Annotated in this window: 52 protein-coding genes and 1 riboswitch (1 of these 53 running past the window's edge); of the genes, 18 read left to right on the forward strand and 34 right to left on the reverse strand. The window is 72.5% G+C overall.

Features of this window, described 5'->3' with window-relative positions; genetic code table 11:
* On the reverse strand, positions 1–364 hold a 364-nt coding region (locus ACFOX0_RS17110), incomplete at its 3' end, for an alpha-L-fucosidase (RefSeq protein WP_377546825.1).
* Positions 365–758: 394 nt separating this feature from the next.
* Positions 759–889, forward strand: a riboswitch (cyclic di-AMP (ydaO/yuaA leader).
* Between the two features lie 7 nt (positions 890–896).
* Between ACFOX0_RS17110 and ACFOX0_RS17115 the strand changes: the two genes are divergently transcribed.
* Entirely contained in the window at positions 897–1,937 is a 1,041-nt protein-coding gene (locus ACFOX0_RS17115; RefSeq protein ID WP_377546827.1) for a coiled-coil domain-containing protein, read from the forward strand.
* Positions 1,938–1,973: 36 nt separating this feature from the next.
* Here the strand turns inward: ACFOX0_RS17115 and ACFOX0_RS17120 are convergent, their stop codons facing one another.
* Positions 1,974–2,918 (reverse strand): ion transporter, encoded by a 945-nt coding sequence (locus ACFOX0_RS17120; protein ID WP_377546829.1) that lies wholly within the window; start codon positions 2,916–2,918, stop codon positions 1,974–1,976.
* A 128-nt stretch (positions 2,919–3,046) separates the two neighbouring features.
* Here ACFOX0_RS17120 and ACFOX0_RS17125 point away from each other — a divergent pair, with 128 nt between their 5' ends.
* A complete protein-coding gene (locus tag ACFOX0_RS17125; RefSeq protein ID WP_377546831.1) occupies positions 3,047–3,475 on the forward strand; it encodes an ATP-binding protein in 429 nt (142 codons plus the stop codon).
* Between the two features lie 27 nt (positions 3,476–3,502).
* Here the strand turns inward: ACFOX0_RS17125 and ACFOX0_RS17130 are convergent, their stop codons facing one another.
* A complete protein-coding gene (locus tag ACFOX0_RS17130) occupies positions 3,503–4,708 on the reverse strand; it encodes a cytochrome P450 (RefSeq protein WP_377546833.1) in 1,206 nt (401 codons plus the stop codon).
* A gap of 299 nt (positions 4,709–5,007) precedes the next feature.
* On the opposite strand from ACFOX0_RS17130, the gene ACFOX0_RS17135 reads away from it, so the two are divergent.
* On the forward strand, positions 5,008–7,251 hold the full coding sequence (locus ACFOX0_RS17135; RefSeq protein ID WP_377546836.1) for a rhamnogalacturonan lyase family protein: 2,244 nt from the start codon (positions 5,008–5,010) through the stop codon (positions 7,249–7,251).
* Between the two features lie 152 nt (positions 7,252–7,403).
* On the opposite strand, the gene corA is transcribed toward ACFOX0_RS17135, so the two are convergent.
* Entirely contained in the window at positions 7,404–8,552 is a 1,149-nt protein-coding gene (gene corA / locus ACFOX0_RS17140; protein ID WP_377546839.1) for a magnesium/cobalt transporter CorA, read from the reverse strand.
* A 321-nt stretch (positions 8,553–8,873) separates the two neighbouring features.
* On the opposite strand from corA, the gene ACFOX0_RS17145 reads away from it, so the two are divergent.
* Complete coding sequence (locus tag ACFOX0_RS17145) at positions 8,874–9,122, forward strand: DUF6458 family protein (RefSeq protein WP_377546842.1); 249 nt, start codon at positions 8,874–8,876, stop codon at positions 9,120–9,122.
* Between the two features lie 84 nt (positions 9,123–9,206).
* On the opposite strand, the gene ACFOX0_RS17150 is transcribed toward ACFOX0_RS17145, so the two are convergent.
* From ACFOX0_RS17150 to ACFOX0_RS17170, 5 genes are all read right to left on the reverse strand, one after another.
* Entirely contained in the window at positions 9,207–10,295 is a 1,089-nt protein-coding gene (locus ACFOX0_RS17150) for an ABC transporter permease (protein ID WP_377546845.1), read from the reverse strand.
* On the reverse strand, positions 10,292–11,185 hold the full coding sequence (locus tag ACFOX0_RS17155; RefSeq protein ID WP_377546847.1) for an ABC transporter ATP-binding protein: 894 nt from the start codon (positions 11,183–11,185) through the stop codon (positions 10,292–10,294). The genes ACFOX0_RS17150 and ACFOX0_RS17155 overlap by 4 nt, the downstream gene beginning before the upstream one ends.
* A gap of 98 nt (positions 11,186–11,283) precedes the next feature.
* Positions 11,284–11,955, reverse strand: coding sequence for a response regulator (locus ACFOX0_RS17160; protein WP_377546849.1), 672 nt, complete (start codon positions 11,953–11,955; stop codon positions 11,284–11,286).
* Positions 11,952–13,274 carry a sensor histidine kinase gene (locus ACFOX0_RS17165; protein ID WP_377546852.1) on the reverse strand — a complete coding sequence of 441 codons (1,323 nt, stop codon included), beginning with the start codon at positions 13,272–13,274 and terminating at the stop codon, positions 11,952–11,954. The genes ACFOX0_RS17160 and ACFOX0_RS17165 overlap by 4 nt, the downstream gene beginning before the upstream one ends.
* Positions 13,271–13,855 carry a hypothetical protein gene (locus ACFOX0_RS17170; protein WP_377546855.1) on the reverse strand — a complete coding sequence of 195 codons (585 nt, stop codon included), beginning with the start codon at positions 13,853–13,855 and terminating at the stop codon, positions 13,271–13,273. Before ACFOX0_RS17170 ends, ACFOX0_RS17165 begins: the two co-directional genes overlap by 4 nt.
* On the opposite strand from ACFOX0_RS17170, the gene ACFOX0_RS17175 reads away from it, so the two are divergent.
* Positions 13,854–14,129 (forward strand): hypothetical protein, encoded by a 276-nt coding sequence (locus ACFOX0_RS17175; protein WP_377546858.1) that lies wholly within the window; start codon positions 13,854–13,856, stop codon positions 14,127–14,129. The two genes, ACFOX0_RS17170 and ACFOX0_RS17175, sit on opposite strands and share 2 nt — an antisense overlap.
* 55 nt (positions 14,130–14,184) lie before the next feature.
* Here the strand turns inward: ACFOX0_RS17175 and ACFOX0_RS17180 are convergent, their stop codons facing one another.
* Positions 14,185–15,342, reverse strand: coding sequence for a trans-sulfuration enzyme family protein (locus ACFOX0_RS17180; protein ID WP_377546860.1), 1,158 nt, complete (start codon positions 15,340–15,342; stop codon positions 14,185–14,187).
* Between the two features lie 101 nt (positions 15,343–15,443).
* Between ACFOX0_RS17180 and ACFOX0_RS17185 the strand changes: the two genes are divergently transcribed.
* The 6 genes from ACFOX0_RS17185 (at position 15,444) to ACFOX0_RS17210 (ending at position 20,324) form a co-directional block, all read left to right on the forward strand.
* A complete protein-coding gene (locus tag ACFOX0_RS17185; RefSeq protein ID WP_377546862.1) occupies positions 15,444–15,929 on the forward strand; it encodes an Lrp/AsnC family transcriptional regulator in 486 nt (161 codons plus the stop codon).
* A gap of 159 nt (positions 15,930–16,088) precedes the next feature.
* On the forward strand, positions 16,089–17,015 hold the full coding sequence (locus tag ACFOX0_RS17190; protein ID WP_377546865.1) for a ferritin family protein: 927 nt from the start codon (positions 16,089–16,091) through the stop codon (positions 17,013–17,015).
* A gap of 93 nt (positions 17,016–17,108) precedes the next feature.
* Positions 17,109–17,528, forward strand: a complete 420-nt coding sequence (locus ACFOX0_RS17195) for a TOBE domain-containing protein (protein WP_377546867.1) — start codon at positions 17,109–17,111, stop codon at positions 17,526–17,528.
* Positions 17,528–18,331: a molybdate ABC transporter substrate-binding protein gene (gene modA / locus ACFOX0_RS17200; protein WP_377546870.1), complete on the forward strand. Its 804-nt coding sequence runs from the start codon at positions 17,528–17,530 to the stop codon at positions 18,329–18,331. The genes ACFOX0_RS17195 and modA overlap by 1 nt, the downstream gene beginning before the upstream one ends.
* Positions 18,328–19,158 carry an ABC transporter permease gene (locus ACFOX0_RS17205; protein WP_377546872.1) on the forward strand — a complete coding sequence of 277 codons (831 nt, stop codon included), beginning with the start codon at positions 18,328–18,330 and terminating at the stop codon, positions 19,156–19,158. Before modA ends, ACFOX0_RS17205 begins: the two co-directional genes overlap by 4 nt.
* Before the next feature lie 116 nt (positions 19,159–19,274).
* Positions 19,275–20,324, forward strand: coding sequence for an ABC transporter ATP-binding protein (locus tag ACFOX0_RS17210; RefSeq protein ID WP_377547363.1), 1,050 nt, complete (start codon positions 19,275–19,277; stop codon positions 20,322–20,324).
* Positions 20,325–20,429: 105 nt separating this feature from the next.
* Here the strand turns inward: ACFOX0_RS17210 and ACFOX0_RS17215 are convergent, their stop codons facing one another.
* Positions 20,430–21,011, reverse strand: coding sequence for a GNAT family N-acetyltransferase (locus ACFOX0_RS17215; protein WP_377547365.1), 582 nt, complete (start codon positions 21,009–21,011; stop codon positions 20,430–20,432).
* A gap of 162 nt (positions 21,012–21,173) precedes the next feature.
* Between ACFOX0_RS17215 and ACFOX0_RS17220 the strand changes: the two genes are divergently transcribed.
* On the forward strand, positions 21,174–21,458 hold the full coding sequence (locus ACFOX0_RS17220) for an SHOCT domain-containing protein (RefSeq protein WP_377546875.1): 285 nt from the start codon (positions 21,174–21,176) through the stop codon (positions 21,456–21,458).
* Between the two features lie 15 nt (positions 21,459–21,473).
* On the opposite strand, the gene ACFOX0_RS17225 is transcribed toward ACFOX0_RS17220, so the two are convergent.
* The 3 genes from ACFOX0_RS17225 to ACFOX0_RS17235 form a co-directional block, all read right to left on the reverse strand.
* Entirely contained in the window at positions 21,474–22,664 is a 1,191-nt protein-coding gene (locus ACFOX0_RS17225) for a hypothetical protein (RefSeq protein ID WP_377546877.1), read from the reverse strand.
* Between the two features lie 62 nt (positions 22,665–22,726).
* Positions 22,727–23,404 (reverse strand): NADPH-dependent F420 reductase, encoded by a 678-nt coding sequence (locus ACFOX0_RS17230; RefSeq protein WP_377546879.1) that lies wholly within the window; start codon positions 23,402–23,404, stop codon positions 22,727–22,729.
* A gap of 8 nt (positions 23,405–23,412) precedes the next feature.
* On the reverse strand, positions 23,413–24,081 hold the full coding sequence (locus tag ACFOX0_RS17235) for a dienelactone hydrolase family protein (protein WP_377547368.1): 669 nt from the start codon (positions 24,079–24,081) through the stop codon (positions 23,413–23,415).
* Between the two features lie 239 nt (positions 24,082–24,320).
* Between ACFOX0_RS17235 and ACFOX0_RS17240 the strand changes: the two genes are divergently transcribed.
* A complete protein-coding gene (locus tag ACFOX0_RS17240; protein ID WP_377546881.1) occupies positions 24,321–24,533 on the forward strand; it encodes a hypothetical protein in 213 nt (70 codons plus the stop codon).
* A gap of 9 nt (positions 24,534–24,542) precedes the next feature.
* On the opposite strand, the gene ACFOX0_RS17245 is transcribed toward ACFOX0_RS17240, so the two are convergent.
* The 5 genes from ACFOX0_RS17245 to ACFOX0_RS17265 form a co-directional block, all read right to left on the reverse strand.
* Positions 24,543–26,912 (reverse strand): glycoside hydrolase family 65 protein, encoded by a 2,370-nt coding sequence (locus tag ACFOX0_RS17245; protein ID WP_377546884.1) that lies wholly within the window; start codon positions 26,910–26,912, stop codon positions 24,543–24,545.
* Positions 26,909–27,658, reverse strand: coding sequence for an HAD family hydrolase (locus tag ACFOX0_RS17250; protein WP_377546886.1), 750 nt, complete (start codon positions 27,656–27,658; stop codon positions 26,909–26,911). The genes ACFOX0_RS17245 and ACFOX0_RS17250 overlap by 4 nt, the downstream gene beginning before the upstream one ends.
* A gap of 96 nt (positions 27,659–27,754) precedes the next feature.
* Entirely contained in the window at positions 27,755–28,219 is a 465-nt protein-coding gene (locus tag ACFOX0_RS17255; RefSeq protein ID WP_377546888.1) for a DUF4442 domain-containing protein, read from the reverse strand.
* Between the two features lie 128 nt (positions 28,220–28,347).
* On the reverse strand, positions 28,348–29,646 hold the full coding sequence (locus tag ACFOX0_RS17260) for an ABC transporter ATP-binding protein (protein ID WP_377546890.1): 1,299 nt from the start codon (positions 29,644–29,646) through the stop codon (positions 28,348–28,350).
* A 188-nt stretch (positions 29,647–29,834) separates the two neighbouring features.
* Complete coding sequence (locus ACFOX0_RS17265; protein WP_377546893.1) at positions 29,835–31,811, reverse strand: glycosyltransferase family 2 protein; 1,977 nt, start codon at positions 31,809–31,811, stop codon at positions 29,835–29,837.
* Positions 31,812–32,000: 189 nt separating this feature from the next.
* On the opposite strand from ACFOX0_RS17265, the gene ACFOX0_RS17270 reads away from it, so the two are divergent.
* Entirely contained in the window at positions 32,001–33,644 is a 1,644-nt protein-coding gene (locus tag ACFOX0_RS17270; RefSeq protein WP_377546895.1) for a glycosyltransferase, read from the forward strand.
* A gap of 84 nt (positions 33,645–33,728) precedes the next feature.
* On the opposite strand, the gene ACFOX0_RS17275 is transcribed toward ACFOX0_RS17270, so the two are convergent.
* The 6 genes from ACFOX0_RS17275 to ACFOX0_RS17300 all read right to left on the reverse strand — a co-directional run bounded on the left by ACFOX0_RS17275 (position 33,729) and on the right by ACFOX0_RS17300 (position 43,625).
* Positions 33,729–36,047 (reverse strand): glycosyltransferase, encoded by a 2,319-nt coding sequence (locus tag ACFOX0_RS17275; protein ID WP_377546897.1) that lies wholly within the window; start codon positions 36,045–36,047, stop codon positions 33,729–33,731.
* A gap of 22 nt (positions 36,048–36,069) precedes the next feature.
* Positions 36,070–38,259: a bifunctional glycosyltransferase/CDP-glycerol:glycerophosphate glycerophosphotransferase gene (locus ACFOX0_RS17280; protein WP_377546899.1), complete on the reverse strand. Its 2,190-nt coding sequence runs from the start codon at positions 38,257–38,259 to the stop codon at positions 36,070–36,072.
* A gap of 49 nt (positions 38,260–38,308) precedes the next feature.
* On the reverse strand, positions 38,309–40,390 hold the full coding sequence (locus tag ACFOX0_RS17285) for a DUF5941 domain-containing protein (protein WP_377546901.1): 2,082 nt from the start codon (positions 40,388–40,390) through the stop codon (positions 38,309–38,311).
* A complete protein-coding gene (locus tag ACFOX0_RS17290) occupies positions 40,387–41,139 on the reverse strand; it encodes an ABC transporter ATP-binding protein (RefSeq protein WP_377546904.1) in 753 nt (250 codons plus the stop codon). The genes ACFOX0_RS17285 and ACFOX0_RS17290 overlap by 4 nt, the downstream gene beginning before the upstream one ends.
* On the reverse strand, positions 41,140–41,961 hold the full coding sequence (locus ACFOX0_RS17295; protein WP_377546907.1) for an ABC transporter permease: 822 nt from the start codon (positions 41,959–41,961) through the stop codon (positions 41,140–41,142).
* Positions 41,962–42,248: 287 nt separating this feature from the next.
* On the reverse strand, positions 42,249–43,625 hold the full coding sequence (locus ACFOX0_RS17300) for an L-serine ammonia-lyase (protein WP_377546910.1): 1,377 nt from the start codon (positions 43,623–43,625) through the stop codon (positions 42,249–42,251).
* A gap of 269 nt (positions 43,626–43,894) precedes the next feature.
* On the opposite strand from ACFOX0_RS17300, the gene ACFOX0_RS17305 reads away from it, so the two are divergent.
* A complete protein-coding gene (locus tag ACFOX0_RS17305) occupies positions 43,895–44,095 on the forward strand; it encodes a PspC domain-containing protein (RefSeq protein ID WP_377546912.1) in 201 nt (66 codons plus the stop codon).
* Positions 44,096–44,225: 130 nt separating this feature from the next.
* Here ACFOX0_RS17305 and ACFOX0_RS17310 read toward each other — a convergent pair whose 3' ends face one another.
* The 9 genes from ACFOX0_RS17310 to pdxH all read right to left on the reverse strand — a co-directional run bounded on the left by ACFOX0_RS17310 (position 44,226) and on the right by pdxH (position 54,150).
* Positions 44,226–46,241 (reverse strand): arabinofuranosyltransferase, encoded by a 2,016-nt coding sequence (locus tag ACFOX0_RS17310; protein ID WP_377546915.1) that lies wholly within the window; start codon positions 46,239–46,241, stop codon positions 44,226–44,228.
* 7 nt (positions 46,242–46,248) lie between these two features.
* Entirely contained in the window at positions 46,249–47,478 is a 1,230-nt protein-coding gene (locus tag ACFOX0_RS17315; protein ID WP_377546918.1) for a glycosyltransferase family 2 protein, read from the reverse strand.
* 261 nt (positions 47,479–47,739) lie between these two features.
* On the reverse strand, positions 47,740–48,570 hold the full coding sequence (locus tag ACFOX0_RS17320; RefSeq protein ID WP_377546920.1) for a DUF4230 domain-containing protein: 831 nt from the start codon (positions 48,568–48,570) through the stop codon (positions 47,740–47,742).
* 167 nt (positions 48,571–48,737) lie between these two features.
* Positions 48,738–49,898: an acyl-CoA dehydrogenase family protein gene (locus tag ACFOX0_RS17325; RefSeq protein WP_377547370.1), complete on the reverse strand. Its 1,161-nt coding sequence runs from the start codon at positions 49,896–49,898 to the stop codon at positions 48,738–48,740.
* A gap of 32 nt (positions 49,899–49,930) precedes the next feature.
* Entirely contained in the window at positions 49,931–50,251 is a 321-nt protein-coding gene (locus ACFOX0_RS17330; RefSeq protein WP_377546922.1) for a type II toxin-antitoxin system VapB family antitoxin, read from the reverse strand.
* A 184-nt stretch (positions 50,252–50,435) separates the two neighbouring features.
* Positions 50,436–51,038: a nitroreductase family protein gene (locus ACFOX0_RS17335; RefSeq protein WP_377546925.1), complete on the reverse strand. Its 603-nt coding sequence runs from the start codon at positions 51,036–51,038 to the stop codon at positions 50,436–50,438.
* 126 nt (positions 51,039–51,164) lie between these two features.
* Positions 51,165–52,100, reverse strand: coding sequence for an aldose 1-epimerase family protein (locus ACFOX0_RS17340; protein WP_377546927.1), 936 nt, complete (start codon positions 52,098–52,100; stop codon positions 51,165–51,167).
* Positions 52,101–52,234: 134 nt separating this feature from the next.
* Positions 52,235–53,524: an MFS transporter gene (locus ACFOX0_RS17345; RefSeq protein WP_377546929.1), complete on the reverse strand. Its 1,290-nt coding sequence runs from the start codon at positions 53,522–53,524 to the stop codon at positions 52,235–52,237.
* The gene (gene pdxH / locus ACFOX0_RS17350; protein WP_377547373.1) at positions 53,521–54,150 is read right to left on the reverse strand and encodes a pyridoxamine 5'-phosphate oxidase; all 630 of its coding nucleotides are present in this window, start codon (positions 54,148–54,150) and stop codon (positions 53,521–53,523) included. Before pdxH ends, ACFOX0_RS17345 begins: the two co-directional genes overlap by 4 nt.
* A 298-nt stretch (positions 54,151–54,448) precedes the next feature.
* On the opposite strand from pdxH, the gene ACFOX0_RS17355 reads away from it, so the two are divergent.
* The 3 genes from ACFOX0_RS17355 to sepH all read left to right on the forward strand — a co-directional run.
* Entirely contained in the window at positions 54,449–55,555 is a 1,107-nt protein-coding gene (locus tag ACFOX0_RS17355; RefSeq protein ID WP_377546932.1) for a citrate synthase 2, read from the forward strand.
* Between the two features lie 245 nt (positions 55,556–55,800).
* Positions 55,801–56,928, forward strand: coding sequence for a phosphoserine transaminase (serC, locus tag ACFOX0_RS17360; RefSeq protein ID WP_377546934.1), 1,128 nt, complete (start codon positions 55,801–55,803; stop codon positions 56,926–56,928).
* Between the two features lie 214 nt (positions 56,929–57,142).
* Positions 57,143–57,671, forward strand: partial view of a septation protein SepH gene (gene sepH, locus ACFOX0_RS17365; protein ID WP_377546936.1) — the 5' end (the start) only. 542 nt of this gene lie beyond the right edge of the window; only the first 529 of its 1,071 coding nucleotides appear in the window; it begins with the start codon at positions 57,143–57,145; its stop codon lies beyond the right edge, outside the window.

A 57,671-nucleotide genomic window follows, 5' to 3' on the forward strand; every position in this document is an offset into this window, starting at 1 on the left:
CCTTGTCCCGCGCCCCGTTGATGAAGTTGTGATACGGCCACACCGACGGATCACCGAACACGCTCTTGTGATGGTTGTTCTCGCTCGACCCGTTGTTGTACATGTTCCGCGGATACCACTCGTTCGCAAACGCCGGAACACTGAACACACCCCAGTGGTAATAGATGCCGAACTTCGCATCCTGAAACCACTCCGCCGCCGCCGGATGCTGATCCACCGACGACCACGACGACGTGTAACTCTGCGGACCCTCGGTGGCCCAGGCGACACCGACCCGGAACGAACCGGTGGTGGCGGCGGCCGCACCGACCCCGACCGCGACGAGCAGGCCGCGGCGGGTCAATCGAGACGAGGACGAAGACATGCCGGAAACCTCCCAGGCAAGGACGCACGACCTTCGATGCGTTAGACATCACACGTTAGAAGTGTTATCGATGAGAGTCAATCACGTTGCCCCTGCCCTCAACTGGCCATACGGTGACCTCGCCGAGTCAGGGTTGGTCATACATCAGATCTATCTGATCGGTTGCCCGGCCCCGGGACGGTCACCCGCACGTCCGCCACGCCGAACCCGACGACGGGTGATCCTGATCACCGACAGTGACCCGCGCCGGACCCGCGGACGCCGCCGAACCCCGGCTTCGCACAACCGGTCAGCCGACCGTCCATTACCGACCGCATAGCGTCACATCGGTGGCTGACCTGCCGATGGTGAGGTAGCCTCACGCCCGGTCACCACCGTCGGCGCGGTTGGCGCCTGTGGTGACACGCCTAATCGCATCCGCGAACCGGGGACCCAGGAACCTGGGGCGAATCCGCCACCCGGCGGTAGGGGCAACTTCCGCCCCGAGCCCGTCAGCTAACCCGGTCGGTGGCCACGGAAGGAACGGAACAGGTTGACACGTCGCCCCTCCTGGTTGAGCCCGCTGTTGGCCGCGCTCGCCGCGATCGCCGTCCTGACCGGCCCGACCCCGGCCGGGGCCGCGGCTCCGTCACCCGCGCCCAGCAAGCCGAGTGCCAACGAGTCGGACCCGCACGCGGACGAGGGCAGTCCGAAACTGCTCAGTGAGGCCGTGGAGCAGGCCAACCGCAACTACGTCCTGGCGAAGGCGAAGCTGGACAAGACCCAGCAGCGGCAGAAGGAGCTCGCGGCCGCGGTCGCCAAGGCTCAGCAGGAACTCGACCGGCTCGCCCCGGAGATCCAGAGCATCGTCGACACGTCGTACCGGATGGGCCGGGCCGGACCGGCGGCCATGCTGCTGAACAGTTCCTCGAAGGACGACTTCGTCAGGCGGGCCGCCGGGCTGGAGGAACTCAACCAGCTCAACGACCAGAAGATCGCCACGGTGAACGAGGCCCGCAAGCGGGCCGAGGACGCCCGTGCCGCGCTGGACGCGCAGGTCCGGGAGGAACAGCGGCTCACCGCCACGATGGCCAGGCAGAAGCAGGAGGTGGAAAAGTCGCTCTCCCTGCTCGGCGGCAACCGGCAGATCGGCAGCGGGTTCGTCGCCGCCACCTCGCCGGTCGCCAAGGCGGCGCCCCGTTCCGCGGACGGGAGCTTCCCGTCGGAGGGCTGCACCAAAGACGACCCGACCACCGACGGCTGCATCACCGGGCGCACCCTGAACGCCTACACCGAGACCCGTAAGGCGGGGTTCAACCGGTTCGCCGGCTGTCACCGTAACGGTGGACCGTTCGAGCATCCCAAGGGCCGGGCCTGCGACTGGTCACTGATCAACAAGGGCTTCGTGCGCGCCCAGAACAAGGACCAGTTGCTCTACGGCAACAACCTCGCCGCGTTCCTGATCCGCAACGCCGACCGGCTCGGGATCTACTACGTCATCTGGTACAAGCAGATCTGGATGCCGGCGACCGGCTGGGCCTCGTACAGCGGGGACTCGGACCACACCGACCACGTACACATGTCCATGCTCTAGCGGAAGCCCGGCCCGGGCGCCGGCCGGCCGTCGTCGTCACGGCCGGTCGGCGTCGCGTCGGTGCCGTTGCCGGGTCGGGCCGTCCTGGTCGACGCGCAGCTCGCGTTCGAGTTCGGCGAGCACCGCCCGCAGGTCGTCCAGCCGCTGGCTGATCGCTATCCGGTCCACCTGGTCGGGAATCCCGTCGCCGTCTTCGTCGTAGTCCGGCGCCAGCCCCTCGGTCATCTCCAGCCGGCGGGCCTCCTCCATCGAGTTCACGATCACCGCGATCAGGATGTTCAGCAGCAGGTTCACCGCGATGAGCACGTAACTGACGTAGAAGACAACGGCCCACGGGGAGTATTCCGCGCCCTGTTGGATCAGGTCCGGCAGGTTCTCCAGGGAGAGCAGCACGAACAGGGTGAGCAGCGACTTGCCGATGTCGCCGTACTGCTCGGGATAGACGTCCCGGAAGATCAACCAACCGATCATGCCGTAGACGTAGAGGGTCACCATGGCCAGCGCGAGGAAGCCGCCGACGCCCGGCAGGCTGCGCAGCAGCGCGGTCACGATGGTCCGCAGGCCGGGCGAGAAGCGCACCAGCCGGACCACCCGGGCGACCCGCAGCACCCGCAACAGGGCCGAGTCGCCGTGCAGGCCGGGGACGAAGATCGCCGCGACCACCGCCAGGTCGAACACGTTCCACCCGTGCCGGAAGAAGTCCTGCGGCCGGCGGCCGTAGGCCAGCAGCCGGATCCCGATCTCGGTCACGAAGATCGCCCGGAAGAGCAGCTCGACCCAGTCCAGCACCGGCCGGGCCGCACCCAGGTGCGGGTACGTCTCGATGCCCAGCACGATGCCGTTGGCCACGATGACCGCGACGATGGCCACCTCGAACGGGCCCGACTCGACGAGCCGGCGGCAGCGCTCGGCGAACTCCGGACGCCCCGGCCGGTCGGCCGGCGGATTGTCCCGCCGGCCGGGGACGGTGAGCCGGCTCACCGCCGCACGGGCTCCGGCGGCGACGTCCGACTCCGACGGCGGCGGTCAACGCGGTGGGACGGCATGCGTCACACCCTATCGATCCGGAGCGACGGATAATCCACCTCCACGCTGGGTACTGCGAGGCCATGCAGCAGCTGCGCACCTCGACACCCCCCACCACGGCCCAGGAAGTCCGTCGCTGGGTGCTGGACACCCCGGCCGAGCTCCGCGGACTGCGCGCGTCCCTGCACGAGGCGCTCACCGGCCACGCCCTCGCCGAGGGCGAGGAACTCGACGACGTACCGGAACGGTTGGTCCTGGTCGCGACGGAACTGGCCACCAACGCGCTGCGGCACGGCATCCCGCCGACCGTCGTCCGACTGCTGGACACCGAGGACCGGTTCCTCCTCGACGTGGCCGACCACGACCTGAGCACCGTGCCGGAACTGGTGGAGATGCGGCTGTCCGGCTCGGGCGGCCGGGGACTGCAACTCGCGCTGGCGTTCTCCCTCGACGTCGGGTGGTACGCCACCGAGACGTCGAAACACATCTGGGCGTCGTTCCCACACGGCTGAGCCCCCGGCGGTCAGCGGGTCAGGAGGTCACCAGGTGACCGGCATGCTGGTGAGGCCACGGACCAGCAGGCCGCTCTTCCAGACCAGCTCGTCGACGTCGACCGCCAGCCGCAGTCCGGGCGTCCGGTCGAGCAGCACCCGCAGGGCGACCTGCAGCTCCATCCGGGCCAGCTGCGCGCCGATGCAGTGGTGCGCGCCGTACCCGAAGCCGACGTGCGGGTTCGTCGCCCGGCCGAGGTCGAGGGTGTTCGGCTGGTCGAAGACCGTCTCGTCCCGGTTGGCCGACGCGATCGCCGCGATCACCGGCTCGCCCGCCCGGACCAGCACCCCGCTCAGTTCGACGTCCTCGGTGGCGTACCGGGCGAAGGCCGCCGTCGCGCCCAGCGGGACGAACCGCATCAACTCCTCCACCGCCGACGGCAGCAGGTCCGGGTCGGCCCGCAGCCGGTTCCACTGCTCCGGGTTGGTCAGCAGCACGTACACGAAGTTGGGGATCTGGGTGACGGTGGTCTCGTGACCGGCGGCGAGCAGTCCCGCCGCGAGCTGGACCACCTCCTCCCCGGTGAGCTGGTCGGCCCGCTCGTCGCGGGCCTGGGCGAGGGCGGTGAGCAGGTCGTCGGCCGGCTCCCGCCGCCGGGCGTCCAGCAGCTCCCCCATGTAGCCGAACAGGTTCTGGATGTACTCCTGGATCCGCTCTGGCGGCAGCGAGGTGGTGGAGACGATCGCCTCGCTCCAGACGTGGAACCGGTCCTGGTCGGCGACCGGCACGCCGAGCAGGTCGCAGATCACCCGGATCGGCAGCGGGGTGGCCAGGTGCGCGACGAGGTCGGCCGGTGGACCGGCGGCCAGCATGCCGTCGACCAACTCGCCCGCGATCTGCTCGGTACGCGGTCGCAACTGCTGGACCCGGCGGGCGGTGAACGCCTTCGCGGCCAGCCGGCGGATCCGCGAGTGCTCCGGTGGGTCCATCGCCAGCATGCCCTGGTCCAGCTGGTGGGGCGTGTTGCGCGGCTCGTCCCGGCCGACCGCGGCCGCCCGGCTGAACCGGGAGTCACCGAGCACGGTCCGCACGTCGGCGTGCCGGGTCGCCAGCCAGGCCGGTTCGCCGTACGGCAGCCGGATCCGGACCAGGGGCTCGTCGCGCCGCAGCTCGGCGTAGCGGGGATCCAGGTCGAGCCGGTGGGGCGGGCTGAACGGGTAGCTGTGTACGGTCGCCTGCGCGCTGTCCGACACTTGGTGCTCCTTGTCGTCGGCCCGAGCCACCGGCCGCCCGCCGACGGGCCGCCGTGGGCACGGTGATGGCCTGGAGTCATGCACTGAGTGCGGATAGTAGCGACATCGGTCGATTCTCGCCAGGGCTCGAACCGGGCGGCCCCGGCGACCGATCGACCATTGTCGAAGGAATGGGCCTGCGGTACGTTGACGCTTGCGCTGTGGGCGCGCGTGGGAACAGGGCAGACCGGTCCGGGCAAACGCTTTCCCCACCTCGCACGGTCACGCGGGGTCGACACCTGTCCAGGAGGAGCCCTCCCATGCCCATTGCTCGACGACGAACCACCGCCATCGCGGCGGTCGGAGCGTGTTCCCTGCTCACCGGTGGCCTGGTCGGCGCGGTCGCCGCGGACGCCGCCGCGGCCGGTTGCCGGGTCGACTACGCCATCTCCAGCAGCTGGTCCGGCGGCTTCGGCGCCACCGTCACGGTGACCAATCTCGGCGACGCCGTCAACGGCTGGACCCTGAACTGGTCGTTCACCGCCGGCCAGACCGTCACCCAGGCGTGGAACGCCACGGTGACGCAGAGCGGATCGACGGTGACCGCGAAGAACGTCGACTACAACGCCGGCCTGCCGACGAACGGCAGCGCCCAGTTCGGCTTCAACGGCTCGTGGACCGGCAGCAACCCGGTGCCGACGACGTTCACCCTGAACGGCACCACCTGCACCGGCGGCACCGCGCCGACCACCCCGGCGCCGACCACCCCGGGCCCGACCACGCCCGCGCCGACCACGCCACCGCCCACCACGCCACCGCCGACCAGCCCGCCGCCGAGCGGGTCCGGCCGACAGGCCGAGGCCCTGGACCGGGGGCTGATCAGCGTACGGTCCGGCAGCGCCAACCTGGTGTCCTGGCGGCTGCTGGGCACCGAGTGGACCGGCAACGTGGCGTTCAACCTGTACCGCGGCTCGACCAAGGTGAACGCCACCCCCATCACCGGCGCGACCAACTACCTCGACAACGGGGCCGCCGCGGGTGACTCGTACACCGTCCGGGCGGTCGTCGACGGGGTGGAACAGGCCGCGTCGGCCGCGTCGTTGGCCTTCGCCGCCGGCTACCGCGACGTGCCGATCCAGTCCCCCGGCAGCATCTACAGCGCCAACGACGCCTCGGTCGGCGACCTGGACGGCGACGGACAGTACGAGTTCGTGCTGAAGTGGGACCCGTCCGACGCCAAGGACAACTCCCAGTCCGGCGTCACCAGCAACGTGTACGTCGACGCGTACAAGCTCAACGGCACCCGGCTGTGGCGGATCAACCTCGGCCGCAACATCCGGGCCGGCGCCCACTACACCCAGTTCCAGGTGTACGACTACGACGGCGACGGCCGGGCCGAGGTCGCCATGAAGACCGCCGACGGCACCGTCGACGGCACCGGCCGGACGATCGGCAACGGCTCCGCCGACTACCGCAACTCCTCCGGGTACGTGCTGACCGGACCGGAGTACCTGACCATGTTCAACGGCCAGACCGGCGCCGCGATGTCGACCGTCAACTACGAGCCGCCCCGCGGCACCGTGTCGTCCTGGGGCGACAGCTACGGCAACCGGGTGGACCGGTTCCTCGCCGCCACCGCGTACCTGGACGGGCAGCGGCCGTCGCTGATCATGTGCCGCGGCTACTACACCCGCTCGGTCATCGTCGCCTGGGACTTCCGCAACGGCGCGTTGACCCGGCGCTGGACGTTCGACTCGAACAGCAACACCAGCTACAACGGCCAGGGCAACCACAACCTCTCGGTGGCCGACGTGGACGCCGACGGCCGCGACGAGATCGTGTACGGCGCCATGGCGATCAACGACAACGGTTCCCCGCTGTGGAACAACCAGAACGGCCACGGGGACGCCCTGCACGTCGGTGACCTGGACCCGTCCCGCCCCGGGCTGGAGGAGTTCAAGGTCGACGAGGACAGCAGCAAGCCGTCCTCGTGGATGGCCGACGCCCGTACCGGTCAGGTGATCTGGACTACCGCGCCCAACGGCGACAACGGCCGCGGCGTCTCGGGCGACATCTGGTCCGGCAGCGCCGGCGCCGAGTCCTGGTCCGCCGCCGCCGACGGCCTGCGGGACCCGAAGGGCAACGTGGTGTCCAGCCGCAAGCCCGGCTCGACGAACTTCCTGGCCTGGTGGGACGGGGACACCACCCGGGAGCTGCTGGACGGCACGCACATCGACAAGTACGGCCCGTCGGGCGACACCCGGCTGCTGACCGCCTCGGGGGTGCACTCGAACAACGGCACCAAGTCCACCCCGTCACTCTCGGCGGACCTGCTCGGTGACTGGCGCGAGGAGGTCGTCTGGCCCACCACCGACAACACCGCGCTGCGCATCTACTCCACCCCGAACCAGACCGGCACCCGGCTCTACACCCTGATGCACGACATCCAGTACCGGGAGGCCATCGCCTGGCAGAACACGGCGTACAACCAACCGCCGCACCCGAGCTTCTTCATCGGCAGCGGCATGGCCACCCCGCCCACCCCGAACCTCTACCTCCGCTGACGACCCGGGTGGCCCGCCGCCGCACGCCGGCGGGCCACCCGCCCGTCTTCGCGGAGGTGGTGCGCCGATGAGCGCCAAGGTGGGCGGATGCGTCGGTCCGCGACCGGCGACCTGTTCGCGGCCGAGGCGCGCCGCCGCGACACACCGGAAGGTCACAACCAGTTGCGGCGCTTGAAGGCCAGGTAGAGCCCGCCGCAGACCAGCACCATCAGGGTCAGCGCGAACAGGTAACCGAAGCGCCAGTGCAGCTCCGGCATGTGGTCGAAGTTCATCCCGTACACCGTGCCGATCAGCGTCGGAGCGAACAGGATCGCCGCCCAGGCGGAGATCCGTTTGATCTCCTCGTTCTGCTCGTAGCTGGCCGCGGTGAGGCTGCGCATCTCCTCGTTCTGCTGCTGGGACACCAGGGTCGCGTTGACCGCCAGGATGTTCTGCAACAGGTGCCGGAAGCCGTCCACCCGTTCCACCACCTGGGTCAGGTGGTCGGTCACGTCCCGCAGGTGCCGGCGCAACTCCTCGTCGGTGTCGTACGGGGCGAAGTCCTCGGTCAGGTTGGTCAGTACGCCGAGCATCGGTCGGGCCGCCCGTTGGAAGTCGATGACCTCGCGGCTGAGCTCGTAGATGCGCCGGCTGACCTTCGGGTCGCCGCCGAACACCTCCGTCTCGATCTCGTCGATGTCGTTCTCCAACCCGGCCACCACCGGGGCGTACCCGTCGACGACCTGGTCGAGGATGGCGTACAGCACGGCGGCCGTGCCGCGGGCCAGCGCCTGCGGGTCGCGCTCCAGCCGGCGCCGGACCGCGGCCAGGTCGGGGGCCTCACCATGCCGGAGGGTGATGACGAAGCCGGGTCCGACGAACAGGTGCAACTCGCTGAACTCGACCTGCTCCCGGACGTCGACGTAGCGGGCCGCCCGGAGCACGACGAACAGGGTCTCGCCGTAGCGTTCCAGCTTGGGTCGCTGGTGTGCGGTGATGGCGTCCTCGACCGCCAGGTCGTGCAGCTTGAACTCCTGGGCCAGCGAGTCGATCTGTCCGGCGTCCGGCCGGTAGAGACCGATCCAGGCCATCGCGTCGTCCTGCTCGCGCAGGCAGCGGTAGGTCTCGGCCAGGTCGGCCGGCGAGGCGTACCGGTGGCCCCGCCGGTAGACGGCGCTGTCGACCACCTGGCCGGGCCCGGCGGCGCGCGGCGGCCTGAGCTGCTCGTCGCGGTCCGCGCCGGCGAGCCCCGGACCGGGCCGGACCGACCGGCGACCCCGCGCACTGTTCAGCGGAAACCCACGACGCTTCGTGGCGACCACCTCCCTGCGCCCGGGTCCGCCGGGACGTGGCGCACCGGCCCGCCGGTGCCCGCTTCTGCCGCCTGGCCAATGTTCACAGGTGCGGAGGCGACGCCGTCGGTCCGGCGGCCGGGACCGGCAGGGGTCTACCCGAACCCCCGACGCCCACACCAGGACCGCGGCCGGGCACGGTCGCGGGAAAACCGACAAGGACCCCCATAGGTACGCAGAGAGCACGCCGAACACCGGGGATCAGCCGGTGACCGGGCCGCTCTGATTGGGCCGACGGGGATCTGGGTACCGAGTGCGACGACGCCAACTCGCCCCCCGAAGGAGGCCGTCGTGGGAATCGGTGCAAGCATCTTCCTCATCGCGCTCGGCGCGATCCTCGCTTTCGCGCTCCACCTGAACATCGGTGGTCTCGACCTGAACATCGTCGGCTGGATCCTGATGGCGGCCGGCGTCCTGGGCCTGGTCATGACCTCGGTGATCTGGGGTCGTCGGCGGCAGGTGGTGACCACCACCGCGCCGACCGCCCCGGCCGAGTACCGCCGGGTCGAGGAGCGCCGGGACGTGGGCCCGCCGCTCTGACGGACCCGTCCACGTCTTCGTCCCGGTTCGCCGGCCGCGCCGGCCGGCGAACCGGGTGCCGGGCCCTGACATCCCGTACGGGTGTCAGGCCCGCTCCCGCCAGGCCGTCCGCAACGAGGTGCGGCCGTTGGTACGCAGCAGCGAGCCCTCGTACAGTCGCTCGCCGACGATCAGGGCGCCGGCGGCGGTGGCCAACAGGACCAGCAGCGCCACGACCGGTTCCCAACCGGCCGCGTCGCCGTTGAACAGCCGCAGCGGCATCGCCGTCGGCGCGGAGAACGGCACGTACGACAGGATCCGCATGGCCGTCGGGTTGTCGTTCAGGAACAGCACCGCGAAGAACGGCAGCATCACCAGCAACTGCACCGGCATGGACACCCCGGCCAGGTCCTCCTGCCGGTTGGCCAGTGCACCGGCGACCGCCCACAGCGCGGCCAGCAGGACGAACCCGACCAGGAAGAACGGGACGAACCAGCCCAGTGCCGGGCCGATCAGCCCGAGGATTCCGGCGCTGCCGCCGAACTGCGTCCCGGCCACGGTGACCAGCACCAGCAACGCGATCTGACCCAACGCGAGCAGGCCGACGGCGATCACCTTGCCGGCCAGCAGGACCCGTACCGGCACCGCCGCCACCAGGATCTCCACGATCCGGGTCTGCTTCTCCTCGGTCACGCTCTGCGCAATCTGCAGGCCGAAGGTCTGCGAGGTCATGAAGAACACCAGCGCGAACGCGAACGGCACCAGGAACGCGACGATCGGGTCGAGCGCGTCCGGGTCGAGCAGCCGTACCGGCGGGCTGGTGCTGAGCGCGCGGACCACGTCGTTCGGGCGTTCGTCCATGGCCAGCACCGCGGACCCGTCCGGCGTGCCGACCACCGCGGCGTCCACGTCCCCGGAGCGCACCAGCCGTTCGGCGGTCGCGTCATCGCCGACCAGCCGCACCTGCAGGCCGGCGTCGCGCAGGGTGGCACCGACCGCCGGCCGGGACACGGCCACCGAGGACGGTCCGCCGGCCAGCAGCGCCGGCAGGACCGTCGCGCCGATCGCGATGAACAGGAAGAGCACCGTACTGAACAGGAAGGTCCGGTCGCGCAGCTTGGCCCGGATCTCGCGGGCGGCGACCAGCCGGGTCGCCTGCCAGGTGTTGACCGAGTCGTTCACTGAACCGTTCACTGGGTGACCTCCCGGAAGATTTCGGCGAGCGACGGGGTGACCGGGCCGAACGATCGCACCGGGCCGCGGTCCAGGGCGGCCCGCAGCACCCCCTGGTCGTCGGCGCCGGCGGCCAGGTCGAAGAGGGCGCGGGCGCCGTCCAGGTCGACCAACGTGACGCCAGGCTGGTCCCGCAACCAGCCCGCGTCGCCGTCGACCACCAGCTCGAAACGGCGCTGCGCGTACGTGGACCGCAGCCACTGCCGGGCACCGGCGGCCCGGACCGCACCCGCAGCGATGATCACCAAATCGTCGCAGAGCCGCTCGACCACGTCGAGCTGATGGCTGGAGAAGAGCACCGGTACGCCCCGGGCGGCGTACTCGCGCAGCACCGCGACCACCGTGTCGACGGCCACCGGGTCCAGCCCGGAGAACGGTTCGTCGAGCACCAGCACGTCCGGCTCGTGCACCAGCGCCGCGGCGATCTGGGCCCGCTGCTGGTTGCCCAACGACAGCGTCTCCAACTGGTCGCCGGCCCGCTCGCCCAGGCCCACCCGGTCGACCAGTTCGGCCGTGTTCTGCCGGGCCTGCCGCGCGCTCAGGCCGTGCAGTCGGCCCAGGTAGACGAGCTGGTCCCGGACCGCCATCTTCGGGTAGAGGCCCCGCTCCTCCGGCATGTAGCCGAACCGGCGCCGGTCCTGCCGGGTCAACGGTGTGCCCTTCCAGGTCACCTCGCCGGAGTCCGGGGCCAGTACGCCGAGGATGATCCGCATGGTGGTGGTCTTGCCGGCGCCGTTGCCGCCGACGAAGCCCGTCATCCGTCCCGCCGTCACCTCGAACGAGACGTCCCGCAGCGCCTGGCGGTCGCCGAACGCCCGGCTGACCCCCTCGACGCGGAGCACGTTGGTCATGACCGGCAACGCTAGATCCCCGGGTGGCACCGTGCCGTCCGGCGGGCGGCTGATTCCGCCGCTCCACCGCGCGACGGACCCACCGCGCCGGGCGGGCGTCAGCCGCCGGGGCGGACCACCCCGTGCTCGTACGCGAACACCACCGCCTGCGTCCGGTCGCGCAGTCCGAGTTTGGTCAGCACCCGGCTGACGTGCGTCTTCACCGTCGCCTCGCCGAGGAACAGCGTGCCGGCGATCTCGGCGTTGGTGGCGCCACCGGCGAGCAGCACCAGCACCTCGTGCTCGCGCGGCGTCAGCTCGGCCAGCCGGGTGGCGGTGGCCTCCGGCGTCGGGCCGCCGCGACCGGCGAACGTGGCGATGACCCGGCGGGTGATCTCCGGGGCCAGCAGGGCGTCCCCGCGGGCCAGGATGCGCACCGCGTCGATCAGGTCCTCCGGGGTGCCGTTCTTCAACAGGAAACCGCTGGCCCCCGCCTGCAACGCCTCGAACAGGTAGTCGTCCCGGTCGAAGGTGGTGAGGATGAGCACCGGGGGCGCCTCGTCCCGCAGCTCGGCGACGATGCGCCGGGTGGCCGCCAGCCCGTCCATCCCCGGCATCTCGACGTCCATCAGCACCACGTCGGGGCGCAGCCGGGTGGTCAGCTCGACCGCCTGCGCGCCGTCCGCCGCGTCGCCGATCACCTCGATGTCGTCCTCCACCTCGAGGATGACCCGGAACCCGGTGCGGACCAGCCGCTGGTCGTCGACGAGCAGCACCCGGATCGGCGTCACGCCGCCACCTTGTCCGTCGGCGAACCGCCCGTCGGGGCGGCGGCCGGGGTCAGCGGGAACCGGGCCCGCACCCGGAAACCGGCGTTGCCGGCCCGCGGCCCGACCTCCAGCACGCCGTCGTGCGCGGCGACCCGCTCCCGCATCCCGATCAGGCCCATCCCGTTGACGTTGGGCGGGTGCACGGGCCGGCCGTCGTCGCCGACGTCCACCTCCAGGGCGCTGGCGAGGTAGCGGATCCGCACGTCCAGCGTGGTGGCCCGGGCGTGCTTCAGGGTGTTCGTGACCGCCTCCTGCACCAGCCGGTACGCCGCCAGGGAGACCGAGTCCGGCAGTGGGAGCGGGTCCCCGTACACCCCGAACTCGGTCCGCAGGCCGGCGTCGCGGGCGGTGCCCAGCAGGTCCTCGACCCGGTCGAGGCCGGCCGGGTCGGGCCGGTCCGCGGCGACGGTCCCGTCGTCGGTCTGACGCAGCACGCCGAGCATCCGGCGCAGCTCGTCCACCGCGGTACGGGAACTCTGCTCGACGGCGGTGAGCGCGGTGCGCGCCTTGACCGGGTCCTTGTCCAGCACCCGCCGGCACGCCGCCGCCTGGACCCCCATCACCGACACGTGGTGGGCGACCACGTCGTGCAGCTCCCGGGCGATCCGGACCCGCTCGCCCACCACGGCCCGCTCCCGCGCCTCGTCCTGCGACCGGCGCAACTGTTCGGCCTGCTCGACCAGCAGGTGCTCGCGCCGGGCCGAGATCCACGCGGTCTCGCCGAAGAAGTAGGCGAAGCCGAAGATCAACACGTTGACCAGGACCCCGCCGACGACCGCCGCGAGGATCGGCGGCACCGGTCCGGCCGCGTGTTGGAACGCGTCGGGCGGCAGCGAGGTCAGGTTGATCGTGTAGGAGGTGGCCAGCCAGACGAACATCGCGGCGATGATCGCCACCCGCAGCCAGCGGGCCCGCCGCCGGTCGCGGCCCCAGGCGCCGAGCGTGTAGATCGCCGCGAACAGCGCACCGGAGGTCATCGTCGCCTCCGGGGACGACCGGACCTGGCCGGCGATGAAGGCGGCCGCGACCACCACCGCGACGGCGTCCGGTCGGCGCCGGCGCCAGACCAGCGGCAGGGTGACCGCTACCGTCCAGAACAGCCGTTCCGGCCAGGACGGCGGGTGACCCAGCATGAACTGGCCGACGCTGCTGTTCAGGGTCACCATGAACAGCGCGGTGACGGCCACCGCCAGTCCCACGTACACGTCGATCCGGCGCTGTTCGGGGTTGGGCGGCGGGCGTCGCCAGTCGTCCGAGCCGGCCGTCGTCGGGGTGTTCACCCGACCAAGGATCGCACGTCCCGGCGAGCTTCGGATCGGCCGCCGGCCGGACGCCCGGGGATCCGCCGGCGGGTCCTCCCCCACGGCTTGAAAACCGACAGCACCGTCGCCAGCAGCAGCGCGGCCGTCGACACCACCGGCGGGAAGATCATGTCGCCCGGTCCGGCGGCCGACAGGCGGCCGGCGGCGATCTGCCGGCCGACCTCGGCCAGGTCCGCCACCCCGGGCCGCAGGGCGATCAGGACCAGGACGACGAGCACCAGGTTCAGCACCAGCTTGACCGCCACCCACCAGTACCGGACCACGCCGTACCGGCTGCCCAGGCCGAGCAGGACACCGCTGGCCAGGCAGCCGACGCCCACCACGAACAGCGGCCAGACCGCGAAGAGTTCCAGCGCCCGGTAGCACAGGGCCCGGGTGTCGGCGTCGCCGGTGGACAACGCGGTGACCACCAGGATGCCGAGTACCACGTCGATGCCGAGCCAGGCGCCCGCGGTGGCGATGTGCGCCACCAGCACCGTCTTGCGGGTGCGGGCACCGAGCCGGAACGGCCGGGGACCCGTCGTCGGAAGGCTGACCATGACCACTCCATCCGTCGCCGGTTGCCGGTCGGCGGTCGCGGCGCGACCGGCCGGTACGGTCCGATCCTGGTCGCCCGGCGCCGCCGGCACGTCCGCCCGCGCGCGACACCACCGGTACGCCTCCCGCCGTACCGGAACCGGGCCACGGCACGCCTCGGGACGCAGCCCGGCGACGGCGCCCGGGCCCTGCCCGGTGACCGCGCCGGGTTCGGCCCGGGCCGGGCACGGCGACGGTCGCTGGGTCTACCTGGACGGCGACACGTCGACCGGCTGACCCGCGCGGTCCGTCGACGCCGCGCCCGGGTCCGTCACCCGGCCGCCCCCGCCGCTCAGCCGGCCGCCGCCAGGGCCGCGGCGAGGTCGGCGATCAGGTCGTCCGGGTCCTCCAGGCCCACCGACAGGCGCAGCAGCCCCGGCACCGGCTTGGCGTCGGCCGACACCGGACGGTGGGTCAGCGAGGCGGGATGCTGGATCAGCGTGTCCACCCCGCCCAGCGACACCGCGTGGGTGATCAGGCGGCAGGCCCCGGCCACCGCCGCGGCCGCCGCGAACCCGCCGGACACCTCGAAGGCGAGCAACGAGCCGGTGCCGCTCATCTGCCGGCCGACCAGCCCGGTGCCGTCGGTCAGGCCGGGGTGGTGCACCCGGTCCACCCCGGGCTGTTCGGCCAACCAGGCGGCGATCTTGTCCGCGCCCGCCTGCTGGGCGCGGACCCGCAGTGGCAGCGTCTGCAGGCCACGGTGCAGCAGGTAGCCGCCGAGCGGGTGCAGGACCGCCCCGGTCACCGCCCGGACCTGGCGCAACCGGGCCGCCCAGTCGGTGTCGCAGGCGATCACGCCGGCCAGCACGTCGCCGTGCCCGCCGATCGACTTGGTGGCGCTGTGCAGCACCAGCGCGGCGCCGAACCGGGCCGGCTGCTGCAGCACCGGGGTGGCCACCGTGTTGTCCACCAGCAGCGGCACGTCGCCGGCCGCCCGGGCCAACACGGCCAGGTCCACCAGGTCCAGGGTGGGGTTGGCCGGCGTCTCCACCACCACCAGCGCGGTGTCCGGGCGGACGGCGCCGGCCACCTCGTCCGGCCGGGCCCAGGTCACCGTCGTGCCGAGGAGTCCGCCGGCCAGCACGTGGTCGGTGCCGCCGTAGAGCGGGCGGACCGCGACGACGTGCCGGCGACCGTCCCGGGTGGCGGCGAGCACGGCGGCGGTCAGCGCGGCCATCCCGCTGGCGAAGGCGACCGCCGCCGCCGTCCCCTCCAACTCGGCCAGCGCCCGCTCGAACCGGGCCACCGTCGGGTTCCACAGCCGCTGGTAGACGGCGGTGGTGCCGTCCGGGCAGGTCCCGCCGGTGGCCAACAGCTCGTACGCCGCGCCGCCCTCGTCCACCGACGGCAGCGGGTTGGTGGTGGACAGGTCGATCGGCGGCACGTGTACGCCCAGCGCGGCCAGGTCGTCGCGACCGGCGTGGACGGCCCGGGTGTCGAGGCTCATGGCGGGAAGGTTCGAACATTCTGGGCCACCTTGGCAAGAAATCAGCAGAAGATTCTGCCATTCCTCATGACAGCGAAGATTATGCTGCCGGGACTGTCAGGATGGGGCCCGTGCCGAACGATCTGCGCCCCTCCCCGCCGCCGCTCGACGACCTCGACCGGGCCATCCTGACCGCCCTCGCCGCCGACGGGCGGCTGCCCAACAACGCCCTGGCCGAGCGGGTCGGCGTCGCCCCGTCCACCTGTCTCGCCCGGACCCGCGCGCTGCGCGAGCGGGGAGTGATCCGAGGCTTCCACGCCGACGTCGATCCGGGCGCACTCGGCCTGCCGATCCAGGCCCTGATCTCGGTCCGGCTGGCCGCCCACGCCCGGGCCGCGGTCGACGCCTTCCGGGCCCGGTCGGTACGGCTGCCCGGTGTGGTGTCGGTGTTCCACGTGGCCGGCGCCGAGGACTACGTCCTGCACGTCCGCGCTGCCTCGGCCGACGCGCTGCGCGATTTCGTGCTGGACAACCTCGCCGTCGATCCGGTCGTCCAGCACAGCCGGACCAGCCTCATCTTCGAGCACGCCCGAGGCGTCAACCCCTGAGGAGGAGCCGTGCCGGACATGCCGGAATTGGCACCGCCACCGCTCCCCGCGGCGAACCACGCCTACCCGTCCTGACCTGCGGATACCTAGACTCACCGGCGACCTGTCTGACATGGCGTGAGCGAAAGACTACGCCGAGTTGACCTCCGGGAGGGCCGGATGCGCACCGTACGGATGACCTCGACCGTGGCGGTCGCCGCCCTCGTCCTGACCTTCGGCCAGCCGGCCCGGGCGGCGGCACCGACGGTCCAACCGTCCACCCGGGCGGACGCGCTGACCGCCATGCACGGCGAGGCGTTCGCCCACGCGAAGTACCTCGCCTACGCGCAGGAGGCGGCCCGGGCCGGGCAGACCGCCGTCGCGCAACTGTTCACCCGGGCCGCCCGGACCGAGCGGTACGACCACTTCGCCGCCGAGGCGGACCTGATCGGGTTCGGCACCGACAACGTCGCCAACCTCACCGACGCGATCCGCGGCGAGGAGTACGAGGCGTACGTGATGTATCCCGCGTTCGCCCGGCAGGCGGTCGCCGACGGCTGCCGGGCGGCGGCCGACCTGTTCACCGAGATCAGCGTGGACGAGGCCGGGCACGCCCGGGAGTTCCGCGCGGCCCGGTACGCGATCACGCACCCCGGTGCGGACCAGAACTTCCCGGTCGGCACCCGGGTGACCCCCGTGCCGATCCGCGCCGGCCTGCCGAAGTGCGCCGGCCAGACCCAGGCCAACCTGGACGCCGCGCTGCACGGCGAGGCGTTCGCCAACGCCAAGTACACCCGGTACGCCGAGAATGCCCGCGCCACCGGCCAGGCCCGACTCGGCCGGTTGTTCGACAACGCCGCGAGCCAGGAGATCGGCGAGCACTTCGCCGAGGAGGCGACCCTGGCCGGCCTGGTCCGGTCCACCGACGCCAACCTGCGTGACTCGATCAACGGCGAGCAGTACGAGGCGACCACCATGTACCCGTCGTTCGCCCGGCGGGCCGCGCGGGTGGGCGACGCGTCGGCCGCCGACCTGTTCACCGAGATCGCCGGTGACGAGGCCGGCCACGCGTACGCCTTCACCCTGGCGCTGATCAACCTCGGCTGACCGGCGGTTGCGGTCCGATCCAGCTTCCAGCAATGGCACAAGCGAGCCCATTGCCGTCTTTGCAACCGCAGTTGCGGCAGCTACCGTGAACCGGTGACAGTCTTCCGTCTCGGTGAGGCCGCCGACCTGCTCGGGGTCAGCCCGGACACCGTGCGCCGCTGGATCGACGCGGGGCGGTTGCCCGCCACCCGGGACGAGCAGGGCCACCGGGCGGTCGACGGGGTGGACCTGGCGGCCTTCGTCCGGGACGGCGGCGCCGAGCGGGACGGCGGCTCCTCGTCGGCCCGCAACCGGCTGCGGGGCATCGTCACCGCCGTCGTCAAGGACACCGTGATGGCCCAGGTGGACATCCAGGCCGGCCCGTTCCGGGTGGTGTCGCTGATGAGCCGGGAGGCCGCCGACGAGTTGGACCTGCGGGTCGGTTCGGTGGCCGTGGCAGTGATCAAGTCGACCACGGTGGTGGTGGAGAAGGCGGCGGTGCCCACCACCACCGGCCGGGGGCGGGGGCACTGATGGCGAGGACGTCGACGCGCGCCGGTCGGGTCGCCCTCGCGGCGGTGCTGGCGCTCGCCACCGCGGCCTGTGGCGGCGGCTCCGACGCCGGGACCGGCGGCGGTGACCGGGCCGGCGGCGGCACCGGCGCGGTGACCGTGCTGGCCGCCGCCTCGCTCAAGGAGGCGTTCACCGCGATCGGTACGGACTTCGAGGCCGGCCACCCCGGCAGCACGGTGACCTTCAGCTTCGGCGGCAGCTCCGCCCTGGCCGCGCAGATCAACCAGGGCGTACCGGCCGACGTGTTCGCCAGCGCCAGCCCGACCAACGTCAGGACGGTCACCGACGCCGGCAACGGCACCGGCGAGCCGCGGACGTTCGCCCGCAACCAACTCGTCATCGCCGTACCGAAGGGCAACCCCGGCACGGTGACGAAGCTGGCCGACCTGGCCCGGCCGGGCGTCAAGGTCGCGCTCTGCGCCGAGCAGGTGCCGTGCGGCGCGGCGGCCCGCAAGGTGCTGACCGCCGCGCACGTCGACGTCACGCCGGTCACCCTGGAACAGGACGTCAAGGCGGCGCTGGCCAAGGTCAAACTGGGCGAGGTCGACGCCGCGTTGGTCTACCGCACCGATGCGCGGTCGGCGGCGTCCGACGTGGACGGCGTCGAGTTCACCGAGTCGGCCGGCGCGATCAACGACTATCCGATCCTGCTGCTGCGCGGCGCGCCGAACCGGGCCGGCGGTCAGGCGTTCGTCGACTACGTGCTCTCCGAACCGGCCCGGGCCGCGCTCGACCGGTACGGCTTCCAGGCCCCCACCGGATGACCGTCCGGGACGACGCGCCGGCCGGCCGACGGCGTCGCCGGCGGATCGGCGGGCGGGTCCCGGCGGCGCTGCTGCTGCCGGCGGTCCTGGGCCTGGCCTTCCTGGTGCTACCGCTGGTCGGGCTGCTGCTGCGTACCCCGTGGGGGGACCTGGCGGGCCGGCTGGCCGAACCGGGGGTGCTGACCGCGCTGCGGCTGTCGCTGGTCACCGCCAGCGCGGCCACCGGGGTGTGCCTGGTGCTCGGGGTGCCGCTGGCCTGGCTGCTGGCCCGCGTCGAGTTCCCCGGCCGGCGGCTGGTCCGCGCCCTGGTCACGGTCCCGCTGGTGTTGCCTCCGGTGGTCGGCGGGGTGGCGCTGCTGCTGGTCCTCGGCCGGCGCGGGCTGCTCGGCGGGTGGCTGGACTCGACGTTCGGGATCACCCTGCCGTTCAGCACCGCGGGCGTCGTCGTGGCCGAGGCGTTCGTGGCGATGCCGTTCCTGGTCATCGCCGTGGAGGGCGCCCTGCGCGGCGCGGACACCCGGTACGAGGAAGCCGCCGCGACCCTGGGCGCCGGCCGGTGGACCACCTTCGCCCGGGTCACCCTGCCGCTGGTCGCGCCGGGCATCGCCGCCGGGGCGGTGCTGTGCTGGGCCCGGGCGCTGGGCGAGTTCGGCGCCACCATCACCTTCGCCGGCAACTTTCCCGGTCGGACCCAGACCATGCCGCTGGCCGTCTACCTGGCCCTGGAGACGGACCTGGACGCCGCCGTGGTGCTCAGCCTGGTGCTGCTCACCGTGTCGGTGGCGATCCTCGCCGGGCTGCGCGACCGTTGGCTCACCAGCCCGTGACCGCCATCGATCCCCACCCGGAGCCGTCCCGGACGCCCGGCCGCGACCCGGGCGGCACCGGGCCGGCCCTCGCCCCGCCGAACACCGTCGGGTCGACCGACTCCGGTGGGCCGGCGTTGGACGCGCACCTCGTCGTCGTCCGGGGCGGTTTCCGGCTGGACGTCCGGCTGCGGATCGGTGCCGGCGAGGTGGTCGCGCTGCTCGGCCCGAACGGCGCCGGGAAGACCACCGCGCTGCGGGCGCTGGCCGGGCTGACGCCGCTGGCCGCCGGACACGTCCGGCTCGCCGGTCGTACCGTGGACGAGCCGGACCGCCGGGTCTGGGTGCCGGCCGAGCGGCGCCGGATCGGGGTGGTGTTCCAGGACTACCTGCTCTTCCCGCACCTGACCGCGCTGGACAACGTGGCGTTCGGGCCGCGCCGGCACGGCGCGACCCGGCGGGTGGCCCGGGAGCGGGCCGCCGGTTGGCTGGCCCGGGTCGGCCTGGCCGACCGGGCCGGCCACCGGCCCCGGCAGCTCTCCAGCGGCCAGGCGCAGCGGGTGGCCCTGGCCCGGGCGCTGGCCGTCGAACCGGACCTGCTGCTGCTGGACGAGCCGCTGGCCGCCCTCGACGCCGGCACCCGGCTGGACACCCGGGCCCAACTGCACCGGCACCTGACCGCGCATCCCGGCGCCACCCTGCTGGTCACCCACGACCCGCTGGACGCGCTGGTGCTGGCCGACCGGCTGGTCATCGTCGAGAACGGCCGGGTGGTGCAGGAGGGCCCGGCCGCGACCATCACGGCCCGGCCCCGGACCGACTACGTGGCCCGGCTGGTCGGCCTCAACCTCTACCGCGGGGTCGGCGCCGGACACACGGTACGACTCGCCGACGGCTTCGGCCTCGCCGTCGCCGACCCGGTACGCGGGGACGCGTTCGTGGCGTTCCGGCCGGCCGCCGTGGCACTGCACCCGGAGCGCCCGGCCGGCAGCCCGCGCAACGCCTGGCCGGCCACCATCGCCGGCGTGCAACGACACGGCGACAACGTACGGGTCCAACTCGCCGGCCCGGTGGACGCCGCCGCCGACGTCACCCCGGCCGCGGCCAGCCAGCTACGGCTGGTCCCCGGCCAGCGGATCTGGGCCGCGGTCAAGGCCACCGACACGCACGCGTACCCGGCCGCTTGACCCGCCCCCGGTCGGGTTTCGAGACGCCATGATCGTTGACACTTTTTCGGTAGCTTAACCGGCGTGTCGTACCGGAAAAGTGTCAGCGTTCACCGCAAAGGAGGTTCAGCGGCACGTTCGATCACGGGACCGTCGCCTTCGAAAGGCCCCCGCAGTTCGTGGGCCAGTCGAGGATTCGACCAGACCTCGGCGGTGGATCGCCACGAGATGAGATTCAGCGCCAAAGGCGCTAGCTGGCCAGTTTCCGCAACTACGACAAGATCGGTGATCAGCTCGCTGACACAGGCGCGGCGCTCCTCGGCACGCCCGGGTCGCCCGTACGGCGACGCCGGTCCCCCGCGCCCTTGGCATCGTCCAGTACGACACCTGCGCCGACGCCTCGGCCAGCAGCACGGTCCGCAGGCCCACCTGACCGACGACCCGGTCGGCGCCGTCCACCACGGCCCAACTGGCGTCCGTCTCGGCGGCCCACCGCTCGGCCCAGCGGGCCGTCCAGTCCCGCGCCTCGTCGTCGCCGTCCATCCGGCGGACGTGCCATCGCTGGATGTCCGGGCAGTCGAACGCCGCCCGTACCGCCGGGGCGTCCGCCGCCCGCCAGGGCCGCAACGCAAGGTGGTGGTCGACCTCGATCCGGGGCTGGGCGAGCGAGCGGAGGTGACCGGCGGGCAGCGCCGGACCGATGAGCATGGGCACCGGGCCATCCTCCCCCGCTCGGGTGACCGCGCCCGTCGGGGCGGGACTTCCGGCACTGGCCTGCGGGCCGTCGGACCGTGGCGGAGGTGGCCCGGACGGGCGCACCGTCGAGGTACGGGGACCCGGACGGCACGACCCGAGGAGGAGGGACCGGCGATGATGGGCTACGGATGGGGCATGGGTCCGGTCGGCTGGATCTTCATGGCTGTGGTTCCGCTCGGGGTGTTCGCCCTCGCGGTCTGGGCGATCGTCTCGCTGAGCGCCGGCACCCGGTTCCGGTGGCCGGGTCGACCGGATACGCCGGCGGAGATCCTGGCCCGCCGCTTCGCCACCGGCGAGATCGACCTCACCGAGTACCGCCAGGCCCGCGCCGAGTTGGGCGGGGAGACGTTGGCGCGTCCCGGCCCGGGAAGGGCCGGAACACGCCAAGATCCGGTCTGACCACCGACCCGGAGGTCAGGTGATGGTGGGAGTGGCGGCGCCGAGGAAAAAGATGCCGGGCAGGCCCGGGGTCTCGAAGCCGTCGCTGCGGTTGCGGCGCATCGTGGAACCCTCGATCCGCATCGTGCCGGTCCGATCGTTGCTGACGAAGAAGACCGCGCCGCCGCCCTCGTTGGCGTGGTTGTCCTCGATGACCGAGCCGGCGATCCGAACGGTGAACCGGTTCCCGTCGCAGTAGATCGCGCCGCCGCTGCCGCCGCCGGGCGTACCGGCCTTGGCCGGGTTGGCACCGCGGCCGACCGCCGAGTTGTGGCTCAGCACGCTGTTCAGCACGATCCAGGAGACCCCGATGCTGCTCAGCGCGCCGCCGTTGGCGCACTGCCCGCCCTGGCCGGCGGCCCCGCCGAAGGTGCTGTCCACCACGTAGACCGGCAGACCCTGGGACTGGCTGAGCACCCGGATCGCGGCACCGCCGAGGTCCGGGCCGGTGCCGTCACAGCGGTTGCGGACGAACCGCGAGTTGACCACCTTGAACCGCCCACCGCGTACGAAGATCGCGCCGCCGCCACCGCCCTCGACCCGTTCCCCGGTGGAGTTGCCGTCGGCGAAGGTCAGGTTCTGCACGGTGAGCTGCGGATGGTCCTGGTCCTGGCAGTGCGAGGTGGTGAAGCCCTGCGCCTCGTCGCAGGTGTTCATGTAGAGGATGCGCCGTTTGCCCGCCCCGCTGAGGGTGACCTTGCCGCCGCCGTCCAGCACGATCCGCGGACCGTTGGCGTTCCTGATCTTCGCGGTGGCGGTCATGGTGATGGTCACCGGATCGGGACCGCAGGAGAAGGTGATGATCCCGCCCGCCGCGACCGCCGCCACCACCGCCTGGGAGGTGCAGCTGCCCGGCGTACCGGTGCCGATCACCCGGGTCGGCCGGGAGGTGTCCACGGCCCGCGCCTCGGCGGGAACCGGGGCGTGGCCGTTCGGGTTGCCGGCCCGCGCCGGCCCGGCGGCGGGCGACGCCTTCGCGGCGACCGCCGGGTTCCGGCCGAGGCCCACGGCGGCCGACCCCGCCGGGTCGGCGGCCGTCGGGCCGGCCGACGACGGGGCCGGCGCCGGGCCGCCGGCACCGGAGCCGGCCGACGGGGACGAGCCGCAGCCGGCCACCACCAGGACGACGGCCGCGCTCAGCGGCAGCAGGAAACGGGAGGTACGCACCCGGCGATGCTAGGCGGCCGGCCGGTCCCCCGGCCGCCGGCGCCGCCGAGCTTAAGCCACTTCTAAGGGTACGGATGACCGGACCGAAAGGACGGCACCGGTGCGCCCAGCGCGGCCTGCAACTCGCCGGCCGTCAGGTCGGCCAGGAACACCGGCCCACCCGACTGCAGCCGGCGCCCGCCACCGGCCAGGTCGCCCGCGTCCACCGGGTGGTAGCCGAGCTGCTCGATCAGGTCGGCCACCGTCCACTTGGCATGGTCGTCGTCACCGGCGAGCGGGATGCCGTACCGCTCGACGGCGCCCGCCTCGTGGCCGAAGTCACGCAGGTGGTCCCAGCGCATCGTGTTGAACGCCTTGACCAGTCGGGCACCCGGCAGGTGTGCCTGGACAAGTTCGCTGGACGTGGTCCGCCCGGTGTCCAGGTCGGTCCGGTGCCCGTCCCGTTCGGGCAGGTAGTTGGTGGCGTCGATGACGATGCGCCCGGTGAACTCGGCCGTCGGCAGTTCGGCGTACCGGCCGAACGGGATCGCCAGCAGCGCCACCGGGCCGAACCGGGCGGCCTCGGCGACGTCGACCGGGCGCACCCGCTCGCCGAGCGTGCCGGCCAACCGTTCCAGGGTCCGTGGGTGGCCACCGGAGCCCGCGATGGCGACCTGGTGCCCGGCGGCGGCGAACTCCCGGGCCAGGGTGCCACCGATGTGGCCGGCCCCGATGATCCCGATCCGCAGCAGTCGACGCATGCCGGCGGCTACCCGTCACCCCGCCCGCCAAACCGCCCCGACGCTCCGGCCGGCAGGTGTTCGGTGAACCAGGTCGCGGTCTGCCGGGCCACCTCGTCGAGGGTCCCGGGCTCCTCGAACAGGTGGCTGGCACCGGGTACCACCCGCAGCTCGGCGGGGCCGGCGAGCTGCCGCCGGGCCTGCTCGTTGAGCGCGAGCACCTCCTCGTCCAGGCCGCCGACCAGCAGCAGGGTCGCCGCCCGGACCCGGGCCAGCGCCGGTCCGGCGAGGTCCGGCCGGCCGCCCCGGGACACCACCGCCGGTATGCCGGCCGGGTGCGCGGCGGCGGCGACCAGTGCCGCGGCGGCGCCCGTGCTGGCCCCGAACAGCCCGATCGGCAGCCCGGCGAGAGCGCCCGTCACGGGCAGCCGCTCGACCAGCCCGCCCAGCCGACCGGCCAACAGCCCGATGTCGAAGCGCAGCTCGGCCGTGACGGCGTCCAGGTCGTCCTCGGTCGGGGTGAGCAGGTCGACCAGCACGGTCGCCAGTCCGTGCCGGTTGAGCACCTCCGCCACGTACCGGTTGCGCGGGCTGCGCCGCGAGCTGCCGCTGCCGTGCGCGAACAGCACCACACCGACCGCGCCGTCCGGCACCCGTACGTCCGCGGCCAGCTCCACCCCGGTAGCCGGGATGATCATTTCCTGCTCGGCAGTCTCCACCCGGGCTCCCTCCGCCTCCGGGCCCGCCTACCCGCTGCACGCTGCTCCACGCCTCCGGGGCGGCGTGACCACTGCCGACGCGGCGTGGGTTTGTTCGCGGCGGACGAGCCTGGTTTTGCGCGGCGAGGCAGCGTGGGTTTGTTCGGCGGGGCGGCGGGAAGGCCGGCCGGGTCCCGGTCGGCGCGGGCCGATCCGGCAGGACCGTGGGGAGGCGCGTGATGAGCCGTCGGAAGAACCGGAACAGCACCGGGCAGGCGACCTCGGGACAGGGCCGGCAGGCAGCCGCCAAGGCCACGGATGACCGGCGACCGAGTGAGCCGGGCGGCGACGATTGGGCCGACGAAGCCGCCCGGGCGCGTACCGCCGACGATCCGCGGGTGATGTCGCCGCACGACGCGGGCGGCGTCCCATCGACGGCTGACCGTCGCTGAGCACGCGGGTCAGAGGTTCTCCGGGACTCGCCGGGCCGGGGCCCGGCCGGGTGGCTGCTGCGGTGGCGGGCCGGTCGGGTGGCTCGGCGGCACCGGCAGCACCACCGGCTTGTCGCTGGTCAGCTTCACCAGTTCGTCGTGGTGTCGCAACTCCATCCGGGCGTCCGACCCGCCGTTGCGCAGCGAGTAGGTGACCTCCTGCGGCCGGACGTCGACGTGCAGTCGCAACCCGTGCCACATCAGGGAGAACTCCAGCCGGGTGATCCGACTGGGCAGTCGCGGGGCGAACGAGAGCACGTCGGTGTGGTCCCGCAGCCCACCGAACCCGGCGATCAGTGCGATCCAGGCGCCGGCCAGCGAGGCCACGTGCACGCCGTCCCGGGTGTTCTGGTTGAGGTCGTGCAGGTCCATCAGGGCGGCTTCGCCCAGGTAGTCGTGCGCCAGTTCGAGATGACCCACCTCGGCCGCCATGACCGCCTGCGTACAGGCCGACAGCGACGAGTCGCGGACCGTCCGGCGCTCGTAGTAGGCGAAGTTGCGGGCCTTCTCCTCCGGGGTGAACGCGTCCCCCCGCCAGTGCATGGCCAGCACCAGGTCGGACTGCTTCACCACCTGCTTGCGGTAGAGATCGAAGTACGGGTAGTTGAGCAGCAGCGGGTACTTCTCCGGCGGGGTGTCGTTGAAGTTCCACTCCTGGAGCCGGGTGAAGCCCTCCACCTGCGGGTGCACGCCCAACTCCTCGTCGTACGGGATGTGCATGTCCGCGGCGGCGTCCCGCCAGGCGGCGGTCTCCTCGTCGTCGACCCCCAACCGCCAGGCCTCCTCGCTGTGCCGGCCGACGGCCTCGGCGGCCGCCAGCAGGTTCCGCTGGGCCATCAGGTTGGTGTAGATGTTGTCGTTCTTGACCGAGGTGTACTCGTCCGGGCCGGTCACCCCGTCCAGGTGGAACCGGCCACGCCGGTCGTGGTGGCCCAGCGAGTGCCACAGTCGGGCGGTCTCCACCAGCAGTTCGAGCCCGACCTCCCGCTCGAACTGCTGGTCCCCGGTGGCCTGCACGTACCGGCGGACCGCGTCGGCGATGTCGGCGGCGATGTGGAAGGCCGCGGTGCCGGCCGGCCAGTACGCCGAGCACTCCTGGCCGCGGATGGTCCGCCACGGGAACGCGGCGCCGCGCAGGCCCAGCGTCCGGGCCCGGTCCTGGGCCAGATGCAGGGTCGAGTGCCGCCAGCGCAGCGCCGAGACCACGGCGGTGGGCTGGGTGTAGGTGAGCACCGGCAGCACGAAGGTCTCGGTGTCCCAGAAGGTGTGTCCGTCGTACCCGGGTCCGGTCAGGCCCTTGGCCGCGATCGGCCGCAGTTCGGCGCGGGCGCCGGCCTGCAGCACGTGGAACAGCCCGAACCGGACCGCCTGCTGCACCTCCGGGTCGCCCTCGACCCGCACGTCCGAGGCGTCCCAGAACGCGTCGAGGAACTCCCGCTGCTCGGCCAGCAGGCCGTCCCAGCCGGAGAACTTGGCCGCCGCCTGCGCCGCGCCGACCTGGTCCCGCAGCCCCGGCAACGACCGGCGGCTGGACCAGCCGTACGTCAGCAGCTTGTCCAGTCGGAGCCGCTGGCCCGGCTTCAGGTCGCAGGCCACCGTGGTCCGGGCCCAGTCCTCGTACGCCTCGGTGCCGACCGTGGTCCGGCCCGGCCCGTGCACGTCGTGGCTCATCGCCGCGGCCACCCGCAACCCGCTGGCCTTGGTGCGGTGGATCAGCAACCCGCCGGCCTCCTGCACCAGCCGCTCCTCGGCCTGCAACGGCTGATCCAGCACCGCCGCGACCCGGGGGTCCTTGCTCTGCGAGGGAAGTTCCTCGTTGGCCACCAACTCGGACTGCACGGTCACCCGCAGCGGGGCGTCCACCGCCTCCACCTCGTACCGGATGGCGGCGACCGCCCGCTGGCTGAACGAGACCATCCGGGTGCTGTTCACCCGGACCAGCCGACCGGCGGGCGAGCGCCACTGGACCGACCGGTGCAGGGTGCCGGCGCGCAGGTCGAGCACCCGCTCGTGGGAGATCAGTTCGCCGTACCGCAGGTCGAACGGCTCGTCGTCGACCAGCAGCCGGATCAGCTTGCCGTTGGTCACGTTGACCACGGTCTGCCCGGACTCCGGGAAGCCGTAGCCGGCCTCGGCGTACGGCAGCGGCCGCAGTTCGTAGAACGAGTTGAGGTAGGTGCCCGGCAGGCCGTGCGGCTCGCCCTCGTCCAGGTTGCCGCGCAACCCGACGTGCCCGTTGGAGAGCGCGAAGACCGATTCCGACTGGGCCAGTACGTCGAGGTCGAGCCGGGTCTCCCGGACGTGCCACGGCTCGACGGGGTAGGCCCGTTCCCGGATCACCCGCCGGCTCCGTCCAGCAGCTCGGCCAGGTCCTGGACCACGATGTCCGCGCCGTGCTCGGTGAGCGCGTCGGCCTGGCCGACCCGGTCCACCCCGATCACGTAGCCGAACTCACCGGCCCGACCGGCCTCGACACCGGCCAGCGCGTCCTCGAAGACGGCGGCCTGCCGCGGTTCGATGCCGAGTTCCCGGGCCGCCGCCAGGAACGTGTCCGGGTGCGGTTTGCCGCGCAACGACCGTTCCCGGGCGACCACGCCGTCGACGCGTACCTCCAGCAGGTCGGCCAGGCCGGCGGCCTCGACCACGTCCCGGCAGTTGGCGCTGGCCGAGACGACGGCCCGGCGCAGCCCGGCCGCGGCCGCCGCCTTCAGGTAGGTCACCGACCCCTGGTACGGCTGGACGCCGTCGGTGTGGATCCGGTCCAGCAGGACGACGTTCTTGCGGTTGCCCAGCCCGTTCACCGTGTCGGCGTCGGGCGGGTCGTCCGGGGTGCCCTCGGGGATGGTGATGCCGCGCGAGGCGAGAAACGTCCGCACCCCGTCCGCCCGGGGCCGACCGTCGACGTAGCGGTTGTAGTCCGCTCCCCGGTCGAACGGTCGGAACTCCTCGTGGCCGGCTTCGGCCCGCTGTCGGAGGAAATCGTTGAACGTCTCCTCCCAGGCGGCGTTGTGCACCTTCGCGGTCTGCGTCAGCACACCATCGAGGTCGAACAGACAGGCGGTCACGTGACCAGGTAGCCCTAACACGCCTTCCAGTTAACCGTGTCGGAGGCGGGTGAAACCGTATTGCCCCGGCGCGCCGCGCCGCGGTTCCGAATGTGACTACCGTCCGTGACTTGACCGTCAGTGTGGGCGCAACACCCACACCACCGTCAGTTGCGCGGTGGTGACGCCGTCGGGGGTGCCGATCTCCACCGGGACCGGGATCTCCGGCTTCTCCCCCGCGTCCAGCGCGGCCGCCACCTCGTCGGCGGCTCGGGGCAGCCGCGCGGTGGCCAGCACCGGGCCCATCGCGAGCCGGCGGTAACTCACCTCGGCCCGGGCGGCCAACGGCACCGCCCGGTCGAGCAGGTGCCCGTAGGCGGCCAGCACGGCGGCGCCGGAGGCGGTCTCGCCCAGGGTGAACATCGCGCCGGCGTGCGGACCACCGACGTGGTTGTGGGTGGCCGGCGAGTCGGGCAACCGGACGACGGACCGGACCCCACCGTCGGGTTCCGGCGCGATCTCCACGAACTCGAAACCGAGGGTACGGACGAACGGCACGGCCGCCAGCATCCCGGCGGCGACCTGGGCTGAATCGATCTCCATGACGCTACGCTACTCGTCGGTAACATGGTTCGACAACCCCGGCCGACGGTGGGTCGCCGGCGCGACGGCGGGCTGTCCGGTCGGGGCCGGCGCCGGCCGGTCCGCGGTCAGCGCCGGCCGGCCCGCGGTCAGCGCCAGCCGACGTCGATCCGGTCGCCGCGGTCGTCGAAGAAGTGCAGCGCGTCCATCCGTACCGACACGGCCAACGGATCGCCGGCCCGCACCGCCGGGTACGGGGCCAGCCGGATCGCCAACTCCGCCGGGCGGCGCTGATGCCGACCGAGCACACCGGTCCGCCCGGCGATCGGATGCGGCTCGGCGTCCGGGCCGGGCTCCGCCGGCCGGCCGGCCAGCCGGCGGGCGAACCGGCTCAACCGGCGCATCGCGCCGTCCCCGGTCGCCGATTCCGTCACCGGACCGCCCACCTCGTCGACGATGATCGCGGTGGCACCGATGTCCAGGAAGGCCAGCGACTCGTGGCCGTGGTGTTCGAGGTAGCGGATCCGGCCCCGCACCACGTCACCGGGGGCGTCCAGGGCCACCGGGGTGAGCGCCTCGGCGCGCACCCCGACCACGATCCGTTCACCGTGGTAGTGCGCCACCGCCCGCGAGCGGATGTTGTCCCACGGCAGGTAGAGCGACTGCTCGCCGAGGGCCAGTTCGACGTACCGGTCGAGATGGACGTAGACCGCGGCCTCCAACAGGTTCATCCGCGGGCTGCCCAGGAACGCCGCCACGTAGAGGGTGGCCGGCCGGCCGTAGACCTGGGTCGGGGTGCCGACGTCCTGCAGCACCCCCTTGCGCATGATGGCCACCCGGTCGGCCATGGTCAGCGCCTCGGCCTGGTCGTGCGTGACGTAGATGGTGCTGACGCCCATCTCCCGGACCAGCGCGGAGATCTCCGCCCGCAACTCGGCCCGCAGCCCGCTGTCCAGATTGGACAGCGGCTCGTCCATCAGGAACAACCCGGGTCGGCGGACGATCGCCCGGCCCATCGCCACCCGCTGCCGCTGGCCGCCGGAGAGTTGGTTCGGACGGCGGCCCAGCACGTCACCGATGCCCAGCACGCTCGCCACGTCGGAGACCCGCTCGGTCCGGGAGTCCTGTTCGAGCCCGGACAACCGCAGCGGGAAGGCGATGTTGTCGCCGACGGTCATGTGCGGATACAGGGCGAAGTCCTGGAACACCATGGCGACACCGCGTTCCCGGGGCGGCAGACCGTTCGCCACCTCGCCGCCGAGCAGCACCGCACCGCTGCTCGGCTCCTCCAGCCCGGCGATGATCCGCAGGACCGTCGACTTGCCGCACCCGGAGGGCCCGAGCAGCACCATGAACTCGCCGTCGGCGACGTCCAGGCTCACCTTGTCGACCGCGACGGTCCCGTCCGAAAAAACCTTGCTGACGTCCTTGAGCGCGACGGTTGTCACCGCCACCTCCCCGCAGTCTCTACTTCAAGGAACGGTCCAGGGAACGACTGTGGCGAGGATCAACCTACTCCGGATATCGGGTAAACGTTCTATATTCTTCCGGTAATAGAATCGTTACAGCCTGAAATGCGCGCGCCCGGTGTCCCGGAAATGGGACGCCGGGTCCTGAGTGGACGACGAATCGCTGGTCAGGAGCGGCGGCCCGCCGGAACGTCGAATCCGTCGGTCACATCTTCCACGGCCGGCACCGTGCCGAACTCGTGGTAGCGGGGAAATCCCGACCACTGCGTCCCACCGTCGCGCAGGAAGTACTCCAATCCGGGATCCCAGGTGTGCCCGTCCGACCGGCGTTGGTAGATGTAGCCGAGCGGATGGGTGCGATAGATCAGTCCGCCCGAGTACCACACCCGATCAATGAGACCCCGGTCGATGGATCGGGGCACCGGCCGCCACCCACCGACCGCCTCCAGGTCGCCCTTGCTGATCAGCATGGTGCCGCCGGCCACCACCCGGGCGAAGGACTCCGGGTCGCCCGCGGCACGCCGGACGGTCGTGTCCAGGGTCTGCAGGTACGTGAACTCGGCGGCCTTGCCCACCATGGTCGCGCCCGAGTACTGCCGGGCCAGGACGAGGTCCCAGACGTGCTCCGGCCCGTACGTGTCGTCGTCGTCGAACTTGGTCACCAGGGTGCCCCGGGACCGGGCCGTCGCCGCGCCGATCGCCTCGCCGAACCCGTACCCGGGGGCCAGCACCAAGGTTTCGATCGGCCGGCGGCAACCGGCCAGCTCGGCCCGCAACCCGGCCGGCAACTCGACGCCGTGCAGGCAGAGCACGATCTCCAGATTCGGGTACGTCTGCGCCTCGATCGCGGCGACCGCGTCCCGTACGTAGTCCAGCCGCTTGGTGACCAGGACCGCGCTCACCGACGGCGGATCGACCAGGCCGGGGAAGGTGGCGGCGGCGAGCCGGGGCAGCGCGAAGCTGACGGCGTGCTGCCGCAGCGCCGCCCGCCGCTGGGCGACCGTGCGCAGCTCCCAGTCGAACACGTCGGCGTGCGGCTCGGGCAGCGGGCGGACGACCAGTGCCCGTACCTCGTCGGACAGGGCGGCGGCGCAGGCCGGCGGCAGGTCCGGCACGTGCACCAGGATCCCGGCCGACATCAGCTGCACCAGCAGCGCCGCCTCCTCGACCGGGTGCCGGGCCGGCATGGTCCGGCAGATCACCGTGCCGGTGCCGGTGAGCGCCTTCGCCACCATGGCGCCGGTCCGGGGCCGGTCCAGACGGCCACCACCGAGCGAGGCGCCGTCCGGGCCGGTGAGCTGCCACCCGTGTCCGTCCCCGGCGCCGGTGAAGGTCAACTCGGCGGTGCCGCCGGTCGGACCGAACGGCCCGTAGCGGCCCCACAGCTCGGTCTGTTCCGGGTTGACCAGGACGACGTCCGGCCGGCCGCCCACCCCGGCGCCGGTCGAACTCACGGCCAGCACCGTGCCGTACCCGGCCGGGGTGCCGCCGGTGGCCGGCACCTCGCCCGGAAGGTCGGGGTTCTGCGGCGGTTGCGGCAGCCCCGAGCCGGTGAGCACGAGGTCGTGCGGCCGGATGTCCTCGTTGCCCGGCAGTTCGCCGACCACGACGGTGGCGTTGTGTCCGGCGTCCAGCCAGCTCGGGAAGACCTCCTGGGCGGTGCGGTCGGCGCTCGCCGGCGCCGGCAACGGCAGGGTCGGGGTGAGCAGCGGCAGGATCGCGGCGATCAGCTCGCGGAGCGTCTTGGACCAGCGCACCTCGACGCTGATCTCGACCTGGCCCTCGGCCCCGGGCATCCGCACCTGGTGCGACACGACGTGCAGCAGCGGTCCGAGGCGGCCGCACCAGCTACGGGTCGGTCCGGTCCAGTCCAGCACCACGACGGTGAGCTTGCGGACCAGGGCCAGCGAGATCGGGTCGTCCAGGACGTGCCGCAGCCAGTCGACCGACTCGGCGACCACCAGCACCCGGGTGGCCAGGTCACCCTCCCGCGGCCCGTCGGCCGTGGCGGCGTCGTCGCGCGGGATCTCGGTCAGCCCCGCGCCCAGGTAGGACACCGGCCACTTCCGGTGGTGCCGTCGGCCGGGCTCGCCGGCGAGCACCCGCCACCGGTGGTGTTTCTCCGGCGTGTCCCCGCTCGACAAGGTTCGGTCCTCTCCCGCGCGTACAGCGTCGAACCGGTCGGTCGCGACGGGCCGCCCGCGGTCCGCTCGGTGTCGACATCCCCGGTCCGGCGCCGCCAGCGTACCCGGCCGGGTGGCCGACCCCCGGGGCCGACGCCCCGCCCACCGCCCCGGCCGGGCGGGCCGCCGGTGGCCGTTAAACTGAGGCTCGTGCCGAGCCCTGCTGACACCCCCGCCGCCGCCCGGCCCTCCGACGTCCGGGTGTACCGCAACGACTGGAGCGTGCTCACCCCGCCGTCGGTCGGGACATGGCGACCCACCCGGTCGGTGTCGGTGGTGATCCCGGCCTACAACTGCCAGAAGACGCTCGACCTGACCCTCGCCTCGCTCGCCCACCAGACCTACCCGGCGGAGCTGCTCGAGGTGGTGGTGGCCGACGACGGCAGCGAACCGCCGATCGAGCTGCCGGAGATCCGTCCGGCGAACTGCCGGATCGTCCGGGTTCCGGAGGTGTCCGACGGCTGGGGTCGGTCCAACGCGCTGCACGTCGGCGCCACCCACAGCGACGGCGAGATCCTGCACTGGCTGGACGCGGACATGGTGATCTTCCCGGGCCACGTGGCGGAGCAGGTCCGATGGCACCACGTCTCGGACGAGGTGGTCACCCTGGGCTACAAGCGGTTCGTCGGGGAGGGCTGGACCACCCCCGAGGAGGTCGCGCGGCGATGCGCGGCGGGCACCATCGGCGAGCTGTTCCGGATCGAGGACACCGAGCCGCACGACTACGTCGAGAAGATCATCGACGACACCGACCAGTTGCGGCACGGCGATCACCTGAACTTCCGCGCCCACGTGGGCGCGACCGCCGCGCTGACCCGCGCCATGTACGAACGCACCGGCGGCCTGAACACCGAACTCCGGCTCGGCGAGGACACCGAGTTCGGCTACCGGCTGACCCAGGCCGGCGCGGTGTTCGTCCCGGTGCCCGAGGCGCGCAGCTGGCACATGGGCGCGACGCACATGATGACCAAGGGCGTGCCGCTGCGGCGGTTCAACCACCCCTACCTGGCCGACCTGATGCCACAGCCGCGCTGGTTGCGCCGGGGCAGCAACCGGTCCTGGGCGGTGCCGCTGGTGACCGCCGTGCTGCCGGCCGAGGGCAGCCTGGAGCGGGTCCGCACCGCCGTCGACCGGCTGCTCGCCAGCGACCTGACCGACCTGCGGGTCAAACTCGTCGCGGACTGGGACAAGATCACCGACGAGCGCCGGTCGATCCTCGCCGACCCGCTGCTGGACCGCCGGCTGATCCAGGTGACGTACCGTTCCGACCCGCGGGTGGAGCTGGTCGGCGAGGCACCGGAGACCGCGTACCCGTCGCCGTTCCTGCTCCGGTTGCCCGCCCACGTCGGGGTCGGCCCGGACACCGTCCGCCGGCTGGTGGCCGTCGCCGACGAGTGGCAGGTGGGTCTGGTCCGGCTGCTGCCGGCCGGTGCCAAGTCACCGGACGAGGCGGTCTCGCTCTGGCGTACGTCCGCGGTGAGCCGGGCGGTCCGGGTCCGCCGGCCCGACGAGCCGTTGCACAAGGCGGTGGCGGCGGTGGCCGGGGAACGCTGGTTGAGCGGGGACGACCTCGGGGTGGACGACCTGCGGCAGATCCCCGAGGCGGAACTCAGCTCGCCGAAGCCGCGCCTCTACAGCCGGCCCGACAAGCGGCGGCGCATCGAAGCCACCGACGGGCAGACCATCCCGGTCGGTGGTGTCCGTTCGCTGGCCCACGCGACGCGGTTCGTGGCGCGGCAGGCCGCGGCCGGCGCCGCCCGCAAGGTCCGCCGCCGGGTACGCCGGCAGAAATAACGGTGCCGATCGGCACGGCGACCGGCCGGACGGACCGCGACCGGCGCCACGGGCCGCGGACCCACCCGTGCGACCGGTGCCCGGTCAGTCCGTCAACTGAGGGCTGAGCCGCAGGATCTGCCGGTCCCAGTTCGGCAGCAGCTCCAGGCGGCGGGCGCCCAACGGTACGTCCCGGGGCGCCGTGCGCTGCGCGACGACGCTGAACGCCAGGTCGACCGGGACGGAACCGGGACGCTGGAACAGCGGTGCCCAGTCGCCGTCCGGCGCGGGGACGTCCCCACCCAGCCGGAACCGGAGCCGCCGGGCGGCCCGGTCCGGGTCCACCGGCAGCTCGACGTCCGCCGGGGCCGGTTCGGTCGGCTCGGCCCCCAGCCTGCGGCGGAGGATGATCCGCAGGCCGTCCCAGGGGTCACCGTCGTCCGGGAGTTCGGCCGTGAAGACCACCCCGCCCGGCTCGGCGCGAACCTCACTGACCTGCGGGCCCGGCGGCAGCACCCGGATCAGCAGAACGTCGTCGTCCGCCGGGCGGACCGTCAGCTCGCATCCCTCGTACTGGTGCCGCAGGCCGGTGAAGGCCGCCAGCACCGGCAGTTCCTGCGGCTCACCGGCGCCGTCGTCGAAACAGACCCGCCACCCGGCCCCCGCCTCGCCCACCAGGACCGGCCGGTCCGCCACGGCGGCGGTGGTCAGTTCGGCCATCGGCACCCGGGCCGACCAGCTGTTGTCCCCGGCGACCAGGTCGACCGGATGGCAGAAGGTGGTCACCCCGACCACCCGGGACATCCGCAGCACGGCCGACGTCGGCAGGCCCGCCGTCGCGCCCTCGATCAGCAGCGCCCCGTCGACGACCCGGACGGCGGTCACCCAGGCCCGCGGTCGTTGCACCCGCAGCCGGAGTTGCCCGGCGCGGACGTACGGGAAGACCCGGACCCGGTCGTCGACCCAGCTGCCCGGCAGCACCGGCCGCGAGTCGCCGACGCCGAGCATCCGCCTGATCGGCCGGCCGGGCGGGAAGACCGCGATGTTGAACGTCCACTCCCCCTCCGTCCAGCCGTCCGAGCCGCGCAACCGCCGCGCGTCCACCGTCACCGAGTAGCCGGACCAGTCACACGGCACCGAGCTCGGGGTGGCGGCGACCCGGCTGGCCCGGGTCGGCAGCGGGATGATCCGCTTGCGTCCGGCGTCCTCCCGCAGCCAGAGCATCCGCGGCGCGGCCCACGGTCGGGACGCGCCCCGGCTCACGTCGTACGCCATCCCGCTGACCTGGAGCTGGTGACCGATCCAGCGCACCTGGTGCACCTCGGTACGGATGCCGGGCGCAACCCGGAACGCCTCCCGGGGCACCAACGGGTGCCCGGCATCCAGCAACGGGAGCTGCAGGTAGCTGTTCAGGCCCCGCCGGACCACCGCCGGGGTGGCCCCGGCCCGACCGGCGACGACCACCTTCAACAGCTCCGGCAGCGCCCGGCCACGGACCAGCCGCCAGGCCACCCGCAGCCGCGGTACCAGCCGGTCGATCACCCGGGGGTCGACCCGGTCGAGGTAGTCCGCCGACAGTTCCAGGAACCGCTGCCGGAACTCGTCGGTGGCCTCGGGCAGCAGGTCCAGGAACATCCGCAGGTCACTCTGCAGGACCGTCTCGTCGTACCAGTCCTTGAGTTTCCGGTCGCCCAACCCGGCCAGGGTCCGGCTGGCGCTGTCGACGGCGGCGAACCGGTCGACCAGGTTGGGCAGCTCGGCCAGTCGTTGGCTGATCGACTGCTCGCCGGTCTCCCGCTGACGCCAGTAGTAGACCGGCAGTTCGAGCACGTCGACCGCCTTGGCCAAGGCGTACGCCGGGATCGTCAGCGGGATGTCCTCGTACCGGACGCCCTCCGGGAACCGCAGGTCGTGCCGGTCCCAGAAGGACTTCCGGAACACCTTGTTGCAGGCCAACCGGTCGTACACCAGATTGCGCTGCTTGCCCAGGCTGGTCTTCAGGCGGGTGAATCGGTGGGTGCCCCGGTGCAGCGGCGACTGCCGCAGGCCACGCGAGGTCAGCAGCGCCACGTTCCCGGTGGCGAAGTCCGACCCGGTCCGCTCCAACGCGCCGACCAGCACCTCCAACGCGTACGGCGGCAGGACGTCGTCGCTGTCCACAAAGCTCAGGTACGCGCCGGTGGCCTGGTCGATGCCGGTGTTGCGGGCGGCACCGAGCCCTCGGTTGGGTTGGCGGACCAGCCGGAACCGGTCGTCGTGGCGGACATGCCGCGCCGCTATCTCGGCGCTGTCGTCGGTCGACCCGTCGTCCACCAGCACCACGTCCAGGTTCCGGTACGTCTGGCCGCTCAGCGAGTCCAGACACTCGGCCAGGTAGCTGGCGACGTTGTAGATCGGTACGACGACGGTGAGCAGTGCTCCCAACCCCGCCCTCCAGTTAGCCGTGTCAGCCTGACTCGCCCAGCAACGCCCGGCGGACCACCCGCTCCGCCGCCCGACCGTCGTCCAGTTCGCAGAACCGACGCCGGAACTGGCTTCGGGCCTTGGCCGCCGCCTCGTTGTCGGCGGCGCCGGTGCGGAACAGGTCGAGCAGGTCGGGGAACGTCGCGGCGACCGCGCCCGGCGGCTCGGCCGTGACGTCGAAGTAGACCCCACGGGAGAGCCGGTAGGCGTCCCAGTCGGGAGCGTAGATGACGATCGGCCGGTCCAGTGTCCCGTAGTCGAACATGGCGGACGAATAGTCGGTGACCAGCACGTCAGCGGCCAGGTACAGATCCTCGACCGAGGGATGTCCACTCACGTCGAGGACCCGGTCACCGGCGGCGATCGCCGCGCCCGGGTCCCGGTCGTGGAAGTAGTGGCTGCGCATCAGGAGCCGGGCGTTCGGACCCAACGCGTCGACGAACCGCTCCGGCTCGAACGGCGGCCGGTAGCCGGGCAGGTGTTCGCGGTGGGTGGGCGCGTACAGCACCACCCGTTCCTCGGGTCCCAGGCCGATCCGGGCCCGCGCCTGCGCCGCGTCCCGCGCCGTCGCGGTGGCCAGCCGGTCGTTACGCGGGTAACCGGTCTCCAGGGTCTCGTACTCCGCCGGATAGGCCCGCTCCCACATCTGGGTGGAGAAGGTGTTCGAGCTGATGCTGAAATCCCACCGGTCGATCCGGCGCAGCAGCTTCTCGAAGTCCATCCCGACCGCGCCGATCGGATAGCGCTGCTGGTCCAGACCCATCACCTTGACCGGGGTGCCGTGGTGGGTCTGGATGTGGATCGATCCCGGCCGTTTCTCGACGAAGTCCGGGAAGTTCACGTTGTTGATCAGCCACTTGGCCCGGGCCAGCGCCCGGAAGTAGGCCGGTGTGCCGGCGACCACGTAGTCGGTGCCGGGCGGCAGGCTGGCCACCCGGTCCCGGCGTACCACCCAGACGCCGCGGATGTGCGGGGCAAGCTCGCGGGCCTTCTCGTAGATGGCCGCCGGGTTGCAGGCGTAGCCGCGGTACCAGTACGCCGCGTAGAGGGCGAGCGACTCGTCCATCGGCATCCGCAGCTGGGCCCGGTAGTACTCGCGCATCGTCAGGTCCCGGCCGGTACGGGCCGACCGCCGGACGGCCGGCACGGCGCGCCGCTTCACCGCGGCGGCACCACCCCGCAGCCGGCCACGACCGCGCTGCACCACCCGCAACGCCGAGAAGGTACGCCAGCGTCCCGCCGCGACCAACCGGTGCTTCACGCCCTCGGGACCGCCCGGCACCGGGTACCCGCCGGGCGGCAACCACCGGCGGTAGTCCTCGACGATCTGAGCGAAGAACGCCGCCCGCATCTCCGACGGGACCCGGTCGCCGTTGCCGAGCACGGTGAGGTAGTGCCAGATCATCCGCCGGAACAGCAGCGGGCGCACGCTGTCGGTCCGCGGCGCCCACTCGTCCAGCAGCTCGAACACCCGGTGCCAGTGCGGGAACACCTCGAAGTGCCGGTCGCCCTTGGTACGGGTGATCGCCCCGGACCGGCGCTGCCGGTAGTGGACGCACACCCGGTCCAGGACGGTGATCCGCTCGGCGGCCACCAGCACCGGGTACGTGAAGGAGACGTCCTCGTACCAGCCGGCACCGAACCGCAGGCCCAGGTGGACCAGGAACTCGCGGCGAACCAGCTTGTTCCAGGCGGTGTGCAGCAGGTCGATCAGCTCGGGCCGGCTCGCCAGGTCGGACACCACCGTCCCCGGTCCGTCCGGGAAGACCTCGGACATCGCGCTGCCGATCACGGCGGTGTCCAGGTACGCCCGGACGTGGTCGACGATCAGCACGTCCGGCGTGCTCTCCCGCAGCCGCGCCACGACGGCGGGCAGGCAGTCCGGCTCCAGCCAGTCGTCGCTGTCGACGAACCAGACGTACTCGCCGGAGGCGTGGTCCAGCCCGATGTTGCGGGCACCACCCAACCCGACGTTCTCGTCGAGGCTGACCAGCTTCACCCGGGGGTCCCTGGCCGCGTACTCGGCCAGGATCTCGCCGCTGCTGTCGGGTGAGCAGTCGTCGACGCCGATCACCTCCAGGTCCCCGAAGGGCTGGGCCAGGATCGAGTCCAGGCACTCGCGCAGGTAGCCCTGCACTCGGTAGGCCGGCAGGACGAAGCTGATCAGAGTCATCTGTTCCGTTCCCCAGGCCCGATCCGTCCGGGTCGGGCCACCCCAGGTGTTAGCCGGCTCGTTGCCGCTCGTTCACCAGCCTATCGTCCGCTTCGCGGGCACCCGTCGGCGTCCGTAGCGCCCGGGCGGCGGCCACCCAGCCGGTCACCGCGCTGAGCACGGAGATGGTGAACAGATACCCGGCGAGCGCGACAAAGGTGACGGTCGGGACGACTCGGACACCGCTGACGACGGCTGCCGTGAGCAGGACCATTCGCCCGTCCCAGCCGAGCCCGAAGGAGCGCAGCAGCGGGGTGCGCTCCCGCTTCTCCAGCCGGGCGGTCAGGTTGTAGTGGTGCAGCGCCAGCACCAGCAGCAGCGCGAAGACCACCGGACCGGGCACCCCCGTGCCGGCACCGACGGCGATCACGAACAGGTACTCGGTGGCCCGCAGGCCCGCCGGGACCAACCAGTCGAGCGCCCCGGACTGGGACCGGCCGGCGGCCAGGCCGGCGGCCAGCGCGATCAGCGCCGCGACCAGGGTCCACCAGCGGAACGACGCCGGGCCGGATCCGCGCACCGCCACCAGCAGCAGCCCGGCGCCGGCGAACGCGCCGAGGACGGCGAGCGGCAGCGGACCGGGGATCCACCGGACCCGCCGACCGAGCGCCCCGAGCCGGCGGCTCACCCACCCGTCGTCGCGGTGCAGCCCGGCGTCCACCGTGGAGAGCACCGGGACGCCCATCGACCGCGAGCGCAGCGTCCGCAACGCCAGCGTGTACGCGGCCGCGAGCACACCCCAGGTCAGCACCGCGACCAGGCTGACCAGCGGGTTGAACAGGGCCACGGTCAGCGCGATCAGCGCCCAGCGTTCGCCGATCGGGAAGACCACGGTGCGCTTGAGCCAGTACGACAGCGAACCGGTGTCCGCCTGCACCCGGGTGGAGGCGCGGCTGAGCCGGGCACCCAGGCCGGCACCCCTGGCACCCCCGGCACCCCCGGCCGCGCCGGTCCCGGCCGACCGGCCGGCCGCCTCGTCGTGCAGGGCGCCGTACCAGGTGTCCGTCATGTGCCGGACGGTCTGCAGGGTCAGCGCGGCGATGGCCAGCGCCCAGCCGTTGCCCAGGCCCGCGCGTTCCACGCCGACCGCGAGGCCGGCGTAGACGACGTACTCCTTGGCCCGGTCGGCCATGGTGTCCAGCCAGCCGCCCCACGGGCTGAACCGGCGGGTGTACCGGGCGACCTGCCCGTCCACGCAGTCCAGCACGAAGCCGAGGTAGAGCAGCACCGCGCCGGTGACCAGGGCCGGCCGGCCGCCCAGGCCGAACAGCGCCGCCGCGGCGAAGGCGAACAGCACCGACACCACGGTCACCCCGGTCGGTCCCAGCCCGATCCGGGCACACAGCTTCGTCAGGTACGGCGACCAGCTGCTGACGAAGTAGGTGGCGAAGAAGTCGTCCCGCTCCTTGACCGCGAGCCGGAGTTCGGCCGGGTCGGACGGGACGGCCGCGACGGCGGCCTCGGCGGCGGCCACCCCGGCCGGGTCGGCGGTCCGGTGCGCCACCAGCAGCCGTACCCGGTGGGCGAAGATCGTGGGACCGCTGCCGGCCAGCGCGGTCACCAGCCGGTCCAGCGGGTTGCCGGCGACGGCGTCGGCCGGCCGGGCGGCGGGCGGTTCGGCGCCACCCCCGGGGCGGACCCGGCCCGGGTCCGCGAGGGTCCGGGCGGCGGCGGCCAGCGCGGGCAGGTCGGTCGCGGCGACCCGCAGCGCGCCGCCGAACGTACCGGTCGCCAGGTCGTCCGGCGCGCCGGCCGGACCGGCCGCGGTCAGCTGGCCGCGCTCCTCGTGTACGCCCACCGGGCCGGCGCCGGCCGTCCCGGTGAGCACCAGCGCGACAGTGCCGGGCACCGGGCTGGTGGCCAGGTGCCGCAGTACGGCGGTGTGCGCGACCAGGTCCGCCGCGCAGAGCAGCAGCGGTCCGCTGGCCGAGTCGGCCAACCGGGCCAGGCCGGTCAGCTCGCCGACCTCGACCACCTCGGTGGCACCGGCCTGGCGCAACTGCTCCCCGAGCCGGTCGAGCAGCGGCCGACCGTCGGGCAGGGTGAGCGGCTCCGGCCCCGACGGGCCGGTGATCAGGACCGCCAGGGTCACGTCCGGACCACGGGCTTGCCGTTGTACGCGTCCAACGCCTCGCGGACCGTGCCGTCCAACTTCAGCTCGCCCTTGTCCAGGAACAGCCCCCGGGTGCAGAACCGGGTCAGGTCGCTCTCGTTGTGCGAGACGAGCACCAGCGTACGGCCCTCGGCGAGCAGCCGCTCGATGGTGGTGTAGCACTTCTGCCGGAACTCGGCGTCACCGACCGCCATCACCTCGTCCACCAGCAGGATCGGGTGGTGCAGCTGGGAGATCACCGAGAAGCCGAGCCGGACCTTCATCCCCGAGGAGTAGTGCCGGACCGGCGTGTCGATCGCCTTCTGGACCTGCTCACCGGCGAAGTCGACGATCTCGTCGAACTTGGCCTTGAGGAACTGCGGGCTCAGCCCGTGCAGCGAGCCGACCAGGTGGACGTTCTCCCGGCCGGTGAGGTCGTTGGAGAAGCCCGCGGAGAGTTCGAGCAGCGGGGCGACGTTGCCGCGGACCTTGATCGACCCCTCGTCCGGGATCAGCACGCCGGCGATCAGGCGGAGCGTGGTGCTCTTGCCGGTGCCGTTCTTGCCGATCACGCCGACGGCCTCGCCGGGCTGGATGTCGAACGTGCAGTGCCGCAGCGGCCAGAACTCGTTGGCCTGCGGCTGTCGGCCGCCGCGGTGGATGAACATCTCGCGCAGCCGTAGCTGGCGGCGCCGGTTGCGGACGAACCGGATGCCGAGGTCACGGGCCTCGATGATCGGCTGACTCACTCAGAGCTCCTTGAGCACGGCGGGTTCGAGCCGGCGGAACACCCAGAAGCCCGCGAGCAGGACGACCAGGCTGCCGACGAGTGAGGAGAGGAGTACCCCGGTGCTGGGGAACTGGCCCGGGTACCAGACGGCCCGGAACAGTTGCAGGATGCCGACCAGCGGGTTGCACTCGTAGGCGATCCGCAGCCAGCCCGGCATGCCGGAGTGCTGGACCAGCGAGAGCGGGTAGATGATCGGCGTGGCGTAGAACATCGCGCGCAGCACCAGCCGCATGAACCGGTCGATGTCGCGCAGCAGCACGTTCAGCGAGGACAGCAGCAGCGCCACCCCGATCAGCAGGGTGAAGGTGAGCAGCACGGCCAGCGGCAGGGCCAGCAGGTGCCAGCCGAAGCTGAGCTGCCCGAACCAGATCGCCACCACGATCAGCACCGGGACGCCGGCCAGGTACTCGGCGAACCGGCCGACCACCCGGCCGAACGGGAAGACCTCGCGGGGCACCTTCATGGTGGTGATCAGGCGGGCCTGGCCGGTCAGCGCGGTGGTCGCCTCACCGACCGCCGAGTTGATCCACTGCCAGGCGAAGATGCCGCTGATCAGGTAGAGCGGGTAGGAGCCGGCGATGTCCGGCGCCACCCCGTCGCGCTTGCCGGTGCCGTAGAGCACGCCGAAGACGAACCAGTAGATCGCGCCGATCGCCAGCGGCTCGATCAGCGACCAGAAGTACCCCAGAACGGAGGCCTGGTACTTGACGGCCAGATCCCGACGTACCAGCAGTCGCAACGCGTTGCGGTGCGACCAGACATCCGCCACCGCGGTCGTCATCGCCGCCCCCCGTCACGGAGAGTTGCCCGACGGGTACCACGCCGCGACGGGCCGCCGAGGCGCCCTGCTCGGATCACGTGCTGACCTCTTTCCCGGCCACCGCCTGGGCCGCCCTGGAACCATTGTGCTCGCACCCGAAGCGGGCCGACGGTCGCGGCTCGCCCGACGGCGGCAGTCGCGCCGACCGGGGCCGCTGAACCGGGCCATAGGTTAGCAGTCGGTTAATACGCCGGGTAAGCGGTGCCGGGTCGCCGCACAGCGTGGGCCATGGCGAAAATCACGGAAAGTCAGCACTCGATCACGTTCACCGCGAGCCCGCCCCGGGCCGTCTCCTTGTATTTGATCTTCATGTCGGCACCGGTCTCACGCATCGTCTTGATCACCTTGTCCAGCGACACCGCGTGCACCCCGTCCCCGCGCAGCGCCAGCCGCGCCGCGGTGATCGCCTTGATGCTGGCCACCGCGTTCCGCTCGATGCACGGGATCTGCACCAGGCCGCCCACCGGGTCGCAGGTCAGCCCGAGATTGTGCTCCATCCCGATCTCGGCGGCGTTCTCCACCTGCTCAGGTGTGCCACCGAGCGCCTCGGCCAGCCCGGCGGCGGCCATCGAACAGGCCGAACCGACCTCACCCTGGCAGCCGACCTCGGCACCCGAGATCGACGCGTTCTCCTTGAACAGGACACCGATCGCTCCGGCGGCCAGCAGGAAACGGACCACGCCGTCCTCGTCCGCACCCGGGACGAACCGGGCATAATAGTGCAGAACCGCCGGGATGATGCCGGCCGCGCCGTTGGTCGGCGCGGTCACCACCCGGCCGCCCGCCGCGTTCTCCTCGTTGACCGCCAGCGCCCACAGGGTCACCCAGTCCATCACCCGCAGCGGATCGCCGTTCCCGGCCGCGGCCTCGTCGGTCAGCCCGCGGCGCAGCTCGGCCGCCCGGCGGCGGACCCGCAGCCCACCGGGCAGCACCCCGTCGCGCTCGCACCCCCGCTCGACGCACTCCCGCATCACCCGCCAGATCTCCAGCAGGCCCGCCCGCACCTCGGCCTCCGACCGCCAGGACCGTTCGTTGGCCAGCATCACGCCGCTGATCGACAGGCCCGAGTCGCGGGTCGCCGCCAACAGCTCGGCGCCGGTGAGGAAGGGCAGCCGGACCCGGGTGCTGTCGGGCTTGATCCGGTCCGCGCCGGCCGCGGTCTCGTCGACCACGAACCCGCCGCCCACCGAGTAGTAGGTCCGGGTCCGCACCACCTCGCCGGCCCGGTCGTACGCGGTGAAGGTCATCCCGTTCGGGTGGAACGGCAGCGACCGACGCCGGTGCAGCACCAGGTCCCGGTCGGGGTCGAAGTCCACCGGGTGGGCGTCGAGCAGGTGCAGCCGCCCGGTGGACCGGACCTGCGCCACCCGCCCGTCGATCGAGTCGGTGTCCACCGTCTCCGGCGCCTCGCCGGCGAGGCCGAGCAGCACCGCCCGGTCGCTGCCGTGACCGTGCCCGGTCGCGCCCAGCGAACCGAAGAGTTCGGCGTGCACCCGTGCCGTACCGGACAGCAGCCCGTCGGCCTTGAGGCCGGTGACGAACGTCCGCGCCGCCCGCATCGGCCCCACGGTGTGCGAGCTGGACGGCCCGATCCCCACCGAGAACAGGTCGAACACGCTGATCATGACGTACTTCCTCGCTGTGTCGTCCGGGCCGCCCGTACGGGCGCCGACCGGCGAGCCTACCCGCCCTGGCCAGCGGCGCCAGCCGGGCCGGGGACACCGGGCCGGCCGCGGCCGGTGCCGGCGTGGGGCACGGCCGACCCGGGTAAGCACCTACGGGTGCGCCGGCGCCGGTTCCACCCGCGGACCGAGGCAGGGCTGGCCGGCTGTTCGTACCGTGGAAGAACGACAGCGGCGGATCCTCCCGCCGCGGAACAGGGAGTCAGAAGACCATGAGCCGCAAGTTGGTACGCCCCCGGGACAACCGATGGATCGCCGGCGTGTGCGCCGGGCTGGGCCGCCGGTACGGCATCTCCATCGGGCTGGTCCGCCTGCTGTTCGTGCTGTCGATCGTGCTGCCGGGCAGCCAGTTGCTCGTCTACCTGGTGCTCTGGATCCTGATGCCCAACGAGGACCGTCACCCGACCTACTGACACCGCCTGCTCTGCTTGCTCTGCTCCACCGCGGCAACACCGGGCGCCCGGTACTCGGACGTCCGGTGTTTCCGTGATCGAAGCAGCGCAGAGGTTGCCGCCGACCGGCCGGACTCCTCCGCCGGCCCACCTACCGCCGGACGGCCACCACGATGTCCTCCGGCAACCCGTCGATCACTGTCCAGTACCGCTTGTCGAACTGGGCCGGCTGGAAGCGCTGCTTGCCCCACACCCAGCCGCCGGTCGGCGACTTGCGCAGGACGAAGACGTCGATCGGGCCGAACCCGGTGGCCGCCGAGCGGGTGGCGAAGGCGAGCGGGTCGCGCGTGGCCGTTAACTCCTCGATCACCTGGAAGCGGTCGTCCCAGCGGGACAGCGTGCTGCCGGCGGTCCGGTCGTTGTCCATGAACCCGGGCCAGGGCAGGTACGAGAAGAGCCGGTCGTCGACCGACAGGGTGACCCGGCGCGGGTTCGGGCCGACCACCCCCTGGACCGCCTGCTCGACCTGGTTGACCGGGAACGGCCTGCGCCGGCCCTCGGCCGGGGCGAACCTCGGGTAGTCGCCGCCGGGCAGCGGCTCCTGGAAGGCGGCGACCGCGTACGGGTTGCCGTTCTCCGGCATCCAGGCCTTCGTGAAGGCGTTCGCCGACCAGGCGAGCACCACCGCGAGCACCGCGGCGGTGGCCATCCGGGGCGGGGTGAACCGCAGCCGACGCAGCAAGATCGGGGCGGCGTGCGCCACCACCAGCACCCCGGCCACCGTGAACAGCACGCCGTAGAGCCGGCTGGTGTAGTGCAGGAAGCCGGTGTGCTGGGTGAGCACGTAACGGACCATCGACAACAACCGGTAGGCGTACACCCCGATGATCAGCAGGCCCAGCGTCCGGGCCCACCAGACCGAGCGCCACAGCCAGATCAGCCCGACCAGGCCGGTCAGTTGCAGCAGCCCGATCGGCGTGATGTCCAGGAACGGGAACAGCCCGGTGTTGATCGACGAGGAGGCGTACAGGTCCGAGATCGACTGGCCGCCGCGGGTCAGCGAGGCCCAGCCGAACGGCACCACGTACCAGGCGGCGACCACGAACGAGACCAGCACGATCAGCCCGAGCCGGCGGAAGTAGGCCCACCGGTCCGGCTCGGTCCGCCAGGCGATCACCACGAGCACCAGGACGCCGATCGCCGCGTAGACCATCCAGGCCTGGTAGGTGATCGCGATGAAGCCGCCGAGCAGCCCGGCCGGCAGCCAGTGCAGGCGCGTACGCGGCGGCCGGCCGAAGACCTCGATCACCCACGGGATGAAGATCGCCAGGGTGACCATCTCGAACGCCTTACGCGGGTCCGACCAGGTCACCAGGGAGAGCGTGGCGATGGCGACGGCCACCCAGGAGTTCACCTGGCGGCGCCAGAGCAGGAAGGCGGCCAGGACGGCGGCGGAGGTGAAGAGCACCTCGGCGTCGCCGAGCAACTGCCAGGCGGGCACACCGGTCAGCACCGCCGCCCGGCCGATCAACCAGGCGTAGAACGGCGGGTACTCGGACGGCAGCCCGCGGACCAGGGTGTCGGCGCTGGCCCAGGTGCTGGTGTACCGGGTCGCCGAGGCCGCCATCCGGCCCATGTCACCGGACAGACCGCCGAACCCGAACGGCGTGCCGTGCAACGCGGTACGCAGCATGAACGCGACCCAGGCCGCGGACAGGCCGGCGGCCATCCCGGCGACGATCTCGCCCCGCCACCGGTACGCCACCAGGACGACCGCCACGACCAGCAGGAATGCCCCGGTGAGCGGTATCGACGAGGCACCGATCGAGAACGGGCTGCGGTGCGACAGCCGGGGCAGCACCATCGCCACCGGGGTGGCGACCAGCCAGGTGACCAGAGCCGCCGTACCGCCGCCCAGCAGCCAGCCGGCCCGGCGCGCCGGACCGTCGGCGGGCCGGTCGACCGGATCGGCGACGGCCGTGGTGCGGTCCGCGTCGGCCCTGGCGGCGGTCCGGTCCGACCCGCCGGACCGCGCGCCGTTGTCGTCCGCCGCGGCCCTGTCCTCGGATACGGCCCTGTCGTCCGCCGCGGCCCTGTCGTCCGCCGCGGCCTTGTCCTCTGGTACGTCCGCCCCTTCGGGCCCGGTCGGTTCCACCTGCACCGTCACCCGACCGTCAGCCCCGGGTGGCGACGAAGTCGGCCTCGGCCCCGGCCGCGGCACCGCCCGGCGTGGCGGGCACCGGCCGGAGGCTGAGCAGGCTGGAGAACAGGCCGGCGAACAACACGGTCACGCCCACGCCGATGGCGGTCGACGACGGCAGCACCACCCGCAGCGTGTCCCCGAGGTCCTGCGCGCCGAAGCCGCTGGCCCCCCAGGCCGAGACGGCCACGATCGTGCCGAGCAGTCCGACCAGCACCAGGACCAGGCCGGCCGCGGTGCAGGTCTCGAACCGGACCAGCCGGGCCCAGCGCTGGAACTGTTTCTGGTCGGTGATGCCCTCGGTGTGTCCGTAGATCATCGCGAACACGCCGAACAGCAGCAGCTGCGCGCCCACCAGCATGGCCAGACAGGTGTAGACCATCGTGCTGATGTCGAACCCGACGGCGCCGATCTTGATCTGCCCGAAGGACAGCGCGGTGGTGCCGAGCAGACCGAGCACCAGCATGATCATGCCGGGCCAGATCAGCGTCTTGCGAGGCGCGAAGACCAACAGGAAGCGCAGGTGCCGCCAACCGTCCCGCCAGGTGCGCAGGTGCGGCGGCCGACTGCGGCCGTCCGGCTGCAGCGTGGTGGGCACCTCGACGATGTCGTAGTTGTTCAGCGCGGCCCGGACCACCAGCTCGGAGGCGAACTCCATGCCGGGCATGCAGAGGTGCAGCTCGCGGATCCGGTCCCGGTTGAAGCCCCGGATGCCGCAGTGGAAGTCGCCCACGTTACGCAGGCCGAACAGTCGACGGCCGAGCCAGGACAGCACCGGGTTGCCCAGGTAGCGGTGCAGCGGGGGCATCGCACCCGGCGCGATGCCGCCCCGGAAACGGTTGCCCATCACCAGGTCGTGCCCGGCCCGCAGCTCCCGGATGAACGGCTCAAGGTTGGACAGGTCGTACGAATCATCGGCGTCGCCCATGATCACGTACCGGCCGCGGGCCTGGTCGATGCCGTTGAGCAGCGCACCCCCGTAGCCCCGGATGGGCGCGTGGACGACCCGGGCGCCGGCCCGGGTGGCGATCTCCTGGGAGCCGTCCGTGGATCCGTTGTCGCTCACCAGGACCTCGCCGACCACGCCGAGTTCGTCGAGCGCGCGCAGGGCCTTGGTCACGCACACCTCGAGCGTCTCCGCCTCGTTGAGGCAGGGCAGCAGGACGGTGACCTCGACCTCGTTCGACACGACAGGCTGTGCCACGGGGATTCTCCCAAGGGTTTGGTGTGGTGGGACGGCGACAGCCGACACCGCAGCGGGGCGGGAGCCTAACACGCCGAACCCACCCGCCCCGACGCGGGAACCCGCGGATGGGCTACCCGCGTGGTCACCGCCAATTTCCGGTAGGAGAATACCCGGTGTCGCCGCCGGGGCCGACCCGCTCGGCAGGTCCGGCGAGATCATCGGAGTTTGAGCCGTTGACCAGCGACGATGCCCGGCCCGGCCGACCGGACCGGAGCGCCGTCAGGGAGTCGTGTAGCTCACCGTCACTTTTTCGTAGCCCAGCGAGCGAAGCAGGCCCTCCAGCATCTTGCGGGTGTTGTCCTGGGCCCGCTGCGCCAGACCACTGTCCCGGGCGGCTGCGGTGATCTTGTCTTCGGCCAGCTGATAGACCTCGCGCTGCCGGTTCGGATCGTTGCCGAAGGCGTCGCCGAGAGCGTTGAGGATGCCCTTGTTCTCCGCGAACACGTAGCTGTTCTTCAGGTCGAGGTTAGTCTTGCCGAGCTGCGGCGCCGGCAACTTGATCTCGGCGGATTTGTGGTCGGCCGACTCCACCACCGCACCCTCGGAGATCTTGGCGAAGTCGACGTACGCCTCGACGCTGCCCGCGCCGACGAACAGCGTGCGCTCGTTGAGCAGGAACTCCGGCACGTACTTGCGGTTCTTCTGCAGGTCGACCACGACCTGGAAGTTTCCCTCGGCGGCGACGTAGCGGCTGAGGTCCTGGATCGACTTGAGCAGCGGCGGCTGGCTGCGGTCCGCCTGCTCCTGGGTGAACGGGTTGCGCAGCTGCGGCCACAGCCCGGCGCCCTGCAACCCGAGCACCGTCACCAGCGCCACGCCGATGACGCCGACCAGTACCAGCAGCCCGCAGCCGGAGCGCCGGGGCGCGCCGTCGACCGGCGTGGGCTCGCCGGCGGTCGGCTCGGCCGGCGGGAGGTCGTCGGCCCGGTCCGGCCCGTCCTCGTCGGTCCGGCCGGACTGCTCCAGCGCGGCCCGGCCCGGGCTGTACTCCGGGAACTCCCGGGTGGGGTGGTCCCGGTGCGACTTGTCGAGATCGCCGTTCGAAGACATCGCCCTCACCGTCCTCATCAGATGCCGGTGTCCGACGGGCGCCGACCCGTCGCCGGACCGTCCCACCGTGGCCACCGGCCATCGACCTAGGTAGTGGCCATCGGCCATCGACCTAGGTAAGACGGTACAAGTGGGGTACGACAGCCGCGACTCGAGCCGAACTCGCGTCAGGCGAACGCCGACAGGCCGGTCAGCCGCTGCCCGACGATCAGCTGGTGGATCTCCGAGGTGCCCTCGTAGGTCAACACGCTCTCCAGGTTGTTGGCGTGCCGCATCACCGGGTACTCGCCGGAGATGCCGTTCGCCCCGAGGATGGTGCGGCACTGCCGGGCGATCGCCAACGCCTCCCGGACGTTGTTCAGCTTGCCGACGCTGACCTGTTCCGGGCGCAGCCGGCCGGCCTCGGCCAGCCGGCCGAGGTGCACCGCCAGCAGGTAGCCCTTCTGCAGTTCGACGGCCATGTCGGCGAGCTTGGCCTGGGTCAGCTGGAAACCGGCGATCGGCCGGCCGAACTGCTCCCGTTCGACGGCGTAGTCGAGCGTGGCGTGCAGGCAGTCCCGGGCCGCGCCGAGCGCGCCCCAGACGATGCCGAACCGGGCTTCGGTCAGGCAGGACAGCGGCGCGCCCAGCCCGGCGGCGTCGGGCAGCACCGCGTCCGCCGGCAGCCGCACGTCGGCCAGCACGATCTCCCCGGTGGCGGAGGCCCGCAGCGACATCTTGTTCCGGATCTCCCGCGCCGTCACCCCGGGCGTGTCCATCGGTACGACGAAGCCGCGCACCCGGTCCTCGGTGCGGGCCCAGATCACCGCCAGGTCGGCCACCGGGGCATTGGTGATCCACATCTTGCCGCCGGTGAGCAGCCAGTCGGTGCCGTCCCGGCGGGCCCGGGTGGCCATCGACGCCGGGTCGGAGCCGTGGTCCGGCTCGGTGAGTCCGAAACAGCCGATCGCCTCGCCGGCCGCCATCGCCGGCAGCCACCGCTGCTTCTGCTCCTCGCTGCCGTACCGCCAGATCGCGTACATGGCCAGCGAACCCTGCACCGAGACGAGGGACCGGACGCCCGAGTCGCCGGCCTCCAACTCCAGGCAGGCCAGCCCGTACGCGGTGGCCGAGGCGCCGGCGCAGCCGTACCCGGTCAGGTGCATGCCGAGCAGGCCGAGCGCGCCGAACTCGACGGCGAGCTCCCGGGCCGGCACCCGGCCCTCGGCGTACCAGTCGGCCACGTACGGGCGGACCCGCTCGTCAACCAGCCGGCGCACCACCGACCGGATCTGCCGCTCGTCGTCGCCGAGCGGGACGTCCAGGTCGAGCAGGTCCAGCGGGGCGATGCGCTCGGTCATGGGGTCACCTTAACGAGCCGTCAGGCGCCGGCCGGACGCTCACCCCCGGCCGGCATCACCAGCACCCGGGCGTGGATCTGGTTGCGCTGCTGCAGCGCGGCGCGCAGCGCCCGGTGCAGACCGTCCTCCAGGTAGAGCCCGCCGTTCCACTGCACGACGTGCGGGAAAAGGTCACCGTAGAAGGTGGAGTCCTCGGCGAGCAGCCGGTCCAGGGCCAGCTCCCGCTTGGTCGTGATCAGCTGATCGAGCCGAAGCGGCCGGGGCGGAATCTCCGCCCACTGCTTCAGCGTGAGCCCGTGCTCGGGGTACGGACACCCGTCCCGAACCGCTTTGAAGATCACGACAGCACGCTCCCTCCCCCGTGACAGACCGAACCTGACGCATACTCTCCGGCGCGGAAAGTCGACACGCCGTACCGACAGCCCGTGTCAGCCTAGCGACCGCCCGCGACACCGCGGTTTGTTCCCCGATGTCAGCTTCGTTACTCCGGCGCCGCCCGGCGTACGCACCGGCGCCCCTGGCAGGTCAGCCCCACCGCCCTCGATGAACGACCTGGTCGACCGTCCGACGGCCGCGCCGCAGGGATGGTGACCGCCTGTCCGCCGCCCGATAACCGATGGTGATCGCTCCGATCGGGTCGTACGCCTCGGGCACGCCGAACGCCTCCCGGAACCGTGCCGTCCGGTCCGGCGGGATGCCGAAGAAGCAGGCGCCCAGCCCTTCGTCCACCACGGTCAGCAGCATCAGCAACGCGGCGAAGCCGGTGTCGATCTGCCAGTACGGCACCGGCCAGCGGGCCGGATCCCGGTCGGTCCAACCCTTGTCCGGTTCGGCGTACCGGTCCAGATAGGCCGATTCGTTGGCCAGTGGCACGACGATCAGCGGCGCCCGCCGCATCCCGGCCAACCACCGGCTGGTGGCCGGTCCGTCCGGGCCGGTCGCCGTCCAGAACAGCTCCCGGTCGGCGGCGGCGTCCAGCACCAGGAACGCCCAGCCCTGGGTGAACCCGGCCGACGGCGCGCGGAGCGCGTTGTCCAGCAACCGCTCGACCACCGCCTCGGGCACCGGCCGGTCCGGGTCGTAGTCGCGCACCATCCGGCGCCGCCGGACGACCTCCGAGAACTCCATCCGCACCTTCCGCTCGTTCCTGCCGCCCGTACCGTCGGACCGGCTCCGGACCCGACCGCCGGACCGTGCCCGACCGCTGGACCCGACCGCCGGGCCGTGCCCGACCGCCGGGTCGGTCCGGCGGGCTCAGCCGCCGGGTCGGATGCCCCAGCTGGCACTCCAGTCGGCACCCGGCTCCAACACGATCACGTCCCGACCGGACCGGAACGCGTCCGGCGGGCAGGTCATCGGTTCCACCGCCACCGACCGGCGGTACCGCTCCCCGGTCAACGAGTCCCCGGTGAACACCTGCCACCAGCCGAACTCCGGATCCGCCCAGATGCTCACCGCGGCCGCGGAGTCGGCGTCCGCGAGGGTCACCGAGGAGCCGCCCGACCCGGACGGATCGACGTCGCCGAACGCGGTGTCCAACCGGGCCGACCCGATCCGCCGTGGCTCGGTGAAGTCGTACTCGCTGCCGGCCACCTTCGCCGCGCCGATCGGCAGCAGCCGGCTGTCCACCAGCAACCGGCTGCGCGCCGGGACCCGCAGCAGCAGGTCGTCCACCGCCACCCCGGGTAACCGCAGGTACGGGTGGACGGAGAGGCCGAACGGGCACCGCTCGCCGTTCGGGTTCGTCGCGTGGTGGGTGACCCGCAACCCCTCGTCGTCCAGCCGCCACTCGGTCCGCAGCCGCAGCGCCCACGGGTAACCCGGCGTGGCCGGCAGGTCACAGGCCACCGTCACCGCGTCGTCCCGCTGCTCGACCAGCCGCCAGGGCAGCCAGTTGACCAGGCCGTGCAGGGCGTTGTGCCGGGCCGGCTCGGTCAGCGAGAGCTGCAACGACCGGCCGGCGAAGGCGTACCGTCCGTCGCGGATCCGGTTCGGCCAGGGCGCCAGCACCTGACCGGCGCCGCCGACGCAGATCTCGTCCGCCTCGTACCCGTCGAGGTAGTCCACGCCGCCGGCCCGGTAGGCGCGCAGGCCGCCACCGACCTCGACCACGACGGCCTCCTGGTCGCCGCGCCTGATCGTCCACTGTGCACCGGACGGCGAGTGTCGTCCCGTCTCGACGTTGTCCATGCCGGGACGATATCGGTTGGCACCCGGTTCCGCCCGCACGCACACCTCGCCTCCCACCCTGCGGCACGCCGCCGGCGGACCCGGCACGGCCCCGACCGGACCCGCGCCGCCCGATGCCGGCGAGCCCCGGGCGGTCAACTCGGCGCGCGGTAGCGGGCCAGGGCCGGGAAGACCGCGGCCAGCGTCACGGCCAACACGGCCGCGGCCAGCCCGCCGCCCGCCCAGGCGGCGGAGACGCCGAAGAACGCCGCCCCGGCCCCGGCCCGCAGGTCGCCGAGGCGCGGGCCACCGGCGATCACCACCGTGTTCACGCCCTGCAACCGGCCGCGCATCCGGTCCGGCGCGTGCACCTGCAGGATCGACTGCCGCAGCACCGCGCTGACCAGGTCCGCCGAGCCGGCCAGCGCGAGCAGCGCCACGACCAGCCAGAGCCGGTGGGCCAGCCCGGACAGCGCCACCGCCACACCCCACCCGACCACCGCCAGCACCAGCACCAGGCCCTGCCGGCGGACCCGACCGATCCAGCCGGAGGTCAGCCCGCCCAGCAGCGCGCCGAGGGCGATCGAGCTGTACAGCCAGCCGATGGCCGCCCCACCGCCGAACCGCTCGACGGCCACCTCCGGGAACAGCGAGCGCGGCATCGCCAGCACCATCGCGATGATGTCGATGGCGAACGACAGCAGCAGCACCGGCGCGCCGGCCAGGTAGCGGAACCCGTCGACGACGCTGCGCAGCCCCACCGCGGGCCGGGCGCCGGCACCGGCGTCCGGGTCCGGCTCCGGCGGCAGCGCCGGCAACCGCCAGGTGGCCCAGAGCGCGGCCGTGAACAGCACCGCGTCCACCGCGTACGCGACCGCCACCGCGACCGGCTCGGACCAGGCGGCGAAGATCGGACCGGTGCTGAGCGGGGCCAGCATCGCCCCGGCCGTGAAGGTGGTGTAACCGAGCGTGTTGGCCGCCGGCAGCAGCTCCACCGGGACCAGCCGCGGGATGATCGCCTGGCGGGTCGGTGAGCTGACCGCGAAGGCGGTCGACTGCACCGCGACCAGCACCAGCAGCAGCACCGGGCTGTCCACCCGCAGCACCGCCTGGACCAGCAGCCCCAGGGTGGACGCCCACATCAGGGTCGAACCGGCCAGCAGCAACCGGCGCCGGTCGACCACGTCCGCGATGGCGCCGCCCCACAGGCCGAACACCAGCAGCGGGACCAGCCCGGCCACGCCGAGCAGCCCGACCCAGAACGAGTCCCGGGTCAGCGCGAACATCTCCACCGGCACGGCCACCGAGGTGAAGCCGTAGCCGTACGTCGAGATCGCGTTGCCGATCCACAACCGCCGGTACGCCGCGATCCGCAGCGGCCGTACGTCGATCGCCCAGCGAGCGGCCGGGCGCTCAGGCCGGGCCGCCGGTTCTGTCTTGGTCACGGTGCCAGTCGTTCGATGATCCACTCTCCCCCGTCGGCCCGACGGTAGCGCAGTCGATCGTGCAGCCGACCGGCCCGCCCCTGCCAGAACTCCACCGACTCGGGGATCACCCGCAGGCCGCCCCAGTGCGGCGGGGCGGGCACCGGCGTACCGGCCGGGAACCGTCGCTCGGCGGCCCGGTACGCGTCGTCGAGCGCGGACCGGTCCGGCAGCACCCGGGACTGCGGGCTGGCCCAGGCGCCGAGTTGCGCGTTCCGCGGCCGTCCGGCGAAGTACGCCTCGGTCTCCGCCCGGTCCACCGGTCGCACCGACCCGCACACCACCACCTGCCGGTGCAGCGGGTACCAGGGCAGCAGCAGGCTGGCGTACGGGTTGTCCCGCGCCTCGGTGCCCTTGCGCGACCCGTAGTTGGTGTAACAGACGAACCCGCGCTCGTCGTACCCCTTGAGCAGCACGGTCCGGGTGCTGGGCCGCCCGGCGGCGTCGGCGGTGGCGAGCACCATGGCGTTCGGTTCGGCCAGCCCGGTCGCGGCCGCCTCCCGGAACCAGCGGTCGAACTGGGTGTGCCAGTCGGCCGCCAGATCGGCCCGGTCCAGGCCCCGCCGGTCGGCGTACTCGTTGCGCATCGCGGCCGGTGATACGGCGTCGTCGGTCACCGTCCCATCCTCGTACACCCGCTCCGACCTCCTCGGGCGCCGTGGCCCAACGAGCGTTCGGATCGACAGGTGTCGCGTGTAGCACACCCGTGGAGGGTCGCAAAACGAGTTACCCACCAGGCAAGATGTCACGAATACATCCCCAACGGGTCGCCCCTGGCTGCTTCGTCGAACCAATCGGTGCAGCCCCGGTCGCGCGGACAACCGGGATCCCCGGGCCGGGCGTCGACGGCCCGAGCCCCGGATCGACCACATCCAGGAGAGTGAAATGTCCGACTTCAAGCCGGGGCTGGAAGGCGTTGTCGCCTTCGAGACCGAGATCGCCGAACCCGACAAGGAGGGTGGCTCGCTGCGATACCGCGGCGTCGACATCGAGGATCTGATCGGGCAGGTCTCGTTCGGCAACGTCTGGGCGCTGCTGGTGGACGGCCGGTTCGGCCCCGGCCTGCCGCCGGCGGAGCCGTTCCCGGTGCCGGTGCACTCCGGCGACATCCGGGTGGACGTGCAGTCCGCGGTGGCGATGCTCGCGCCGTACTGGGGGCTGAGCCAGCTGTTGGACATCTCGGACGAGCAGGCCCGCGAGGACCTGGCCCGGGTCTCGGTCACCGCGCTGTCCTTCGTCGCCCAGTCGGCCCGCGGCCTCGGCCTGCCCGCGGTACCGCAGAAGGAGATCGACAAGGCGCAGACCATCGTCGAGCGGTTCATGAAGCGCTGGCGCGGCGAGCCCGACCCGCGGCACGTCAAGGCCGTCGACGCGTACTTCATCTCGGCCGCCGAGCACGGCCTGAACGCCTCGACGTTCACCGCCCGGATCGTCGCCTCGACCGGCGCGGACGCCGCCGCCTGCATCTCCTCGGGCATCGGCGCCCTGTCCGGCCCGCTGCACGGCGGCGCGCCCTCCCGGGTGCTCGGCATGATCGAGGCCGTCGAGCGCAGCGGTGACGCCGAGGGGTACGTCAAGGGCGTGCTCGACCGCGGTGAGCGGCTGATGGGCTTCGGCCACCGGGTCTACCGGGCCGAGGACCCGCGTGCCCGGGTGCTCCGGCGCACCGCGAAGGAGTTGGGCGCGCCCCGGTTCGAGGTGGCCGAGGCGCTGGAGAAGGCCGCGCTGACCGAGTTGCAGGCCCGCCGCCCGGACCGGGTGCTGGCCACCAACGTCGAGTTCTGGTCGGCCGTGGTGCTGGACTTCGCCGAGGTGCCGGCGCACATGTTCACCTCGATGTTCACCTGTGCCCGGATGGGTGGTTGGAGCGCCCACGTGCTGGAGCAGAAGAAGCTCAAGCGCCTGGTCCGCCCGTCCGCCCGGTACGTCGGCCCGGCCCCCCGCAAGGCCACCGAGGTGGCCGGCTGGGACGCCATCCCGCACGGCCTGTAGGACGTCACGGCCCGTCACCGCCCGGGCGGGCGGTGACGGGCCCGGGACGGGCGGATGTGGCCGACGACTCACCCACGGAGCGAGAGGTACCGGCCCGCCGGAACGACCCGGGTGCGAGGATGGGGCCACGGCAGCGTCGCCGGCCCACCGCAAGGAACGCGGTCACGGGCGGCGACGACACCCGCCGTCGGCGTGGCCGCGCACTCCCGGGCTCACGGGCCCACCCGGAAGGATCTTCGATAACCGTGGCTGACGTTTCGACCATTCGGATCCCCGACGAGCTCAAGCCCGCCGACGGCCGGTTCGGCTGTGGGCCGTCCAAGGTCCGCCCGGCGGCGGTCTCGGCACTCGTCGAGGCCGCACCGACGTACCTCGGCACCTCGCACCGGCAGAAGACGGTCCGGGACCAGGTCGCCCGGCTGCGCCGCGGACTGGCCGAGTTCTTCTCCCTCCCGGACGGTTACGAGGTGATCATCGGCAACGGTGGCACCACCGCGTTCTGGGAGGTCGCCGCCTTCGGGCTGATCCGGGACCGGGCCCAGTTCGCGAGCTTCGGGGAGTTCGGCGCCAAGTTCGCCAAGGCCGTCAAGGACGCGCCGTTCCTCGGTGAGCCGACCGTCCGCAAGGCCGAGCCCGGCTCGGCGCCGGCCCTGGCCGCCGAGGCCGGCGTGGACGCGTACGCCACCCCGCACAACGAGACCTCCACCGGCGTGGCAGTGCCGATCAGCCGGGTGGCCGGTGCCGACGAGGACGCGCTGCTGCTGGTCGACGCCACCTCCGGCGCGGGCGGGCTGGACGTCAACGTCGGCGAGACGGACGTCTACTACTTCGCCCCGCAGAAGTGCTTCGGCTCCGACGGCGGGCTGTGGATCGCGCTGATGTCCCCGGCCGCGTTGGCCCGGGCCACCGAGGTCAAGCAGTCCGGCCGGTACATCCCGGCGTTCCTCGACCTGGTCACCGCGATCGACAACTCGCGGCTGGAGCAGACGTACAACACCCCGGCGCTGGCCACCATCCTGCTGGCCGCCGAGCAGACCGACTGGATGAACGCCCAGGGCGGCCTGGCCTGGGCGGTCAAGCGGACCGCCGAGAGCGCCGCCGCCGTGTACGGCTGGGCCGAGCGGTCCGCCGTGGCCAGCCCGTTCGTCACCGACCCGGCAGTACGCTCCAACGTGGTCGCCACCATCGACTTCGTCCCCGAGGTGGACGCGACGGCGGTGGCGAAGGCGTTGCGGGCCAACGGCATCGTCGACACCGAGCCGTACCGGAAGCTGGGTCGCAACCAACTGCGGGTGGCCCTCTTCCCGTCCGTCGAGCCGGCCGACGTCGAGGCGTTGACGCGCTGCGTCGACCACGTCATCGAACGCCTCTGAGCCCGTACGCCGTCCGGGCCCGGCGGTTTTCCATCGGGCCCGGGCGGCGCGGGTCGGGTACCCTGGGACACCAGCCTCCATGATCGATTGACCCAGGTCACCCGCGAATTGCGGGCGTGGCTCCTTCTACCTGGGAGCCGATCGGCGTACCGTGTCGAGAAGCCCGGGTGGCCGATCCGAGGCGGTGGCCAGCGAGCGGGATGGAGGCAACGCGATGCGCCCGGTACGCTTCGTCGCCCTCTCCGAGGACGGCCATGCCCTGGTGCTCGCCGACGAGGTGGGCCGCCTGCTCGCGCTCCCCATCGACGAGCGGGTCGCCACCGTTCTGACCAACGAGCCCGGTTCGCCCCCGCTCGCGGTGGCCACGTCGCCGGCCAACGACCCGGCACCATCGCTGTCCCCCCGGGACATCCAGGCCCGGATCCGGTCCGGCGAGTCCGCCGAGGACGTCGCCCGGATCGCCGGCGTGCCGGTCGACCGGGTGCTCCGCTACGCCGGACCGGTCCTGCAGGAGCGGGCGATGCTCGCCCAGCACGCCCGGCGCACCCGGCTGCGCTCCGCCGAGAAGCCCACCCCGCTCGCCGAGGTGGTCGACGGTCGGCTGGCCCAGCACGGCATCGACACCGAGAAGATCTCTTGGGACGCCTACCGGCGCGACGACGGCACCTGGCGGATCGTCGCGACCTGGCCCTCGGGCAAGGCCACCGCGCAGGCCATCTGGGATCTCGACAAGACCCGGCAGA

The sequence above is a fragment of the Micromonospora zhanjiangensis genome (assembly GCF_042650605.1).
Taxonomy (GTDB): Bacteria; Actinomycetota; Actinomycetes; order Mycobacteriales; family Micromonosporaceae; genus Micromonospora_J; species Micromonospora_J zhanjiangensis.

Coding starts and splice junctions, on each gene's coding strand:
- ACFOX0_RS17230 (WP_377546879.1), bottom strand. CDS start 23,404: ATGCGTCGACTGCTGCGGATCGGGATCATCGGGGCCGGCCACATCGGT.
- modA (WP_377546870.1), top strand. CDS start 17,528: ATGGCGAGGACGTCGACGCGCGCCGGTCGGGTCGCCCTCGCGGCGGTG.
- ACFOX0_RS17235 (WP_377547368.1), bottom strand. CDS start 24,081: ATGATCATCCCGGCTACCGGGGTGGAGCTGGCCGCGGACGTACGGGTG.
- ACFOX0_RS17155 (WP_377546847.1), bottom strand. CDS start 11,185: ATGACCAACGTGCTCCGCGTCGAGGGGGTCAGCCGGGCGTTCGGCGAC.
- ACFOX0_RS17335 (WP_377546925.1), bottom strand. CDS start 51,038: ATGGAGTTCTCGGAGGTCGTCCGGCGGCGCCGGATGGTGCGCGACTAC.
- ACFOX0_RS17220 (WP_377546875.1), top strand. CDS start 21,174: ATGATGGGCTACGGATGGGGCATGGGTCCGGTCGGCTGGATCTTCATG.
- ACFOX0_RS17340 (WP_377546927.1), bottom strand. CDS start 52,100: ATGGACAACGTCGAGACGGGACGACACTCGCCGTCCGGTGCACAGTGG.
- ACFOX0_RS17185 (WP_377546862.1), top strand. CDS start 15,444: ATGGGGCCCGTGCCGAACGATCTGCGCCCCTCCCCGCCGCCGCTCGAC.
- ACFOX0_RS17125 (WP_377546831.1), top strand. CDS start 3,047: ATGCAGCAGCTGCGCACCTCGACACCCCCCACCACGGCCCAGGAAGTC.
- ACFOX0_RS17190 (WP_377546865.1), top strand. CDS start 16,089: ATGCGCACCGTACGGATGACCTCGACCGTGGCGGTCGCCGCCCTCGTC.
- ACFOX0_RS17205 (WP_377546872.1), top strand. CDS start 18,328: ATGACCGTCCGGGACGACGCGCCGGCCGGCCGACGGCGTCGCCGGCGG.
- ACFOX0_RS17300 (WP_377546910.1), bottom strand. CDS start 43,625: ATGATCAGCGTGTTCGACCTGTTCTCGGTGGGGATCGGGCCGTCCAGC.
- ACFOX0_RS17180 (WP_377546860.1), bottom strand. CDS start 15,342: ATGAGCCTCGACACCCGGGCCGTCCACGCCGGTCGCGACGACCTGGCC.
- ACFOX0_RS17305 (WP_377546912.1), top strand. CDS start 43,895: ATGAGCCGCAAGTTGGTACGCCCCCGGGACAACCGATGGATCGCCGGC.
- ACFOX0_RS17355 (WP_377546932.1), top strand. CDS start 54,449: ATGTCCGACTTCAAGCCGGGGCTGGAAGGCGTTGTCGCCTTCGAGACC.
- ACFOX0_RS17170 (WP_377546855.1), bottom strand. CDS start 13,855: ATGGTCAGCCTTCCGACGACGGGTCCCCGGCCGTTCCGGCTCGGTGCC.
- ACFOX0_RS17280 (WP_377546899.1), bottom strand. CDS start 38,259: ATGACTCTGATCAGCTTCGTCCTGCCGGCCTACCGAGTGCAGGGCTAC.
- ACFOX0_RS17215 (WP_377547365.1), bottom strand. CDS start 21,011: ATGCTCATCGGTCCGGCGCTGCCCGCCGGTCACCTCCGCTCGCTCGCC.
- pdxH (WP_377547373.1), bottom strand. CDS start 54,150: ATGCGCAACGAGTACGCCGACCGGCGGGGCCTGGACCGGGCCGATCTG.
- ACFOX0_RS17240 (WP_377546881.1), top strand. CDS start 24,321: ATGAGCCGTCGGAAGAACCGGAACAGCACCGGGCAGGCGACCTCGGGA.
- ACFOX0_RS17295 (WP_377546907.1), bottom strand. CDS start 41,961: ATGACGACCGCGGTGGCGGATGTCTGGTCGCACCGCAACGCGTTGCGA.
- ACFOX0_RS17175 (WP_377546858.1), top strand. CDS start 13,854: ATGACCACTCCATCCGTCGCCGGTTGCCGGTCGGCGGTCGCGGCGCGA.
- ACFOX0_RS17255 (WP_377546888.1), bottom strand. CDS start 28,219: ATGGAGATCGATTCAGCCCAGGTCGCCGCCGGGATGCTGGCGGCCGTG.
- ACFOX0_RS17320 (WP_377546920.1), bottom strand. CDS start 48,570: ATGTCTTCGAACGGCGATCTCGACAAGTCGCACCGGGACCACCCCACC.
- ACFOX0_RS17135 (WP_377546836.1), top strand. CDS start 5,008: ATGCCCATTGCTCGACGACGAACCACCGCCATCGCGGCGGTCGGAGCG.